Raw genomic sequence first — 57,039 nt, 5'->3', positions numbered from 1 at the left:
GGCAGCTCGCCTTCGCGGACCCGAAGGTCCAGGAGGAGATCTGGGGCGAGGACGACAACACATGGGTCGCGTCCCCCTACGCCCCGACCGGAATCGCGAAGCCGGTCGACGGCGGCTACATCTTCAACGGCCGCTGGCAGTTCTCCTCCGGCACGGACCACTGTGACTGGATCTTCCTCGGCGCCATGGAAGGCGACAAGGACGGCAACATGGCGCTTCCGCCGCGGATGCTGCACATGATCCTGCCCCGCAAGGACTACGAGATCGTCGAAGACTCGTGGAACGTGGTGGGCCTCAAGGGCACCGGCTCGAAGGACATCATCGTTCGCGACGCCTTCGTGCCGTCGTACCGCGTCATGGACGGCGACGAGGTGATCAACGGAACGGCGCAGAAGAACGCCGGCATGACCGAGACCCTGTTCAAGATGCCGTGGTCCACCATGTTCCCGCTCGGCATCTCCTCGGCCGTCGTCGGCATCGCCGAGGGCGCCCTCGCCGCGCACCTGGACTACCAGCGCGACCGCGTCGGCGCCCAGGGCACCGCGGTCAAGGACGATCCGTACGTGCTGTTCGCCATCGGCGAGGCCGCCGCCGACATCAACGCCGCGCGCCAGGAGCTGCTGGCCAACGTCGACAAGCATTGGGACATCGTCGAGTCCGGCAAGGAGGTCTCGTTCGAGGACCGTGCCGCCGGCCGTCGCACCCAGGTCCGCGCCGCGTGGCGGGCAGTCGCCGCCGTCGACCAGATCTTCGCGCGCTCGGGTGGCAACGCGATGCGCATGGACAAGCCGCTGCAGCGGTACTGGCGTGATGCCCACGTCGGTCTCGCGCACGCCATCCACGTGCCCAGCACCGTGTACCACGCTTCCGCGGTGAGCTCGCTCGGCCTCGACCCGGCCGACAACCTCAAGTCGATGATCTGACCGACCACCAATCTCGAAGAAGGACAACAAGAATGACCGACATCAAGGGACTTGGCTACGTCAAGGTCCAGACCAACGACATGGAGCGCTGGCGCAAGTTCGCGTTCGAGGTGCTCGGCTTCGCCGAGGGCAGCGGCCCGGACGAGAACGCCCTCTACCTCCGGATGGACGAGCGCGCCGCCCGCATGGTGGTCGTCCCCGGCGACACCGACGAGATCGTCACCATCGGCTGGGAGGTGCGTGACCGCGCCGCCATGCTCCGCGTGCAGCAGGCCGTCGAGGCCGCCGGCATCGCGGTCAAGCCGCTCTCGCTCGAGGAGGCCGACGCCCGCCGGGTCGAGGAGGTCATCACCTTCCAGGATCCGACCGGTGCGACCCTGGAGATCTTCCACGGCGCGGTCCTCGACCACAGCCCCGTGGTGACCCCGTTCGGTGCGAAGTTCGTCACCGGCGCGCAGGGCCTGGGCCACGTCGTGCTCCCGACCATGGACCCGAACGGCAGCTTCGACTTCTACACCGAGGTGCTCGGCTTCCTGCCGCGCGGCGCCTTCCGCATCCCGGCTCCGCCGGAGTTCGGTCCCATGCGCGTGCGCTTCATGGGCGTCAACGAGCGGCACCACAGCCTGGCGCTGTGCCCCGCTCCGCACGGCGGTGCCCCCGGCCTGGTGCACATCATGGTCGAGGTCGACACCCTGGACGCGGTCGGCCAGGCGCTGGACCGGGTCGTCAAGGACGGCTTCTCGGTCTCCTCGACCCTGGGTCGCCACACCAACGACAAGATGGTGTCCTTCTACGTCCGCGCTCCCGGTGGCTGGGATGTCGAGTTCGGCACCGAGGGCATGAAGGTAGACGAGAAGTACTACTCCGCGGAGGAGATCACCGCCGACAGCTACTGGGGCCACGACTGGTCCGGCAGCGAGCCCCTGGCGGCGATGTAGCAACAGCCGAACAACCTTCGCGCGCGGTTCCACCGCTCGCGTGCGCAGCAACGCACGCGAGCACCGGAGCCGCGCGCGAGGTGTATCCAGACCCGTTCAGGAAGGGAACCCGATGACCAGCAACACCAAGACGGTCCGGCCGCGGCCGGCCGTCGAGATCACGCAGTGGGACCACGAGGCCGACGTGGTGGTGGCCGGATACGGCGTCGCCGGCGCGTCCGCCGCCGTGGCCGCGGCCCAGGAGGGCGCCGACGTACTGGTGCTCGAACGCACCGGAGGTTGGGGTGGCGCGGCCGCGATGGCGGGCGGCTTCATCTACCTCGGCGGCGGCACCCCGCTCCAGAAGGCTTGTGGCTTCGAGGATTCCGTCGAGAGCATGAAGGCCTTCATGACCGCGGCGCTCGGCCCCGGCGTGGACGCCGAGAAGATCGACGCGTACTGCCAGGGCAGCGTCGACCACTACGGCTGGCTGGTCGAGTGCGGCGTGCCGTTCAAGGCGAGCTTCTGGGGCGAGCCCGGCTGGGAGCCGCCGGGCGACGACGGCCTGCAGTACACCGGCGGCGAGAACGCGGCCCCGTTCGCCGCGACCATCCCGCCCGCGCCGCGCGGTCACGTGCCGCAGATGGCCGACAAGCAGTCCGGCGGCGAGCGGGGCGGCGGCTACATGCTGATGAAGCCACTCACCGACACCGCGGCGGCCCTCGGTGTGCGCTCGCTCTACGACACCCGCGCTCAGACGCTGGTCACCGACGAGTCCGGCCGAGCCGTGGGCGTGGTGGCGACGCAGTACGGGAAGGAGGTCACGATCCGGGCCCACCGCGGCGTGGTGCTCGCGACCGGCAGCTTCGCCTACAACGACCGGATGGTCGAGGCATACGCGCCGCGGCTGGTCGGCCGGCCCGCCGCGTCGATCGAGGAGCACGACGGGCGCGCGATCCAGATGGCGCAGGCGCTCGGCGCCGACCTGGCGCACATGGACGCCACCGAGGTCGCGTTCTTCTGCGATCCCCAGCTGTTCGTCCGCGGAATCCTGGTCAACGGCCGAGGGCAGCGCTTCATCAACGAGGACACCTATCCCGGACGGGTCGGGCAGGCGACCCTGATCGAGAACCAGAACCAGGCGTTCCTGGTGATCGACGAGGCCGCGTACGAGGAGGCGTTGACCACCCCCACCGCCACGCCGTTCCTGCGGCATCAGCCGAGCTGGGTGTGCGAGACGGTCGAGGAACTCGAGGCGGAGATGGGCCTACCCGCCGGCACCCTGCAGTCGACCGTCGAGGTCTACAACCGGCACGCCGCGGGCGGCCAGGATCCGGTGCTCGGCAAGAAGCCGGAGTGGGTCAAACCGATCGGGTCGCCGGTCGCGGCGATCGACCTGCGCGGGTTCACCGGCGGGTTCACCCTCGGCGGGCTGCGCACCAGTGTCGACTCGGAGGTGCTGCACGTCTCCGGCGAGCCGATTCCCGGCCTGTTCGGCGCCGGCCGCTGCACCGCCGGCGTGTCCGCGGGCGGCTACGCGAGCGGTGCGTCGCTCGGCGACGGAAGTTTTTTCGGGCGGAGAGCGGGACGGAGCGCCGCCAAGGGCTGATCCCGCTGAGCGGTCGGTATCCGCAGGTCAACGAGGGGTTCTCGAGTCGATTCGTCGATTCGGGAACCCCTCGTTCCGTCGAGCGGGAGAAACCGACCCCGCGGTCGTGTGTGACAGACCACATTTTGCGTGATATCAATTAGGCGTATTCCTAATAGGAATACATCGGATCGGAAGCCCTCGCCGGTTCGACGCACAGCCTGCGAGCCCGGCCGCCTGGATCCCCCCTGATGGCCGCGCCGCCCTCACGTCCGGAGGATCGATGACAACTCAGCTCGAAGCCAACACCCCGACCGCGGTACTCGACCGCGTCTCGCTGGTCCTGGATGCCTTCGACGGTCCCGGGCGTCTGACGCTGGCGCAGATCGTGCGACGCACCGGCCTGCCGCGGTCCTCCGCGCACCGGATGCTCGAGCGCCTCGTTCAGCTGCGTTGGCTGCGTCGCGAGGGCCGCGACTACGAGCTGGGCATGCGACTGGTGGAACTCGGGTCGCTCGCGGTCCACCAGGACCGGTTGCACCGCGCGGCGCTGCCGTTCCTGCACGAACTGCACCGGGTCACCGGACACGTCGTGCACCTGGCCATCCTCGACGGACCCGACGTGGTGTACCTCGAGAAGATCGGCGGACGAATGGCCGCGGCCATCCCGACCCGCGTCGGCGGCCGCTACCCCGCGCACTGTACGGCGGTCGGCAAGGCCATCCTCGGCTTCAGCGGCGAGGACCAGCTCACCAGCTTCGACGCCGACCTGCTCGGCCGCAAGACGAAGTACTCCATTTCCACCGGCGCCCAGCTGCGCACGGAGCTGGCGAAGGTCCGTGCCCACGGCATCGCGTTCGAGCGCGAGGAATCGCTGCCCGGATTCGGTTGTGTCGCAGCGCCGATCGGCAACATCGGTGAGGCCGTTGCCGCCGTGTCGATCTGTGGGCCGATCGCACAGATGAAGCTCGATCACCGGCTCGCCGCACCGGTGCGGATGACCGCCCTCGGTATCTGGCGCAACGTCGAGGGCGGACCCGTCCGGGTGCAGCCGACGCTCCAGCAGCAGCCCCGCCCGCTGACCGGCGGCCCCGCGCGTCCCCGGCCCATCGCGCCCGCCCCGCTGCAGGATCTGCAGTACGCATGAGTGGCGACGCCGAGGTGGCGGCACTGCTCAAGGTGCTCGACGCCGGCTTCCCGAAGATCGAGAACATGACCGGGCCGGAGGCCCGCGCCGCTATCCGGTCGCGCTACCGGGCCCCCGCCGATCCCGAGCCGGTCGCACGCAGCGAAGAACGGCTGATCCCTGGCCTCGCCTCGGAGATTCCGGTTCGGATCTACTGGCCGACAACGGAATTCGATGGCGGTCCGGCCCCGGTCGTGGTGTTCGCGCACGGCGGCGGGTTCGTCTTCTGCGACCTCGACACCCACGACGGGATCTGCCGGGCGATGGCCAACGGCGTCGGTGCGATCGTGGTGTCGGTCGACTACCGGCTCGCCCCGGAGGCCGCTTGGCCGGCGGCCGCACAGGACGTGTACGCCGCGGTCGAGTGGGCGTCCGCGCACGCTGCCGAACTCGGCGGCGACCCAAGTCGACTGGTGGTCGCGGGCGACAGTGCGGGCGGCAACCTCGCCGCGGTCGTCGGGCTGATGTCCCGGGACCACGGCGGTCCGTCGATCGCCGCCCAGCTGCTGCTGTACCCGGTGATCGCCGCGGACTTCGAGACGGACTCCTACCGACAGTTCGGCAGCGGGTACTACAACACCCGTGCGGCCATGCAGTGGTACTGGGACCAGTACGTCCCGGTCGCCGACCGCGACCACCCGCACGCCTCACCGATCCGGGCGGAGCTGGCCGGGCTGCCGCCCGCCGTGGTGGTGACCGCCGGCTGCGATCCGCTCTGCACCGAGGGCGACGCATATGCCGATGCGCTTGCCGCGGCGGGTGTTCCGGTGACCCATCGTCGCTACGACGACGGCATCCACGGCTTCATGACACTGAGCGTGCTGACCCTCGCGGGACTCGCCCAGAAGCAGGCGTGGGCCGACCTGCGCGATCTGCTCGGATAGGCGTCAGTCGAGATCGGGGTTGTCGGCCTCGGTTTCCACCTCGACCTGACGCCAGACGCCGGGGGTGGGCTTCGGGAAGCCGGCGTCGTCCCCGTCCTGGACCTGGGCGAGGACGGCGGCGGCCTCGTCGATGTCGGCGATCAGCAGTTCCGCCAGTTCGCGCTCGGCGGCGTAGTAGCGCTCGGACCAGCGCAGCACGATCTTGGAGTAGGCCCAGGCCGGTTCCTTGTCCGCGCCCGCGGCGTCGGCCGCAGCGCGGCGCTCCATCTTCCTCGTGTACTCGATGTGCTCGCGCAGGATCTCCTTGAGCCGGTCCGGCTTGTTCAGATGGCCGAGCCAGATGCGCAGCATCACACCGTGTTTGAGCATCGGGGGGTCGATCGGGGCCTCGTTCGACCACTTTCGCACCGCGGCCGTGCCCGACTCGGTGATCTTGTAGAGTCGCCGGCCGCGGACGCCGTTGTCGTGCTGGACCCGGGAGGTGACGAACCCGTGCTTCTCGAGCTTCTTCAGTTCCGTGTAGACCTGGCTGAAGGACGGGCTCCAGTAGAAGAACTTGATGCTCCAGTCGGCCCACTTCTTGAGCTCGTAGCCGGAGAGTTCCTCCTCGAACGCGAGCATGCCGAGGACCGCCCAGCTCGTTGCGGGCAGGCTTGGTAGGTCAGACTCGGAGGCCGATTCGGTCGGTGCCACGCCGGAAGCCTAACAATTGGACAAGTGCCCGAGACAGGGTGAGCTACCACTGACCGGGACGGTGGATAGCGTGGCGCGCACCGGCAGCTGATCCTGGTAGTCGCCCGTTTCGTCAGGAGGAACCCATGAGTGCAGAGAACATCGCCGTCGCCGAGCAGGAGACCCTGTCCGCGCCCGACGCCGCCACCCTCAGAAAGGTGATGGGGCACTTCTGCACCGGAGTCGCGGTGATCGCCGCCCACGACGGCGAGCGTCCGCTCGGGTTCGCCTGCCAGTCCGTGGTGTCGGTGTCGCTGGAACCGCCGTACATCTCCTTCTGCCCGGCGAAGACCTCCACCAGCTGGCCGCTGCTCCGCGAGGCGGGCGAGCTGTGCATCAACATCCTCGCCCACGACCAGAAGGACGTGTGCTCGACCTTCGCGGTGAGCGGTGGCGACAAGTTCGCCCAGATCGACTGGAGCCCGGCGGGCAACGGTGCCCCCGCACTCGGTGGCTCGCTCGCCCGGATCGAGGCCACCGTCGAACTCGAGCACGACGCAGGCGATCACACCATCGTGCTGGCCCGGATCACCGCCCTGCACGCCGACCCCGACGGCCGGCCGCTGCTGTTCTTCAAGGGCGGCTTCGGCGGGTTCGCGGGCTAGCGGGCCATCTGCAGCGTCAGCCGCGCTGACGCTGCAGAGCGAGTTCGCGAAGGTCACGGCGTGAGGGCTTCCCGGACGCGATCCTCGGCATCTCGCTGAGCAGGACCACCTCCGCCGGGACCTTGTAGCCGGCGAGCAGGCTGCGGCAGTGCGCGAGCAGCTCGGTCTCCGACACCGAGTGGCCGGCTCGCGGCACCACGTACGCGATGCCGCGTTCGCCGAGCCGCTCGTCGGGCACGGCGATCACCGCCACCTCGCCGACGGCCGGGACTCGGCTGAGGGTCTGCTCCACCTCGGAGGGGTACACGTTGAACCCGCCGACGATGAACATGTCGCCGAGGCGATCGACGATCCGCAGATTGCCGCCCGCGTCGAGCACTCCGACGTCGCCGGTGTGCAGCCAGCCGTCCGCGTCAATCGCACTCGCGGTTGCCGCGTCGTCCTCGAAGTAGCCCGACATCACGTTGAACCCCCGCACCAGCACCTCGCCGGTGACGCCGTGATCGACGGTGGCGCCGGCCGCGTCGATCACCCGCACCTCCACGCCGGGGAGCGGCGGCGCCCCGAGTGCCGCGGCGCTGGTGTCGGCCGTCGGGTGCCGTGCCGACACCGTGCCTGCCGACTCGGTCAGGCCGTACCCCGTCACGATGAACGGGACCCCGAGCTCGGTGCTGATCCGATCGAGCAGGCCGGTGGAGACGGTCGTGGACCCCGTCACCGCGAGTCGCGGCGGGCGGTAGGCGTCGTTGGTGCCGTCGCTCAACGCGTCCATCAGGTCGGTGAACAGCGTCGGGGGGCCGGACAACACGGTGATCGACTCCTGGCCTATCAGGGTCAGCGCCGCGGCCGCGTCGAACACGTCGACCGCCACGTAGCAGCCGCCGCAGAGCAACGCGGCCAGCAATCCGGCGTTGAGACCCATCGAGTGCGACAGCGGCGTCACACCGAGGATCCGGTCGCCGGGGCCGATCTCGAGTCGTTCCGACAACGCGCGGTACATGCGAACCAGTTGGCCGTGGCGAAGCACCACGCCCTTGGGCCGCCCGGTCGACCCGGACGTCGACATGACGTAGGCGATGTCCTCGGGGGCGGGCGGGGCCGTGCGACCCGATGCCGACAGGTCAACGGGCCGCGGCTTCGCGGCGCACCCGAGGAATTGCGTCCAGCTCGTGATGTGGACATCCGGTTCGCGGTGGAAGTCGACGATCTGCCTGAGTTCGGGCAGCCCGACGACCGGACCGTCCGGGCCCGACACCCCGGCGGCCGCCCGGAGCATTGCTGCGTAGCCGGTGCCGAGGAAACCGTCGTCGACGAAGAGCATTCGGCTTCGGGTCCGGCTGAGTTGCCGCGCCGCTTCGGCGCCGCGAGCCCTGGTGTTGATCGGCACCACCACCGCGCCGATGGAGTGGGCGCCGAGGGCGACGACGGCCCACCGTGCGGAGTTCGGCGCCCACAGGGCGATTCGGTCACCCCTGCGTACGCCGCTGGCGGCCATCGCCATACCGGCGCGTGACGCGGCGGCGGCGAGCTGCTCGTAGGTCAGTCGCTCCCGGCCGTCCACGACGGCTTCCCGATCCGCATGGCTCCGGGCCGCCTCTATCAGCACCGCCCATACGGTGCCCGGTGTGATGTCGCCGACAGTCATATGGGAGGGACCGTACCCGACCGGGTGTGGGTGCGACACGGCCGTCGACGGCCTCCCGCTGGGCGGGAAGGGGGGATCCGTCGAAAGTCCCCTGTGGCTACCGTCACATGCTGAGACCACCCATCACTGTCCCCGGGAGAACCAGATGGCTTCAGCAGACGAAATCCGCTCCGCGGTCACGAAGTACCTCGCCGCGGTCGGCGACGGGACCTCGGCAGACGTTGCCGCGCTGTACGCGGAGGACGCCACCCTCGAGGATCCGGTCGGCACCGAGCCGAAGGTCGGCCGCGCGGCGATCCAGGAGTTCTACAGCGCGCTGGACGCGGTGAAGAACAAGACCGAGCTGCTCAGCCTGCGGGTCGCCGGCAACACCGCCGCCTTCCACTTCCGCGTCATCACCGAGGCCGGTGAGCAGACGATCACGGTCGAGCCGATCGACGTCATGACCTTCGACGACGAGGCCCGGATCACCAGCATGCGCGCCGTCTGGTCGCAGGAAGACATCAGCTTCAGCTGAGTCACAAGCAAGAGAGAGATTCAATGTCAGCTAGCGAACAGTCCTGGGATCACGAGGTCGATTTCCTGGTCGTCGGCAGCGGCTGCGGCGGCCTGACCGGCGCCCTCGCCGCGAAGGATCGTGGTCTGGACACCCTGGTCATCGAGAAGGCGGCCGTGTACGGCGGCACCACCGCGCTGTCCGGTGGCGGTGTCTGGGTGCCCAACAATCCGCTGCTGGTCCGGGAGGGACTCGGTGACTCGCGCGCCGACGTACGCACCTACCTGGACGCCGTGGTCGGCGACCGCGTGCCGTCGAAGAACCTCGACGCGTTCATCGACGAGGGCCCGAAGACGCTCGAGTTCCTGGAGAACTCCAGCAAGCACATGCGCTTTCAGTGGTGCACCGGCTACTCCGACTACCACCCCGAGCAGCCGGGTGGCAGACCTGCGGGCCGCACCATCGAGCCGCTGCCGGTGAACCTCAAGGAGCTCGGCGAGGACGAGGCGCTGCTGCGTCCGGCCGCCCTGGCCACGCCGCCCGGACTGTTCATAACCTCGAAGGACTTCGTCCAGCTCAACATGGTGACGCGGACCTGGAAGGCCAAGTGGACCGCGCTGCTCACCGGCATGCGCGCGGTCAAGGCCATCGTGCTCCGGCGCAACATGGACACGCTCGGTCGTGCGCTGATCGCCCGGCTCCGCCTGGCTCTCAAGGACGCCGGCGTCCCGCTGTGGCTGAACACGCCGCTGCAGTCGCTGGTCACCGACGAGTCCGGCGCCGTGGTCGGCGCGGTCGCCGAGAAGGGCGGCCGGGAGTTCCGCATCCGGGCGCGCAAGGGCGTGCTGCTGGCCAGCGGCGGGTTCGAGTACAACCTCGACATGCGCAAGCGCTACCTCCCCGAGGGTGGCAAGGACAACTTCAGCGCAGCCGCGGTAGAGAACACCGGCGACGGCATCATCGCCGGCGAGAAGCTCGGCGCGGCAGTCGATCTCATGGACGACGCCTGGTGGATGCCGTCGTTCCTCCGTCCCGACGGCATCAACCAGGTGCTGGTCTCGGAGCGGTCGATCCCGCGCTCGATCATCGTCGACCAGCACGGCAAGCGGTTCACGAACGAGGCGTCGCCGTATGTGACGTTCGTGCACCAGCAGCTGGCCGGTGGCCACGAGCCGACGTGGTTCGTCTTCGACCACAAGGCCAAGAACCGCTACCCCATCGGCGGCATCATGCCGGGTCAGAAGTTCCCGAAGTCGTGGCTCGACAGCGGCCTGATCCAGACCGCCGAGACCATCGAGGAACTCGCCGCCAAGATCGACGTCCCCGTGTCCGCGCTCGCCGATACGGTTCAGCGCTACAACGGTTTTGCGCGGGCGGGCCGGGACGAGGACTTCAACCGGGGCGTCAGCGCGTACGACAACTACTACGGTGACCCCTCGCTCCCCCAGCCCACGCTCGACGTTCTCGACAAGGGCCCCTACTACGCGCTGCGCGTGCGGGCCGGTGACCTGGGTACCAAGGGCGGGTTGGTCTACAACGAGAAGGCACAGGTGCTCCGCGCCGACGGCGTGGTCATCAGCGGCCTCTACGCAACCGGTAACACGTCGGCTGCGGTGATGGGCAATGACTATGCCGGCGCGGGCGCCACCATCGGCCCCGCGATGGTGTTCGGCTACATCGGCGCTCGGCACGCGGCCGAGGCCTAGCAGGAGGGTCTCTCATGCAGGAACTGAGCTGCGACAGCTGCGGAAACCGCGTGCTGGTCGAGAAGTACAGCCCCACCCATACGAGCGTGCAGTGGCTCGACGACGCGGAGTCGGCGTGCCCGGAATTCGCGCGCCGGGCGGCGCTGGGCGAGAGCAGCAAGTGGGTGCCCACCTGTGCCGCCCTGAAGGACTCCATCGAGCGGGCCGCGTTCGAGGGCGTGCTCGAGACCGACTCGCTGCGCAGCTACCCGGTGCCCGGCCAGCTGGTGTAGTCCAGTCCTGCCGACCGCAACCGGGGTGACCCGGTGTCACGTCCCATCGATTGTCGATACGGACGCGACACCGGGTCATCTGTCGTTTCCGGGCGGGCCGGGAAACGCCGTCACTGCCACGTCCGGCTATCGTCCCAGGAACTCCAGCGTCAGCCGCTCGAAGTCGGCCTTGCGCTCGATCTGGGCCCAGTGCCCGCACCGCGAGAACACGTGCAGTTCCGCGTTCGGCATCTGCCGGAACGGGAACAGGCTGCCCTCGTAGGGCAGCATCCGATCGTCACGGCGCCAGACGAGCAGCGTCTCCTGCCGCACCTGTGCGGCCCTGGCCCACAACTGCGGGCGGTCCGCGAAGCGCGGATCGGAGAACGTCTGAAAGATCTTGAAGGTGTTGGCGATTGCGCCCGGGGCGAGGGCGTTCGCCAGCCGCTGATCGATCAGTTCGTCCGTGACCACGGCGGGGTTGCCGACCATCGTGTCCACCCACGCGACCATGCCCTCCCGCGTAGGGTTCGCCAGGAACTCGAACAGTCGGCGTGATCCCTCGCTCACCGGCGGCGCGAAACTGTTGACCGCCAGACCGCCCGGACCCATGAGCACCATCCGGCGTACCCGCTCGGGGTGGGCGAGGGCGAACTCGGTACCGACGTTGCCGCCCATGGAGTTCCCGACGATGTCCACGCTGTCGATGTCGAGCTCGTCGAGGAAGTAGCGGATCGCGTCGGCCGCCACCCTCGGGTACACGTCGTTCCACTCCCGGGCCGGGCTGCGACCGAAACCCGGCATGTCGAGGACGATCGTGCGGAAGTGCTCCGCGAACACCGGGAAGTTGCCCGCGAAATTCGACCATCCGCTCACCCCCGGGCCGGAGCCGTGGAGCATCAGCAGCACCGGTCCGCTGCCGGCCTCGTGGTAGTGCAGCTCGTACTCGCCCCCCATCGTCCTGCTGGTGCTGTCGAAATCGAGAACGGCCGTCATGGGGCTCCTTCGGGTGGTGGGCGTCACAATGGTGCCCTCAACGTAGCCAGCCCACGTTGTGCGCGAGGCGATCTCGTTCCGCTCATCGGGAGACCCGGCGGCGGTCGCCGGTCCCCGTGCCCTACGCTGCCCGGCCCCCGCGTCGGGAGCGTGAACGGGCATGGTGACGACCGTCTCGTGGCGGGGGTGGCAGGACAGTGCTACACGCCCGATTTGCCCTCTAACCTCGAGATTTCGGGTCGAGACGAGGCGTGAATCGTTTCGATCTCCCGCTGGGCGGAACAACGCATGGTGCGAGATGCCTCCTGGGCATTGTGATGTCGATTACACATTCAGTCGGCAAGCAACTGGTGAATGTGAACACCCACCACATGCCCGGCTCGAACACCTCGTCGGTCTCCGACACCGAGTTCCGTGGATACACCCGAAAGGACCCGATGATGGTCGCTCCAGCAAACTCCGGATTGGCAGGCTCACCGCCGCAGGATCCGAACGCGCCGCAGCGGTGGACGCCGCGCCTGATCTTCTCCCTGGCCTCGATCGTGCTCGTGCTCGAGATGCTCGCGATCAGCTACATGATGATCTCGATGGCGCAGCCTGCGATCTCGACGCACTACCAGACCACGCAGGGCGCCTGGCTGCTGACGTCCTTCCTGCTCGTCGGCGCGGTCACCGCACCGTTGATCGGCAAGCTCGCCGACATGTACGGCAAGCGCAAGCTGCTACTGGCGTGCATCGCCGTCGCTGCGCTCGGCTCCCTCGTCTGCGCGGTCGCCTCGAGCTATGCGGTCATGATCGTCGGCCGGTCCCTGTCGGGCCTGCTGATCCCGTGCCTGTTCCTGAGCTACTCGCTGATTCGTGACGTGTTCCCCGCGAAGACGGTCGCTCTGGCCGTCAGCATCGCAACCAGCGGCATGGGCCTGATCGCCATCCCGGCGCCGTTCATCACCGGCTGGCTGATCGACAACCACGGCTTCCGGAGCATCTTCTGGTTCTTCGTCATCGGCCTCGTCGTGCTCGGCGCGATGATCACGATCAGCACCGACGAGTCCTCCGTCCGGTTGCGTTCGCGCCTCGACGTGCTCGGCGCGGTCCTGCTCGGCGCCGGCCTGGCGGGCATCCTGGTCGCGATCAGCTTCGGCCCCACCTGGGGCTGGAAGTCCGGCTCGACCCTCACCTACCTGTTCGGTGGCATCGCGCTGATCGTCGCGTGGCTGGTCACGGCCGGAACCGTCAAGGAGCCGCTGATCGACCTCAAGGTGCTGCGTCGCCGTCCGGTCATCCTCACCGCCGCCGCGGCCGGCTGTGTCTACGGCGTCAGCGGCCTGTACACGCTGCTGCTGCCGATGCTCGCCATGACGCCCGCGATCATGGGCCTCGGCTACGGATTCGGCGTCGACGCCGAGGGCTTCGCAATCTTCCAGGCACCGATCGGCGCCATGACCGTGATCGGTGGCCTGATCGTCGGCATCCTCGTCGGTCGTCGCTTCGCCAAGCCGCGCCCGCTGATGGCCATCGGCATGCTTTCCGCCGCTCTTGGCTGCGCCCTGACGGCGTACTCGCATGACAGCAAGCCGTCGCTGATCCTGTTCGCCGGCCTGGTCGGCCTTGGCATGGGCATGGGCTACGCGGCCGTGCCGAACCTGCTGATCGAGGCGGTGCCGCCGCAGCTGCAGGCGTCCACCGCGAGCATCGTCGGCGTCTTCCAGAGCGTCTTCCCCGCCATCCTTCCGGTCATCGCGTTCACCGTCATGAACAACTCGTACATCGCACCGATCCCGCCCGAGATGACGGGGGGCTTCGTGTTCTACACCGACAGCGGCTTCAAGGTGGCGTTCCTGATCGGCGCCGCTGCCGCGATCGCGGGCCTGGCGCTGGCGTTGCTGCTGCCGCGCAAGATCGAGCAGGCGACGGTGTCCGCCAGCCAGATCGCGGACCAGCCGGCGATGGTCACCGCCGACTGATCCACCACCGCCGCACACATGGGTGAAGGGACCCAGCGCTCGGTCAGACCGAATGCTGGGTCCCTTCACCCGTTGGTGGGCGCGGACTTGCCCACTGACCGGAACGGCATCTGGGAGCCGGGCGGCGGTAGTGGGACCGTTGTGGGTAAATCGGCGGGCTGAGGCACCGCTTCGTGAGACGGAGGTAGACGATGACATCTGACCTGAGTTACGAAGGCACTCTTCGGGAGATCTCCACCGAGCAGGGCGTCCTGCGCTACCACGAGGCAGGCGACGGCCCCCCGCTGCTGCTGCTGCACGGGTCCGGCCCCGGTGTCACCGGTTGGCGCAACTTCCGCGGCAACCTCGGGGTCTTCGCCGAGCACTTCCGTTGCCTGGTCCTCGAGTTCCCCGGCTTCGGCGTCAGCGATGACTTCGGCGGCCACCCGATGGTCACCGCCCTCGACGCGGTGGCGAAGTTCGTCGACGCGCTCGGGCTCGACAGCGTCGACATCATCGGCAACTCGATGGGCGGCGGCGTCGCCATCAACTACGCCATCGCCCGTCCCGACAAGGTGCGCCGGCTGGTGACCATCGGCGGCATCGGCAAGAACATCTTCAGCCCCGGCCCGGGCGAGGGCATCAAGCTGCTGCAGGAGTTCACCGAGGAGCCGAGCCGCGAGCGCCTGATCCAGTGGCTGCACTCGATGGTCTACGACCCGGCGATGGTGACCGACGAGCTGATCGAGGAGCGCTGGACGCAGGCCACCGATCCGGCCACCCTCGACAGCGCGCGCCGGATGTACAGCAAGGCGGCCTTCTCGATGATGGTCAAGGCGATGGAGGCCTCCGACGCACCGCCGCCGTGGGCGATGATGCACAAGGTGCAGGCGCCGACGCTGCTCACCTGGGGTCGCGACGACCGGGTCAGCCCGCTGGACATGGCGCTGATCCCGATGCGGACCATCCCGAACGCCGAGCTGCACGTGTTCCCGAACTGCGGGCACTGGGCCATGATCGAGCAGAAGGACGCCTTCGAGGCGGCCGTCCTGAGCTTCCTGCTCCGGAAGGCGTAGCACCTCCGCGCATACGTTGAACGGGGGTTCATGGCTCACATCCCGCCCGGGAATGAGCCATGAACCCCCGTTCAGTTCGTTGGCGGCGGGTTCGGTTCGGGCCGTATGTAGAGTGCACATGACTTCCAGTACGAGTGAGGCCACCGTGACAGATTCGATCGCCCGCCAACAGTCGCTCTACGTCCAGGACGGGATGTCCGACGAGGACATCGCGCGGCAGGCGGACCTCTACGGACCCCTCACCGACAGCGTTCGGGAGCTGATCGAGATCGCGCTGCTGACCGAGGTCGAGGACCCGGCAGACCTGCGCGCCGCGCAGGAGAACCTCGAGGCGGCCAAGCAGATCCTGCGCAAGCGCATCAACCCGGGGCCGTACGGCGTTCGCTGGGGTGCCTCCGGTCAGAAGCGGGCCTGGGGCAATGCCGCAGTCGGACTGCGCAATCCGATCGCGCCGCCACTGGTGCTCAATCACGATCCGGACGGTCGGGCGTGGTGCGACTTCCACCTGGGCTCGCAGTACGAGGGCCCCGCAGGGCTGACCCACGGCGGGGTGTCCGCGCTCATCCTCGACCAGGTCCTCGGTTCAGCCGCGGAGGCCGGCGGGGCCCCGGGCATGACCGGCACCCTCACCCTGCGGTACCGCCGGCCCACCCCGCTGGGTGCGCTGCACACCGAGGCCCGGATCGACCGCGTCGAGGGGGTCAAGACCATCGTGGTCGGCCACATCGCCGATGCCGACGGTGTCTGTGTGGAGGCCGAGGGGATCTTCATCCTGCCGAAGTGGGCGCGACAGCAGGATCCCTCGACGATAGGCGGGCCCGCGCCCGACGGCTTCTGACGTCGTCGCGCCGCACTCCCCTGGTCGCCGGTCGAATTCTCCCGCTCAGCGGTCGATTCCGGAACCGGCCGCATCACGGCGCCCTACCATCGGCCAAACCCGTATCGGAGGATGACCCGTGACCAGTCCCGATGTGCTCGCTCCCGCCTCGCTCGGCCCGTTGACCCTGCGCAACCGCATCATCAAGTCCGCGACCTTCGAGGGCCGGACACCGAACGCGCTGGTGACCGACGAGTTGATCGAGTTCCATCGTCGACCGGCCGCGGGTGGGGTCGGCATGTCCACCGTCGCCTACTGCGCGGTCGCGCCGGAGGGTCGCACCGAGTACGGCCAGCTGTGGATGCGTCCCGAGGTAGTTCCCGGGCTGCGCCGGCTGACCGACGCGATCCACGCCGAGGGGGCCGCGGCCTCCGCGCAGCTCGGGCACGCGGGGCCGGTCGCGAACCAGAAGTCCACCGGCTTGCCCGCCCTCGCTCCGTCGCGGTCGTTCAACCCGATGAGCATGAAGATGATTCGCAGCGCCACCGCCGAGGACATCGCCCGGATCACCGCCGCGCACGGCAATGCCGCGAAGCTCGCGGTCGAGGGCGGCTTCGACGCCGTCGAGATCCACTTCGGGCACAACTACTTCGCCAGTTCGTTCCTGAGCCCGAAACTCAACCACCGCAAGGACTCCTACGGCGGTTCGCTGGAGAACCGGGCCCGGATCGTGCTCGAGACGGCCCGCGCCGTCCGCGAGGCGGTGGGTGGCAAGATTGCGATCCTGGCCAAGCTGAACATGGACGACGGGGTGCCCGGTGGCTTCCGGGTCGACGAGGCGATCCAGGTGGCGCAGTGGCTCGAGGCCGACGGCAGCCTCGACGCGCTCGAGCTGACCATGGGTAGTTCGCTGCTCAACCCGATGTACCTGTTCAAGGGCGACGCGCCGATCCGCGAGTTCGCCGAGGCGATGCCGCAGCCGATCAAGCTCGGCGTGCAGCTGGTCGGCAGGAAGTTCATCCGCGAGTACCCGTACACGCCGCTGTTCATGCTCGAGCAGGCCCGCCTGATCCGCGCGGCGGTGTCCATGCCGCTGGTGCTGCTCGGCGGGGTCACGGACCGGGAGGGCATGGACACCGCGATGGCTGAAGGCTTCGAGTTCGTGGCCATGGCGCGCGCGCTGCTGCGCGAGCCGGACCTGGTCAACAAGATTGCCGCGGATCGGGGCACCCGATCGCTGTGCGACCACAACAACCGGTGCATGCCGACGATCTTCAGTGGCGCCCGCTGCGTCCTCGTCGAGCCCGCCTAGGAAGCCCGCCGGAAACGGATCACCCGTAGCGGGGTCCGTGACCGCGCCTGCCCGATAATGGCTGGGTGCGGTCACGGAAGAAGATCTTGAACGCCACGCTCGAGCTGATCGAGAGTGCCGGCTACGGGGGCGTCACCGTCGCGGCGGTGGCCCAGGGCGCGGGCGTCACGCGGCAGACCGTCTACTCGATCTTCGGTACGCGTGAGGAACTCGTCTCGCAGGCGGTCTCCGGGCTGGTCGTCCAGGTACTGGGGGACATCCGCGCCCGGCTGGACGCCGCCGACTCGGCCTTCGAGTACGTCGCCGAACTCATCGTCGCAGGCCGGGCCGCCGTCCGCGACCATCCGGTGCTGACCACCCTGCTCGAGGCGGAGCACGGCAACCCGCTGTTCGACGCGGGCATGATCGCGCGCGCCAGACCCATTGCCCGCGAACTGCTCTCGCCGCTCGGCGAGCGTGTTCCGAATCTTCAGCCGAGCCTCGACGACGTCGTCGAGATCGCGCTTCGCCTCGGCATCTCGGTCATCCTCTTCGAGGACGAAGCCGTCCGCACCGACGGAGATCTGCGCGCGTTCCTCGCCCGTTGGCTGCAACCGGCGATGACGCCCCGGTCCTAGGGCGCGGGGCCACGCCCGATCGCCAGTTCTTGACACATTTGGACACCAGTGTCTAGTTTTAGCTCGCTCTTGGGAGTGGGTCGGATCACTCCGCCTGCCTGACTCGTCTGGCTACCCGGCACATGCCGGGTGGCCAGACCGATCGTTCGTCGAGCTGATCGTGTCCGAGAAGTGGGGGAACTGCTGTGCCCGAGATCAACCGCCGGTCCTTTCTCTCCGGTGCCGCCGCCGCGGGAATAGCGTTGGCGACGCCGTGGACCGCCAAGGCCGCCAACGGGATTGCGGCCCGAGTCGGCACCGTTCCGGTGACCCGCGAGGAGCACCGGGTGATCGTGGTCGGATCGGGATTCGGCGGAGGTGTGTCGGCCCTGCGCCTGGCCGAGGCGGGCGTGCCGGTACTCGTGCTCGAACGTGGGATCCGTTGGCCCACAGGGCCGAACGCGGAGACGTTTCCGCATCCCACCTCGCCGGACAAGCGCATCCTCTGGTACCGGTCCGCACCACAGCTGTTCGGCACGCCGGTCGCCTTCGAGCCCTACGCCGGCCTGATCGAGGCGGTTCCGGGCGACAACATGACCGCGCTGTGCGCTGCGGGTGTCGGCGGCGGTTCACTGATCTATCAGGGCATGAGCCTGCAACCCTCGGAGGCCGTGTTCAACGCGCACCTCCCGCAGGAACTCGACTGGGCGACGATGGACCGGGTCCACTACCCCCGGGTTGCCCGCATGCTCCAGCTCGCCGTTGCGCCGGACGAACTCGTCGACAGCCCGAGTTACCGCGCGCCGCGCATCTTCGCGGAGAACGTGAAGCGCGCGGGGCTTCCGCTGTCGAAGATCCCGATGCCTATCGACTGGAACTTCGCCCTCGACGAGGTCCGCGGCCGCATGAAGCCCTCGTACACCAACGGCGACGGTGCGCTCGGCGTCAACAACGGCGGCAAGCACTCCGTCGACGTCACCTACCTCGCCGCGGCCGAAGCCACCGGCCGGGTCACGGTGCAGACCCTGCATCAGGTCACCGACGTCGAGCGGGCACCGGACGGACGGTGGACGGTCCACGTCGAACGGATCGACTCGGCGGGCAGGGTGCTCGAGAACAAGATCCTCACCACGAAGGCGCTGGTGATGGCTGCGGGCAGCCTGAACACCACCAAACTGCTGGTGCGCGCGGCGGCACACGGCCGGATCCCGGACCTGCCCGACGGTCTCGGTGAGGGCTGGGGCACCAACGCCGACCGCATCTACGTATGGACCAACCCCGAACGGGAGTTCGGCGCCACCCAGGGCGGGCCGGTCGTGTACGGCAGCTTGAACTGGGACGATCCGTCCAACGCCCACACCGTCATCCAGGCTTCGATTCCGTCGCTGTCCGTGGACGTGCGAAGCACCATGCTGGTCGGCTACGGCGTCAGCGACGGGCGCGGCAGGTTCGAGTACGACTCGGCCACCGACGCCGCGGTGCTGCGCTGGCCGAGGGAGGGCGACTGGGCCATTCAGAACGGACACATCGACCCGACGGTCCGTGCAATCGCCGGCCCGACGAGCGTGCTCACCGACACCAACGCGGTGTTCCCCTCGACGTGGCACCCGCTCGGTGGCGCATCCATGGGGTCGGTGTGTGACCTCGAGGGCCGCGTGCAGGGCCAGCCGGGGCTGTACGTGCTCGACGGCGCGCTCATGCCGGGCAACACCGCCGCGTGCAATCCGTCCTTGACGATCGCCGCGGTGACCGAGCGAGCGCTGGACCACATCGTCGCGCGTGATGTCGGCACGGTGATCTGACCCGCACACCGAGCACCTCGCCCCGACGAACCGAGCGGAAAGACACGCCATGACCAACTCCCCCCGACGCGTCCCCTGCACGTCCCGGTATCTGACGAAGCCTGCGGCAGTCGTGCTGATCGCTTGCGCCACAGCTGCATCCGTTCTCGCCGGGTCCGGCACGGCAGTCGCCGACGGGGACACGGACTTCTACTCCCCTCCGGTTCGCCTGAGTTCGATCCCGGGAGATGTTCTCCGCACGGAGGCGATGCCGTTGTTCGCCTCGGCCCCCGGCGGCGACGGAAGCTGGCCGGCCACGGCGCAGCGCGTCATGTACACCTCACGCCTGCAGGACGGCTCGCCGACCGCGGTGACGGGCACCTTCGTCGAGGGGAATCACCCGTGGCGCGGGACGGGGCCACGCCCGACCGTGGTCATCGCCCCCGGCACGGCCGGACAGGGTGACCAGTGTGCGATGTCGCGTGCCTTCGCCACGGGGATGTATGCGACCGCCGGTCCGCCGTCGCTGTCGGCCAACCAGGAAGCGGTTTCCGCGGGTGTGTGGACCGCGCTGGGTGCGCGAGTCTTCGTCACCGACTACATCGGGCTCGGCACCCCGGGCATCCACACCTACGCCAACCGGGTCGAGCAAGCACACGCCGTGCTCGACGCGGCGCGTGCCGCCAACAACCTCGGCGGCGGCGCGTCGACACCCATTGCGCTGTGGGGCTATTCGCAGGGCGGCGGCGCCACCGCCGCCGCGGCGGAACTGGCCGCCTCCTATGCCCCCGAACTGAATCTGAGGGGCACCTGGGCGGGCGGGCCGACCGCCGACCTGGAAAGGGTGCTGGCACAGATCGACGGAAATCTCATCGGCGGCGCCATCGGGTTCGCGATCAACGGGTTCGTCGCTCGCAATCCCGAACTCGGCAAGACAGTCCACGAACGCCTCACGCCCGAGGGACTGACAGTGCTCGGCGAGCTCGGCACCGAGTGCATCGCCGATGTCATGGCCCGCCAGCCGTTCCTGCGGACCGACGCGTACACCAGGAACGGTCGGTCGCTGCTCGACAACCTGCGCAGCGCGCCCGAGGCGATCCGAGTCCTCCGCGAGCAGCGGTTGGGCACTCTCGCGCCCAGCGCGCCGGTGCTGGTCACCAGTGGCCGCAACGACGACACCGTTCCGTACGGTCAGGCCCGCCAACTGGCCGTCGACTGGTGCGACCGAGGTGCCGGCGTCACCTTCCGTACCAACGACCTACCGCCCGTCGCGCCGGGCACGACCTTCGTCAACCACTTCGGACCCGAGCTCATCGACGGATTTCGCACGAACGGCGCGGTCTCGTACATTCTCGACCGGCTGAACGGCGTTCCGATCGGTCCGGGCTGCGAATTGACCTGACAGCCGGTTCCTACCGCGCGATCGGGCGCAGCACGATCTCGATCGGATGGGCGTCCCGCGCCGTCTCGACCGCCTGCCGGACGGCGACGGCCACCGTCTCCGGGGTGAGGAACTGGTCGGGGTCGTACTCGCCGCCCTCGGTCGCGACGATCGCCTGCTGCATGTCGGTGGCGATCCGGCCGGGGTGGACCGAGGTGACCCGCAGGGCCGGTTCCTCCTGACGCAGTGCGTCGCCGAACGCGCGCAACGCGAACTTGCTGGCCGCGTATGCGCCCCAGCCGGAGTTCGCACGCAGTCCCGCACCCGAATTGATCAGCACCACATGGCCGTTCGATTCGCGCAGGGCGGGCAGCAGCAGTCGGGTCAGCTCCGCCACCGCGAACACGTTGGCCTCGAACGTCCGACGCCACGTGTCGATGCCGGTCTCGGCGACGGTGCCCAGGTCCGCAACGCCTGCGTTGTGCACCAGCACGTCGAGCCGCTCGATCCCCGCGGCGGCGGCCGCAACCGCCGGGTAGTCGGTCAGGTCCACCGGCCACCCGCGGGACCCGGGCAACTCGGCCAGGATCGGTTGCAGCGCCGGGGAATTCCGGGCACCGAGCAGGAGGTCGTGGCCAGGCGCCAGTTCGCGGGCAATCGCGGCACCGAGGCCACGACTGGCCCCGGTGATCAGTGCAGTCGGTCGCATGCGTCGACCCTACGCATTCTCCTTGGCGAACGTCCGGGCCCCGATCGCGGCGAGCACCACCGCGAGCACCACGGTCACGGCGGTCCCGACGTACACGTCCGACGACCCGAAGTCGCCCCGGAACAGCGCGCGGGCCGCGTCGACGGTGTGCGAGAGCGGGTTGATCCGCGCCAGCGTCTGCAGCCATCCCGGGCCGAGGGTCATCGGCAGCAGGATGCCCGAGAGCAGCAGCAGCGGAACCGAAACCATGTTCAGCACCGAGGCCAGCGAATCCTCCGACCGGGTCGCCAGGGCCAGTGCGTACGAGGCCGAGGACATCCCGGCGGCGATGATCGCGACCAGAACGAGGGTGAGCACGAATCCGAGGACATTGGGACGCAGGTCGAACAGCAGCACCGCGACCAGCACCAGGATGGTCGCCTGCACCATCAGCACCACCATGTCCTTGAGCACCCGCCCGAGCAGCAGCGCGGACCGGCTGGCCGGCGTCACCCGTTGCCGCTCGATGATCCCGGCGCGCAGCTCGTAGACCATGGAGAAGCCCGCGAACATCGACCCGAACAGGCCGATCTGGATGATCAGACCGGGCGTGAACACCAGCCACGGATCGGTGCCCGCGCCGACCGAGCCGCTGACGCCCTCGAGCAGCGGGCCGAACAGCACCAGGTAGAGGATCGGCTGGCTCAGCCCGATCAGCACCCACAGTGGGTTCCGCAGGCTCGCCCGCAGGTGCGACCAGAAGATCAGGCCGGTCTCACGCGCCGTCGACGTGACGGGGAAGGTGTCGGTCAGTGTCATCCCTGGTCTCCATCCCTGAGCGACCGGCCGGTGACGGTGAGGAACACGTCGTCGAGACTCGGTCGTTTGACGGTCAGCGACCCGGGCACGATGCCGGCCGCCTGGAGTGCGTGCAGCAGCGGGACCACGGCGGCGTCGCCCTTCTCGACGGTCAGGTGCACGAGGTGACCCTCGGTGAGTTGGGAGCGGAGGTCGAGGGTGCCGTCGGCCACCTCGACCGCGCGGGCGGCCAGTTCGGGGGCGATCTCGAGGCTGATCACGTCGCCGGAGATGCGCCGCTTGAGCTCGTCCGGTGTCCCCTCGGCGACGATCTCGCCGTGGTCCATCACCAGGATCCGGTCACAGAGCGCGTCGGCCTCGTCCAGGTAGTGGGTGGTGAGCACGATCGTGGTGCCGCGCTCACGCAGTGACCGGATGTGGTCCCACAGGTTCGCCCTGCTCTGGGGGTCGAGGCCGGTGGTCGGCTCGTCGAGGTAGATGAGGTTGGGCTGGTGCACCAGTCCCAGCGCGATGTCGACGCGCCTGCGTTGACCGCCGGAGAGCTGCTTGCACTTGCGTCTGCCGAGTCCGTCCAGGTCGAGCGTGTGCAGCAGTCCCTCCGCGTTCGCGACGGCCGACCGTTTGCTCAATCCGAACAGCCTGGCCTGCAGGACCAGTTCGTCGATGACCAGTTCCTCGTCGTGCGTCGCACCGCCCTGCGCGACGTAGCCGATCCGGGACCGCACCAGCCGCGGGTCGCGCAACAGGTCTGCCCCGGAGACGACGGCGTCGCCCGCGGTGGGCTCGATCAGGGTGCTGATCATGCGGAGGGTGGTGGTCTTGCCCGCGCCGTTGGGCCCGAGGAGGCCGAGGATCTCGCCCTCCCGGACCTCGAAGTCGATGCCCTTGACGGCTTCGACCGGACCGGTCTTGGTGGCGAAGGTGCGCGCGAGACCCGTGACGCTGATCATGGCGGGGGTGCTCATGGGCTCACCCTAGGCAGGACCACCGACATCCGCTCGCCCGTACGAGTCGGGCGCGGTGGCGACGTTTCCCGCTGCACACACGCGACCCGGTCGCTCGGAGAAGAGACCGTCATCTGTCCGCAACATCGGCTCCAAGATCCGGAAATACCCGTACTCCATGATCGGTACCGGCCGAGCTTCACCGACCGAAGGAGCGTCGAACCGTGGGCGTGGGATCCGACACCACCAGCGTGGACACTCTGTGTGCCTACTGCGGGGTGGGGTGTGGCCTGGTCCTCGAGATCACCACCGACCCGGAGACCGGGCGCCGCCGGGCCGCGAAGTCGTCCGGCCGCAAGACCCATCCCACGAACTTCGGTCGGCTGTGCACGAAGGGCGCGACAACCGCCGACATGCTCGCCGGACCCGGTCGCATGGAGTCCGCCTACCTGCGGCCGGAACGTGGCGCCCCGATCGAGGCCGCCGACATGGACGCCGTCGTCACGGAGACAGCGCGGCGGTTGCGGGCGATCGTCGACGAGCACGGCCCCGACGCCGTCGCGCTGTACGTCTCGGGCCAGATGTCGCTCGAGGCTCAGTACCTGTCGAACAAGCTGGCCAAGGGCTTCATCGGCACCAACCAGATCGAGTCGAACTCGCGGCTGTGCATGGCGAGCGCCGGCACCGGGTACAAGCAGTCGCTCGGTGCGGACGGCCCGCCCGGGTCGTACCAGGATTTCGACCACGCCGACGTCTTCTTCGTGATCGGCGCGAACATGGCGGACTGTCACCCGATCCTCTTCCTGCGGATGATGGACCGAGTCAAGGCCGGCGCGAAGCTGATCGTCGTCGACCCCCGGCGCAGCGCGACCGCCGACAAGGCCGACCTGTTCCTGCAGATCGCGCCCGGCACGGACCTGGCACTGCTCAACGGACTGCTGCACCTGATCGCCGCGAACGGGTACACCGACCCCGACTTCATCGCCGAGTTCACCGAGGGCTGGGATGCGATGCCCGACTTCCTGGCCGAGTTCGGCCCGGACGACGTCAGCGAGATCACCGGCATTCCAGAAGCCGACATCCGTACCGCGGCACAGTGGATCGGCGAGGCCGGCAACTGGATGAGCTGCTGGACGATGGGGCTCAACCAGAGCACCCACGGCACCTGGAACACCAACGCCCTCTGCAACCTTCATCTGGCCACCGGCGCGATCTGCACACCCGGCAGCGGACCCTTCTCCCTCACCGGGCAGCCGAACGCGATGGGCGGCCGGGAAATGGGCTACATGGGACCGGGCCTCCCCGGTCAACGGGCCGTGACCTCCGACGCCGACCGGGAGTTCGTCGAGGACCACTGGAACATTCCGCGCGGGACCCTGCGCACCGAGATCGGCGGCGGCACGATCGACATGTTCTCCCGGATGGCCGGCGGCGAGATCAAGGCGTGCTGGATCATCTGCACCAATCCCGTTGCCACGGTGGCCAACCGCAAGACAGTCCTGGCCGGTCTGGAGGAGGCCGAGCTGGTGATCGCACAGGACGCGTTCCTCGAGACCGAAACCAACGACTACGCGGACATCCTGTTGCCCGCGGCGCTGTGGACCGAGTCGGACGGGGTGATGATCAACTCCGAACGCAACCTCACGCTGTTCCAGCAGGCGCTCGACCCGGTCGGGCAGTCCCTCCCGGACTGGCAGATCATCGCCCGGATCGCCTGCGAGATGGGCTACGCGGACGCCTTCACCTACGCGTCCGCGGAGGAGGTGTTCGAGGAGATCAAGCAATTCGCCAATCCGCGAACGGGATACGACCTGCGTGGTGTCAGCTACGAGCGGCTGCGGCAGACCCCGATCCAATGGCCGTGCCCACCCGGATCGGAGTCCGACACCGGCCGGTACCCGATCCGCTACCTCAACGACGGTGTGAGCCAACAACTTCTCGTCCGCGAGGACGGCACCACCCCGCGGCTGGCGTTCCCTACGCCGAGCGGGCGCGCCGTGTTCTTCGCCCGACCGCACATGCTGCCCGCCGAGATGCCCGACGACGACTACCCGTTCCTGCTGGGCACCGGCCGGCTCGCGCACCAGTGGCACACCATGACCAAGACCGGCAAGGTCGCCAAGCTGAACAAGCTCAACCCCGGTCCGTTCGTCGAGATCCACCCCGACGACGCGCGGCGCCTCGACGTCGCGGACGACGATCGGATCGAAGTGGCGTCGCGCCGTGGCCGTGCCGTCCTGCCCGCCGTCGTCTCCGACCGCGTGCGACCGGGAAACTGCTTCGCCCCGTTCCACTGGAACGACGCCTTCGGCGAGTACCTCGCCATCAACGCCGTCACCAACGACGCCATCGACCCGGTGTCCCAGCAACCCGAATTCAAGGCCTGCGCAGTCACTCTCACCAAGGTTGCCGCCACCGACGAACCGACCACCGACACCGCGGAAGCACCGGCCGCACCGGCCACCCCCGCCGCGCGACCCTCGACGCAGGAGATCAGCGTGTCCCAACTCGACACCCTCGCCGACCTCCTCGGCGTGGCCGACGAGCCCGCCCTCGAGCTGGGCCAGGTTCAGCGCCGCTACCTCGCCGGACTGCTCGCGGCGCTACGGACCGACGCCGGCCGCAATGCCCCCGGAGTCCCGGCGCTGCCCGCGGGCGCCCCGTTCGATCCCGACAGCCGCGCGTGGGTGGACGGCGTCCTGGCCGGCCTGTTCTCCCGCAGCCCGATCCCCGGCGGCGGCGTCCCCGTCGCGCTGACCGACACCGTTCTCGCCTCCGGGCCCGTCGGTCCGGAACCGAACGGCGCTACCGCCGGTGGGCGCGCACCGATCGTGGTGCTCTGGGCATCGCAGACCGGCAACGCCGAGGAGTTCGCGACCACCTGCGCCGCCTCGCTCACGGAGTCGGGAATACCGGCCGTGCTGCGCGGCATGGACGAGTTCCCCGCCGCGGATCTGGCCGGCACACGGGAGCTGCTGGTGATCACCAGCACCTACGGGGACGGCGATGCGCCGGACAACGGCGCGGATCTGTGGGACGCGCTGTCCGGTGACGACGCGCCGCAGCTCGCCGCCACCCGCTACGCCGTACTCGCGTTCGGCGATTCCAATTACGACGACTTCTGCGGTCACGGGCGCACACTCGACGCCCGGCTGACCGAACTCGGCGCCACCCGCATTCTCGACCGGGTCGACTGCGAGCCCGACTACGACGACGACGCCGCCACGTGGCTGACGGCCGTCACCGAGGCGCTGCTGGCGAGCCCCGCCCTGATCGGTTCGGGTCCCGGCGGCGCGCCGTCCTCGGCGTCGACCACCGTCGTCTCACCGCCGGCACCCGCAGCGGAGTCATCGGCCGACCGAACGCAGTACGGCAAGAAGTCGCCACTGATCACCTCCCTGACGCGCAATGTCACGCTGTCGCTGCCCGGATCGACGAAAGACGTGCGGCAGTTCGGTTTTCACCTGCCCGAAGCCACCCTCGACTACGAGGCCGGTGACGCGCTCGGTGTCTGGCCGCGCAACAGCACGCCCTTCGTCGACGACTGGCTCACCGCCACCGGCCTCGACGGCGACGCGGCGGTAGAACTCGCCGATGACGGCCCGATGCCCTTGCGACGCGCACTCGTCGAACGCCTCGAGATCACCCGCATCACCGCCGACCTGCTTCGCTTCGTCCACGAACACACGCGCGACGACGACCTCGCCGATCTGATGAAACCGGAGAACAAGTCGCTCCTCGACGACTGGTCGTGGGGACGTCAATCCCTCGACCTGCTCGACCGGTCGCCCGTCCGCGCCTCCGTCGACGAATGGCTCGCCGTCCTCAAACCCCTTGCGCCGCGGCTGTACTCCATCTCGTCCAGCCCGAAGGAGAACCCCCGCGAGGTGCAGTTGACGGTCTCGGCGGTCCGCTACAACGTCGTCGGTGTCCCGCGGCGCGGGGTGTGCTCGACCTACCTCGCCGACCACGCCGAGAACGACGACATCGGCATCTTCGTGCAGAAGTCCCGCCACTTCCGGCCCCCGGCCGATTCCGAGACCCCGATGATCATGGTCGGGCCGGGCACCGGCATCGCACCGTTCCGTGCCTTCCTGCACGAACGACGCGCGCTGGGGCACACCGGACCGAACTGGCTGTTCTTCGGCGAACAGCACGCCGCCACCGACTTCTACTACCGCGAGGAGATCGAAGAACTCCGCGAGGACGGCTTTCTCACCGAGCTCGACGTGGCGTTCTCCCGCGATCAGTCCGAGAAGATCTACGTCCAGGACCGGATGCGGGAACGGGGCGCGCTGCTCTGGGAGTGGTTGCAGAACGGCGCGCATTTCTACGTCTGCGGCGACGCGAACCGGATGGCCAGGGACGTCGACGAGGCGCTCTGCGGCGTCGTCGCCCAGCACGGCAGACTGGCGCCCCGCAGCGCCGTGGCCTACGTCAAGGCGCTCGCCGCCGAGAAGCGCTACGTGCGAGACGTCTACTGACAGGCGACCGAACCAGACCGTGGGTAGTCTCGGTCCGTCAGCACTGCCAGTTGGCCAGTAGGAGGGTTCGCAATGCGCCTGTCCACCCGCAACCAGCTCGCCGGAACCGTCACCGAGGTGACCGTCGGCGCCGTGATGGCGACGGTGAAGGTCCGACTCGACGGGGGCGACCAGATCGTGACGGCCTCGATCACCAAGGAGGCCGTCGAGGAACTCGGCCTGGCCGTCGGCACCCCGACCACCGTCCTGGTGAAGTCGACGGAGGTCATGCTCGCGGTCGACTGACGGGGACACGCGTCGTCGTAAGCCTGTGTTGCGGCCCGTTGTGTTCCTAGACTGGACCTGCGGTGCGACGCACGTCACTTGCTGCGTCCTCCGTCGACGCCGAGGAGAGCCGTGGCCGGACAGGACGAGTTCGAGCAAGCGGTGTTCAACCACGTCATCGCCGGGGCGGGAAGCGCCGACCTTGTGCTCCCATATTGCGTTCTCGCGGAACACAATTCCCGTCTTTCCGGGGCCGTGGATCGGGCACCGCCTGGGCCACGTTCGGCGGAGCGGTACAACGTCAGCTACATTCTAGTTACGAGACTGGTGCCACCTCGGTGCCACGGACGCGGTCGTCGAGACGACCCGGCCGGGCAGCCGATCAGGAAGGAAGTCGCGAGCTATGGGATCTGGCAAGGACAAGGACAAGAAGGCGAGCCCCGAACCCGAGGCGAAGCCGCTGGCGGTCGGGGACCAGGTGGTGACGAGCGCCGATTCGGTCCTGCCGGACGGCGAGGCCTCCGAGCAGCCGGGGGTGATCGTCGACGACTTCGCGGCCACCCTGGTGGGTGAGGACGCCGACTACGGCCGGGACTGGGCGCACGCGCGACGGTGGGCGATCAAGCTCGACGACGGGCGACTGGTGTTCCGCTCCTCGGACGAGGTCGCCCGCCAAGCGGGGTGACCCGCGGCGCGATCCCGCCGCGCGGCACCCCGCCGGGCGGCGGAACGCGCGGCGGGGACGCAGACTAGGGGAATGCCCGCCGACCCCGGATTCATCCCGACGCAACTCGCGGCACGCGCCGCGTACCTGCTGCGGGGCAACGACCTGGGCACGATGACGAGCGCCGCGCCACGGCTGTACCCGCACATGTGGAGCTGGGACGCCGCCTTCGTCGCGGTCGGGCTGGCCCCGCTCAGCGTCGAGCGGGCCGTCGTCGAACTCGACACCCTGCTCGGCGCCCAGTGGAGAAACGGGATGATCCCGCACATCGTCTTCGCGAGCGGGGTCGACGGCTACTTCCCCGGTCCGGACCGCTGGGCTTGTTCCGAGTTGGCCGCCGCGGCGCCCGCCTCGCCTCGGACCTCCGGCATCACCCAGCCGCCCGTGCACGCGATCGCCGTGCAGCGCATCCTCGACCACTCGCGTCGGCACGGCCGCAGCACCCGCGCGGTCGCCGAGGAGTTCCTCGACCGCCGCTGGCCTGACCTGGTGCGCTGGCATCGGTGGCTGGCCGAGGCCCGCGATCCGAACCAGTCGGGCCGGCTGACGCTCTACCACGGCTGGGAATCGGGCATGGACAACTCGCCGCGGTGGGACGCCGCGTACGCCAATGTCGTTGCGGGGCCGGTCCCGGCGTATCGACGCGAGGACACCGCCGTCGTCCTCGACCCCACACAGCGGCCGACCGACGGCGAGTACGACCGGTACCTGTGGCTGCTCGAGCAGATGAAGGCGGTCCGTTACGACGACGCGAAACTCGTCGGCGAGATGAGCTTCGCCGTCGAGGACGTCTTCGTCACTGCGATCTTCTCGCTCGCCTGCGAGGTGCTCGCGACCATCGGGGAGGAGCACGCGTCGCCGCGTGCTGACGTGCGCGACCTGCACGAGTGGGCCGCCCGCTTCCGTGCAGGCGTCGTCGCGACCACCGATCCGCGCTCCGGCGCGGCCCGGGACTTCGACCTGCGAACGGGCCGCTGGATCGGCACCGAGACGCTGGCGATGTTCGCACCGCTGCTCTGCGGCGGCCTCGACCGCGAGACCGAACGCGCCCTCGTCCGGACCTTCGAGGGTCCGCGTTTCTGCGGCCATCCGGACCTGCGGTACGCGGTGCCCCCCTCGACATCGCCGGTGTCCGGCGACTTCCGGCCACGCGAGTACTGGCGCGGGCCGGTGTGGCCGGTGATGACGTGGCTGTTCTCCTGGGTGTTCGCCCGGCGCGGTTGGGCCGAGCGGGCACGGCACCTGCGCAGCGAGGGGCTGCGCCAGGCCAGTGACGGCAGCTTCGCCGAGTACTACGAGCCGTTCACCGGCGAACCGCTCGGCAGCATGCAGCAGTCGTGGACGGCGGCCTCGGTCCTCGACTGGCTCGGGTGAACCGGCACCACCGTGACTGCCCGAACCGTCAATTCGTCCGCTGGGCGGGACGCGGGGTTCGCCGAGACCCGCGCGTCCGGTCAGGTATGACCTAGACCACATCGGCAGCAGCAGCGGCGAAGGAGCAGGAAGTGCGTTTCACTTACGCGGAGTCCATGATCGACCCGGATTTCTACGTGCCACTCGCGCGGGCGGCAGAGGAAGCCGGCTTCCACGGCATGTCCATCGCGGACAGCGTGTGCTACCCCAAGGAATCCGACTCGGTCTACCCCTACACGCCGGACGGAAGCCGGGAATTCCTCGAGAACAAGCCGTTCGTGGAGGCGTTCGTCCTCGCCACCGCCCTCGGCGTGGCGACGACCACGCTGCGCTTCACCACCTTCGTGCTCAAGCTGCCGATCCGCCCCCCGGTCCTGGTCGCCAAGCAGGCCAGCTCCATCGCCCGCCTGACGAACAACAGGCTGAGCCTCGGCGTCGGCCTGAGTCCGTGGCCGGACGACTTCGAGGTCATGGGGGTGCCGTGGGAGCGGCGGGGCAAGCGGACGAACGAGGCGATCGACATCCTGCGCGGTCTGGTGAGCGGCGAGTACTTCGAGTACCACGGCGAGGTCTACGACCTGCCCGCCATCAAGTTGAACCCGGTGCCCAGTGAGCCCATCCCGATCCTCGTCGGTGGACACAGCGACGCGGCACTGCGGCGGGCGGTGGTGCGTGGTGACGGCTGGATGCACGCCGGTGGCGGCGACGAGGAACTCGACGGCCTGCTCGCCAAGCTGCAGCGGATTCGGCAGGAGGAGGGTAAGGCCAACAGCCCCTTCGAGATCCACGTGATCTCGCCGGAGGCCTACACGCTCGACGGGATCAAGCGCCTCGAGGACAAGGGCGTCACGGACGTGATCGTCGGGTTCCGCGACCCCTACGGCATGGGCCTGGACACCGAACCGCTGGCGGACAAGGTCGCGGCCCTGACGAACTACGCCGAGTCTGTGATAGCCAAGAGTGCGTGACCGTCGGGCGTGGCCCTCGACGCGGCTCGGCGCAAGTTCATGCGCAGTTTCGTTGCCGCGAAACAGGTATCGGTTTAGTCTCGGGCGATGACGTCCCCGCGCCGTGCTCTTGCCCGAAAAGTGACCCGACTCGCCCCGCTGCTGCTGGCGGGTGCCTTCGTCCTCGGCGTGCCCGGGGTGGCAGGCGCGGAGCCGGTGCGGGGTCCGGACGTCGCGTCCTGGCAGCACCCGGGCGGGTCGGGGATCGACTGGTTCGCGGTCCGCCGGGCCGGTCACGACTTCGCGATGGTCAAGGCGACCGAGGGACTGAGCTACGTCAACCCGTACTTCATCCAGGACGGTATCGGCATGCGGGCCGCCGGGGTCGTCCGCGGCGCCTACCACTACGCCGACGTCCGGCAGTCGCCCGAGGCGCAGGCCGCGTTCTTCGCCAGCACCTCGTTCCCGATCGTCAGCGGCGGACTGCCGCCGGTGCTCGACCTCGAGGACGCCAAGGGCCTGCCGCCGGCGGCGGTCATCGACTGGACCCACCGCTTCCTCAACTCGGTGCAGGCGCTGACCGGCCGTCAGCCGATCATCTACACGTACCCGAACTTCTGGCGTACGGCGATGGCCAACACCAACCAGTTCGCCAACTACCCGCTCTGGATCGCCGATTACAACGGTCAGAACGCGCCCGGCCCGCTGCCCGGCGGCTGGCGCGATTGGACGTTCTGGCAGTACACCAGCACCGGCCAGATTCCCGGCGTAAACGGCAACGTGGACCTCAACATCTACAGCGGCAGGCTGGGGTCGATCCAGAACTTCTCGAATCCGTTCGGTAGCTGACCGACCGGGCGGGGCGCTGAGCCCGCCCGGCGTACGCTTCGGAGGGTGCTGAGGCGCGAGGCCGTCTGGGAGAACATGCGCGGCGCACTGTGGGTGCTGCCCACGATCGCCGTGGTGGTCGCATTGGTGCTCGGGTCGGCGCTGTCCACGGTGAATCCGCGGCCGGGCAGCTGGCTGAACCGACTGGCCTTCCAGGGCACGCCCGACGACGCCCGCACCCTGCTGATCGGGATCTCCGCCACCATGATCACCGTCGTCGCGCTGATCCTCGGTCTCACGGTCGTCGCGTTGCAGCTGTCCTCGACGCAGTTCTCGCCGAGGATCCTGCGGAACTTCCTGCGCGACCGCTCGAACCAGCTGGTGCTCAGCGTCTTCGTCGCCACCTTCGCTTACAGCATCGCCGGCCTGTACACGGTCGGCGTCTCCGCGGGCAACCGGACCGGCGACTACCCGCGACTGGCGGTGAGCTGGGCGCTCGTGCTGCTGTTCCTTAGCCTGGCAGCGCTGGTGTACGAGATCCACCACCTGACGCACTCGCTGCAGATCGACGAGATCATGCGCACCGTGGAGCGGGGCACGCGGGAGGTGGTGCGCCGTGGCCTGCCCGAGGTGTCGCACGCGGCCCTGCCCGAGGTGCCGGGATCGGCGACCGCGGTCGTGTCCGCCCACACCGGCTACGTGCAGACCATGCACCCCGACGCGGTGGTCTCGGTCGCCGCGCGGCGCGCGGTCACCGTCCGGATGGCCGCGCGGGTCGGCGACCACGTCACCGCGGGAGCCACCCCACTCGCGTGGGTCTGGAGCCGATCCGGCCCGGCCGCTGTGACCTCCCCCGGCGTTCCGCTCGCCGCGCGGGAGGAGCTCGGTCGCGCCGTCGACCAGGCCGTACGCATCGGATTCGAGCGCACCCTCGAGCAGGACGCGGCTTTCGGGCTGCGCCAGCTCGTCGACGTGGCGTCGAAGGCGTTGTCGCCGGCCGTCAACGACCCGTACACGGCGGTGCAGGCGGTCGACCACCTGAGCGCGATCATGGTCTCGCTGGCCCGTCGCGAACTCGGCCCGCTGGTCCTGTCCGCCGGCCCGGGCGGCGACACCGTCGGCGTGCCCGCCTACACCTTCGCCGAGTACCTGGATCTGTCCTGCGCCCAGATCCGGCGCTACGGTGCGCGGGAACCGACCGTGCTGCTCGCGCTCGTGCGGCTGCTGCGCGACTGCGCGGCCGTGACATCGGACGAGGGCCGCCGCGCGACCATCGGGCGGCAACTCGACCTGCTCGAGCAGGACGGGACCCGCGAGATCGTGCAGTCGGCCGACCTGACCGCCGTCATCGACGCGGCCGCGGCCCTGCGGCGGGAGCTGGCACCCGGGGCGACTCGCTAGAGGACCTGGGAGAGGAAGGCTTGCAGCCGGTCGGTCTGCGGGTCGTCGAACACCGCGTCCGGCTTGCCCGTCTCCACGACCACCCCGCGGTCCATGAAGACCACGGTGTCGGAAACCGTTCGGGCGAAACCCATCTCGTGAGTCACCACGATCATCGACATACCGGTGGCGGCCAGGTCGGCCATCAGCGCGAGCACGCCCTTGACCAGCTCCGGGTCCAGCGCCGAGGTGGCCTCGTCGAAGAACATGATCTCCGGCTTCATCGCCAGCGCGCGGGCGATCGCCACTCGCTGTTGCTGCCCGCCGGACAGGTTCGCGGGCCGCGACTCGGCCTTCTGCCGCAACCCGACCAGCTCGAGCTGCTCGAGCGCCGCCTCGCGGGCCTGCTCCTTGGACAGCCCGCGAAGCTTGCGGGGACCGAGCGCGACGTTGTCGAGCACGGTGCGGTGCGGGAACAGGTTGAAGTGCTGGAACACCATGCCGATTCGCTGCCGCAGCTTGTCGGGGTTGTCGGTCAGCACCGACCGCCCGTCGATGAGGATGTCGCCCTGTTCGGGCTCGTGCAGGCGGTTGAGCACCCGCAGCAGGGTCGACTTGCCGGACCCGGACGGCCCGATCACCGAGGTGGTCGCGCCGGCGTCGACGTGGATGTCGACCCCGCGCAACACTTTGTTCTTCCCGAACGACAGGTGCAGGTCGGTGCCGGTGAGCGAACCGGACGTGACGGCAGTGGTCACCGCTATCCCCTCTCCACGACGATGGCTTGTTCGAGCGGATCGAGCGTGCCCGAGGTGTCCGCCTTGCCGGTCCGCAGCCGCTTGTCGATGTAGTTCACCAGGTGGGTCAGCGGAATGGTCAGCACCAGGTAGAACAGGCCGGCCGCGACCAGCGGCGAGAGGTTGCCGGTCTGGGCGTTCAGATCGCGCCCCACGGCGAACAGCTCACGCTGCGTCGCGAGCAGACCGAGGAAGTAGATCAGCGAGGAGTCCTTGATCAGCGAGATGAACTGGTTCATCAACGCGGGCAGCACCCGCCGCACGCCCTGCGGGATCACCACCAGGTTCATCGCCCGCCGGTGGCTGAACCCGATCGCCCGCGCGGCCTCGAGCTGACCCGGTTCCACGCTCTGGATGCCGGAACGGAAGATCTCGCCGATGTACGCCGCCGCCAGCAACGCCAGCGCCGCCGCACCGAGCCAGTACGGATTGTTGCCGGTCAGGCCCTTGACCACCGGTCCGACGCCGAGCCCGACGATGAGGATGATGACCACGGCGGGCAGGCCGCGGAAGACGTCGGTGTAGACCCGGGCGGGCCAGCGCAGCCACCGCGTGCGGGAGATGCCCGCGACCGCCAGCAGCATGCCGAGCACCGTGCCGGCCACCCCGGAGGTGAGGGCGAGGATCACCGTGTTCGGCAGGCCGGTCTTGAACAGGTCGGGGATCGCCTTGCGGTAGAGATCCCAGTCGAAGAAGGTGTCGCCGAGCTGCGCGAGCGTCGACTTCTGTTCCGCCTGTTCGCCGGTCGGGTTCTGCTGGGCGTTCTGGGCGGCGATCGCCGCGAAGTCGGGCAGCTGGGGCGCCGGCGCGGCCTTGCTGCCGGGTTTCCAGCCGGTGGGCAGCTGCCGCGGCACCCAGTCCGAGTACAGCCGCGACCAGGTGCCGTCCGCGATCACCGCGTCTAGCCCGGAGTTGAGTGCGTCGATGAGCGGCTGGTTGCCCTTGTTCACCGCCCAGCCCACGAAGTTGTTGAGGCTGAAGGTGTTCTGCACGATGGCGGTGCCGTCGCCCGGCTTGATAGCGCCCTCGGCCTGTTGAGACGGGGCCACCCAGGCGTCGATCTGTCCCGACTTCAGGTTCGCGTACGCGGTGTTGTAGTCGGGGAACTTCACCGGGTCGAGCTTCAGGGTGTTGACGACGTAGTCGTCCTGCACGGTGCCCTGCACCACCCCGATGCGGGTGCCGGCGTTGAGGTCGGCGAAGCCCTTGACGGTGCCGCCGTTGGGGGCGACCAGGGAGAAGTAGCCGAAGTCGTAGCCGTTGGTGAAGCCGACCGTCTTGCGGCGCTCGTCGGTGGTGGTGATCGAGGACGAACCGACGTCGAAGCGCTTGTTCGCGACCTGGGACAGCAGGCCGGCGAACTCGGTGCCGGAGAAGTCGATCTGCAGGCCCAACTTGTCCGCGATCGCCCGCAGCAGTTCGTTGTCGAAGCCGGTGAAGGTGCCGGAGGAGTTGACGCAGATGCTCGGCGGGGCGTCGGACAGGGTCCCGACGCTGAGCTTGCCCGGGGTGGCCAGGCCGAGGGCGCCGACGTCGATCTGGTCGAGGGGCTTGGTCGTCGCGGTGGTGTACCGGTCCTCCCCCGCGGCGGCCGCGGCCGCGTCCAGGTTCGTCGGCACCGCCGCCGCGCTGCCGACACCGGGCGGCGAGCACAGGTCGGTGGCCGAGGTGGCCGAGTCGTCGCCACCGCACCCGGTCAGCGTCAACGCGAGCAGCGCCAGCAGGGCGACGAGCACCCGACCCTTCACGACATGTGGACGAACCATGCAGAAGAGCCTAGCGGCGCCAGGGGCCGGGACCGGGGAACCGTTTCGGTTCGGTGAAGGCTGGTCAGGCCAGGCCCTCGATCGGCTCGGGCAGCCGGTCCGCGCGCCAGCGCAGCGCCTCGTGGACCGTCGAGAGGTCGTAGTCGGGCCCGCCGGTGCCGACGGTGAACAGGGTGACGCCCGCGTCGAGGAAGTCCTCTGCGGCCTCCGGGCCGGGCCAGGCGACCGACCGCTCGATCCGCGCGGGTTCGCGGCCGACGGCCGCGCAGTGGTCGGCCAGCACCCCCGACTTGTGTCGCAACGCCTCGAGGTCGGCGAAGCTGTGCCACACGTCCGCGTACTCGGCGACAAGGCGCAGCGTCTTCCGTTCGCCGCCGCCGCCGATGAGGATCGGGATGTGCCGGGTCGGCGCCGGGTTGAGCTTGCCGAGCCGCGCCGAGATCCGGGACAGGTTCTCGGCGAGCAGCTTCAGGCGGTGCCCCGCGGTGCCGAACGGGTAGCCGTACTCGTCGTAGTCCTTCTCGAACCAGCCGGCCCCGATGCCGAGGATGAGCCGCCCCCCGCTGATGTGGTCGACCGTGCGGGCCATGTCCGCGAGCAGGTCCGGGTTCCGGTAGCCGCCGCCGCTGACCAGCGCGCCGATCTCCACCCGCTCGGTCTGCTCGGCAAAGGCTCCGAGCATCGTCCAGCACTCGAAGTGGGCGCCGTTCGGGTCGCCGTAGAGCGGATAGAAGTGGTCCCAGGTGAAGACGATGTCGACTCCCGCCTCCTCGGACCGCAGCACCGCGTCGCGGATCAGGCGGTAGTCGGGCGCGTGTTGGGGCTGGAGCTGGACGCCGATGCGAAATCCGTGGGTCATCTGCACTCCTTGACTCGTCGAGGAAGGCCGGATCCCACGGTAGTCCGTGAGGGGTCGACCCCGCAGTCCTCCGCGGGGGTCGGGAGATCAGTGCCCTCTGACCGCACAGAGTGTGTACGACGCGGGGAGCCGCTCGGGGTTCTCGGCGAGCCGCCACTCCCCGCGTTCGTCACACACCATCGCGTCGGGCAGGGCATTCCAGGGAACGCTGTCGTGCTCGGTGAGCGCGGTGATCTCCATGCCTGCCCTGAGAAGTGCGGTCACGATCTCGCCGAGGCCGTGGTTCCACTCGTGCGTTGTGCTGGCCTGGAGCCGGATCTCCGTCTCGACGTACGTCTCCTCGTCTGTCCACACCAGCGGTTCGACCTGCTCGAAGTAGGGGTACCGCAGGGCGAGCACATCCGAGCGGGCGTCGTCGAGCGCCCACAGCACGGGATGGGCCTCGCGCAGGAACAACCGGCCGCCCGGTCGGAGGAGCCCCGCAACCGTCTCGGCCCACCGCTCGATGCTCGGCAGCCAGCACAGCGCCCCGATTCCGGTGAACACCAGATCCTGCGACGCCGGACCGAGGATCGTCACGGCGTCGTATACGTCCGCCTCCACGAAATCGACCGGGTCCGCGGTGCGGGCGACCAGCTTGCGGGCCTCCGCCAGCGAGGCCCCGGAGAAGTCCAGCCCGGTCATCCGCGCTCCGAGCCGGGCCAGCGACACCGTGTCGGTGCCGATGTGGCACTGCAGATGCACTCCCGTCAGCCCCGAGATGTCGCCGAGCATCGGACGGTCGAACTCGACTACCGCGCTGACGAATTCGGGATCACTGACGAATCGCTCCACCGCGTAGTCCGACGAGACGGCGTGCGCGGGTGCGCGTTCGTCCCAGTTCGCCTTGTTGATCTCTCGGTACTTTTCGCCCACGAGCACACCCTAGGCGCCGCGTCAGACCTGCGTTTCACGCCGCGCGAGCCACGGCAGCCGGAGCAGTGGGAGCGGCCGGTGGGTGGTGACGATCCAGGCCTCGTATCCGTTGAGCGCGAGCAGGACCGCGAGCACCGACGCGGCGGTGGCGATGGCCGGCAGCAGCGGCGCTGCCACCGCGATCGCGCCGCACGCGACGGCTGCGCCGGACCGCTGCGCGGTGGCCGCCCCGAACATCCGCCACCGGGCGTAGCAGAACCCGAACAGGTACAGCGCCACGCCGGGGGCGAGGAGCAGTTCGGGGAACGAGTGCGGAACGGACAGGGGATAGGCGAGCAGCCTTCTTCAGGCCCACGGCGATCGCGACGATAGCGGTGACGTAGACGAGGTGGGCGGGCAGCACCCGCGGGGCGATCAGCTCGATCACCGCGGCCGCGGTCCACGCGACGATCCGCGCCGGCCCGTCGAGGAAGGCGCCGAGCAGGAACAGTGGCGCGGCCGACCTGATCTCCCCCACCCCGCTGCTCGTCGTGCACGGCACCACCGACGAGTTCTGCAGTCCCGAGGGCGCGCAGGCCGTGTACGGCAGGGCGGGCGAGCCGAAGAAGATCGTCTGGCTGCCCACCACGAACCACATCGATCCTCTACGACGTCCCGGAATTCGTGAACCCGGCCGTCGACGAGCTCACCGCCTTCTTCTCCACCCACCTCTGACACAGGGGTCCGGGTGGCTGATGCCTGGGACCCGGCCCGCTTTGCGATACTGGCCGCGCACCACCCTCAACTCGGATCGTCCGGCACGTTCCTGCCGGTGAAGGGATCGAACGAACACTCATGGCGACAGTCACCTACGACTCCACCACCTGCCTGTTCCCCGGCTCGGACACGCCCGCGGTGGACCAGCTCCAGCTGCACATCGAGGACGGCGAGTTCCTCGTTCTGGTCGGACCGTCCGGCTGCGGCAAGTCCACCTCGCTGCGGATGCTGGCCGGTCTCGAGGACGTGTACTCGGGCCGCATCCTGATCGGCGACCGGGACGTCACCGCGACCGAGCCGAAGGACCGCGACATCGCGATGGTGTTCCAGAACTACGCGCTGTACCCGCACATGTCGGTGGCCGAGAACATGGGCTTCGCGCTGAAGCTGGCGAAGACGCCGAAGGACGAGATCCGGGCCCGCGTCGAAGAGACCGCGAAGATGCTCGACCTCTCGCAGTACCTGGACCGGAAGCCGAAGGCGCTCTCGGGCGGTCAGCGGCAGCGTGTCGCGATGGGCCGGGCGATCGTTCGCAGCCCCCAGGTGTTCCTGATGGACGAGCCGCTGTCCAACCTCGACGCCAAACTGCGCGTCCAGACCCGGACCCAGATCGCGCAGCTGCAGCGCCGGCTCGGCACGACCACCGTCTACGTCACCCACGACCAGGTCGAGGCGATGACGATGGGCGACCGGGTCGCGGTGCTCAAGGACGGCATCCTGCAGCAGTGCGCCTCCCCGCGCGAGCTGTACTCGCGTCCCGCGAACGTGTTCGTGGCCGGGTTCATGGGTTCGCCGTCGATGAACCTGTTCACGGTGCCCGTGGTTGAGGGCGGGGTGCTGCTCGGCGACACCCTGATCCCGGTGTCCCGCGCCATCCTCGCCCGCACCGGCGGGCCGGAGGTAGTGCTCGGCATCCGACCCGAGCACCTCGAGCTCGCCGACCGGGGCATGGAGATGGAGGTCGACGTGGTCGAGGAGCTGGGCTCCGACGCCTACATCTACGGCCGCATGACGGTCGCGGGCGCTGCGCAGACCGTCACCGCCCGCGCGGACTGGCGCAACCCGCCACAGAAGGGCGACCGCGTTCACCTGCACGTCGACCCCGCGGAGGTGCATCTGTTCGCCGTCTCGGACGGACGACGGTTGGGGTGACCTGACCGATCCAGTGCGGGGGTAATGACCGGATTCGGTCCCGTCGCGTGCCACAGTAGGCGACGACATATGCCTCGGTCCGGTGGAGCTGGCGCACGACGAGGACCGGACATCTCTTCGAAAGGTGGACCATGCGTTCCTTCAACACGCGTTCACGCATTGCGGTGGCGGCCTCGGCCGTGGCGTTGCTCGCGCTCGCCGGGTGCTCGAGCAGCAGCAACGGCGGCGGCAGCGTCGACGAGGCGGTCGGCCAGAACCTGGACGGTCGCGGCGCCATCTCCTTCGCGATGGGCAAGAACGACACCGACAAGCTGCAGCCGGTGATCGAGAAGTGGAACGCCGCCCACCCGAACGAGCAGGTCACGCTCAAGGAGCTGCCCGGTGAGGCCGACGACCAGCGCAACAAGCTGGTCCAGTCGCTGCAGGCCGGCAACGACGACTACGACGTGATGGCGCTCGACGTGGTCTGGACCGCAGAGTTCGCCGCGAACGGCTGGCTGCAGCCGCTCGAGGGTTCGCTCGCGCTCGACACCGCCGGGCTGCTGCCCGCCACCGTCGCGACCGCGACCTACCGCGACAAGCTGTACGCCGGCCCGCAGAACACCAACGCCCAGCTGCTGTACTACCGCACCGACCTGGCCCCGGCCGCGCCCGCGAACTGGAAGGCCCTGACCGACAGCTGCCCGGTCGCCGCGGCCAAGGGCGTCCAGGACTGCCTGGTCACCCAGCTCAAGCAGTACGAGGGCCTCACCGCCAACACCACCCAGTTCATCAACTCCTGGGGTGGCTCGGTCGTCGGACCCGACGGCAAGACCCCCGAGGTCGAGTCCCCGCAGTCCAAGGCCGGGCTGCAGGCCATGGTCGACGCCTACACGGCCGGCCAGATCGCCAAGCGCTCCACCGGTTTCACCGAGGAGGAGACCAACCTCGCCTTCGTCGGCGGCCAGTCGATGTACGCCTACAACTGGCCGTACATGTACTCCAACGGCGAGAAGGACGGCTCCGCGGTGAAGGGCAAGTTCGCGGTCGCGCCGATCGTCGGACCGGCCGGACCGGGCGCGTCCACCCTCGGCGGCTACAACGACGGCATCAACGTCTTCTCCAAGAACAAGGCCACCGCGCGTGACTTCATCGCGTTCATCCAGAACCAGGAGAACCAGGTCTCGTTCGCGGACGCCTCGTTCCCGCCGGTCCTGAAGTCGGTGTACGACGATGCGGCGCTGGTCGCGAAGTACCCGTACCTGCCGGCCCTCAAGGCTGCCCTCGAGAACGCCAAGCCGCGTCCGGTCACCCCGTACTACAGCGCGGTGTCGAAGGCCATCCAGGACAACGCGACCGCCGCGCTGACCGGGAAGGCGACCGTCGACCAGGCGGTGGCCGACATGTCCGCGGCGATCACGCAGGCCGCCAAGTAACACCGGCCGGCCCGTTCGGTTCGGCAGCCCCATTCGAGACGAGGACCAGGTAGACAACGATGGCTGACTCTGCCGAGCCGAGGCCAGCCGACGAGGGTGTCGTCGCGGCCGGAGTGATCGACTCCGGCCGCGACGTCCTCGTCGAGGATCCCCCGACGCCGGACGGCCCGCCGCCGCCCAAGCCCAAGCGCGATTTCCGGGCTGTGTGGCTCATCGCCCCCACGATGGTGATCCTGGCGATCGTCATCGTCTACCCGGTGCTGCGTGCGGTGTACCTGTCGTTCCAGCGCGACAAGGGCGTCGACCCGGTCACCGGCCGCTTCGTCCAGGGCGGGTTCGCCGGGTTCGACCACTACCTGATGTGGCTGACCGGCAACTGCGGGTCCGGCGCGGGCACCTGCCCGCCCGGAACCCTCGGCTCGGACTTCTGGCCGGCCGTCGGCATCACCTTCTTCTTCGCGGTCGTCACCGTGTCCATCGAGGTGCTCCTCGGGCTGTGGATGGCGACCGTCATGAGCCGCAGCTTCGTCGGCCGCTCGTTCCTGCGCGCGAGCGTGCTGATTCCGTGGGCGATCCCGACCGCGGTCACCGCGAAGCTGTGGTTCTTCATCTTCGCCGAGAACGGCATCGCGAACCGGCTGCTCGGCACCGACATCGCCTGGACCACCGACCCGTGGGCGTCGCGGTTGGCGGTCATCGTCGCGGACGTGTGGAAGACGACGCCGTTCATGGCGTTGCTGATCCTCGCCGGCCTGCAGATGATCCCGCAGGACATCTACGAGGCAGCCCGCGTCGACGGCGCCAGCGCGTGGCAGCGCTTCAAGTCGATCACCCTGCCCTTGGTCAAGCCGGCGCTGATGGTCGCGGTGCTCTTCCGCACCCTCGACGTGCTGCGCATGTACGACCTGCCCGCGATCCTGGCGGGCACCAGCGGCGCCACCCCGACCACGACGGTGTCCATCCTGGCGGTCGCAGGCATCCGTCAGGACCAGATCCAGAGCGCGTCGGCCCTGTCGACGCTGATCTTCCTGATGATCTTCGCGGTGGCCTACATCATGGTGAAATTCCTCGGCGCCAACGCGGTGCGCACTCAGGACGAGCAGCGGAAGGGGGGCGATCACTGATGGGACGGCACCGCAAGCCCGACGAGATCGACGACGAGCACCTCGACACCGCCGCCGACATGCACCCCGAGGCCGCCCCGAGCGCGGTCGAGTACCGCCGCAACGACCAACTCGAGACGGTGGTGTTCCCGACCGTGTCGGTACTGGAGGAGACCGCTCCCCCGGAGTCGGCCCCGGCCCGGGCGCAGCGCCGCCGCAACGTCGGCCCGGCGATCCGCAACTACATCGGCGTCATCTTCATCCTGGTGTGGGGCCTGGCCCCGTTCTACTGGATGGTCGTGACGGCGTTCCGCAACGTCGACCACACCTTCGACACCACGCCGTGGCCGACGTACCTGACCCTCGACAACTTCCGCGCGGCGCTCTCGACCGACAAGGGCAACGACTTCCTCGGCGCGATCGTCAACAGCCTCATCATCGGCGCGGTCACCACCGCCGTCGGCCTGCTGCTCGGCGTGTTCACCGCGTACGCCTTGGCGCGCATCGACTTCCGGGGCAAGTTCGTGGTCACCGGCGTCATCCTCGGCGCCTCGATGTTCCCGACGATCGCGCTGGCGACTCCGTTGTTCCAGCTGTTCGGCAACCTCGGCTGGATCGGCCAGTACCAGGCGTTGATCATCCCGAACATCTCGTTCGTGCTGCCGCTGACCATCTACACGCTCACCTCGTTCCTGGCGGACCTGCCGTGGGAACTGGAGGAGGCCGCCCGGATCGACGGCGCCTCGCGGGGCCAGGCGTTCCGGCTGGTGATCATGCCGCTGGCCGCGCCGGCGCTGTTCACCACCGCGATCCTGGCGTTCATCGCGACCTGGAACGAGTACATGCTCGCCAGCCTGCTGTCGACCGAGCGGACCGAGCCGGTGACGGTGGCGATCGCGCGGTTCGCGGGCGCGAACTCGTGGGAGCAGCCGTACGCGGCGATCATGGCCGCGGGCACCATCGTGACCATCCCGCTCGTGATCATGGTGCTGCTGTTCCAGCGCCGGATCGTGTCGGGCCTGACCGCGGGTGGCGTCAAGTCGTGAGCGCGGACGGCCGGTGAACCGGGCCCGGCGGCGCCAGCAGCTCGAGATGCTGATCGGGCTGCTCGGCTTCTTCACCGCCGTGTCCTTCCTCGCCGCGGCGGCGGGGATCGTGCGCGGGAACCCGGGCCTGACCGCCTCGCTGGTCCTGCTCGGCTGCGTGGCGGCGCTCGCGCTGGCGATCCGGGCGTGGCGAAAGGTGCGCTGATCCTTCGGCGTTTCGGGCGGGGTTCCACGTCGGATCGTGTGTGAGGATGCGGGAGAGACATTTCTTCTTCTGATCGATCAGGAGACTGCATGTGAGCTCCCCTTCCGACGCGACCTCGGAATCATCCACGCCCCCGGACGAACCGGGCGGCGCTGGTGCGCTGTCGGGCGGGGAGCCGCCACCGTCGTCGGGGGGAGACCCGCCGTCGCCGCCGGGGGGTGGACCCGACGCGGGCGGGGCCCCACCCGGCGAGCCGCCGCGGCGCAGGCGGCGCAGGCTGCTGTGGACCGCGGTCGCGGTGGTGGCCCTGCTGGTCGTGGTACCGGCCGCGGTGTTCGCCGTCGGGTACTGGCGGGCACAGGTTCCCCGGCCGTCGGACATGCGGACCAACCAGGTCGCGACGATCTTCGCGTCCGACGGCTCGACGATCACCAGAGTCGTTCCGCCCGAGGGCAATCGGACCGAGGTGAAGCTCGAGGAGATCCCCCGGCACGTGCAGCAGGCGGTGCTCTCCGCGGAGGACCGCAACTTCTATTCGAATCCCGGCTTCTCGCTGTCCGGGTTCGCCCGCGCGGCGCGCGACAACCTGCTCGGCAAGGACAGCGCCGGCGGCGGTTCGACCATCACCCAGCAGTACGTGAAGAACACCCTGGTCGGCGCGGACCGCAACGTGGTGCGCAAGATGCGCGAGCTGGTGATCTCGTCGAAGATGGCGAGGCAGTGGTCCAAGGACGACATCCTCGCCGCGTATCTCAACACCATCTACTTCGGCCGCGGCGCGTACGGCATCGCCGCCGCCTCGAAGGCGTACTTCGGCAAACCGGTGGGTGAGCTGACGGTCGCCGAGGGGGCGGTACTGGCCTCGGTGATCCAGAGCCCCACCCTGCTCGACCCGGAGACGAACCGCTCCGCGGCCGAGGCGCGGTGGAACTACGTTCTCGACGGCATGGTGACGATGGGTGCCCTCAGCGCCTCCGACCGGGACGCGGCGACCTTCCCCGCGGTGGTGCCGTTGGCCCAGCTCGTGGACGTCAATGCCGCGCACGGTCCGGAGGGCCTGATCCGCACCCAGGTGCTCAAGGAGCTGGCCGCCTCGGGCATCAGCGAGCAGGAACTGAACACCGAGGGACTGCAGATCACCACCACGATCGACGCGACGGCCCAGCAGGCGGCGCTGGACGGGGTCCGGACCACCCTCGACGGCGAACCGCCCGACCTGCGCACCGCGGTGGTGTCGATCGATCCCCACACCGGCGGCGTCCGGGCCTACTACGGCGGCGCGGACGGAGCCGGCTTCGACTACGCGCAGGCGCCGTTGCAGACCGGCTCGTCGTTCAAGGTGTTCGGGTTGGCCGCGCTGCTCGCGGACGGGCAGGGCCTGCAGACGATGTTCAACAGCGCCCCGCTGACGGTGGGGAACGTGACCATCACCAACGTCGAGGGCGAGTCCTGCGGCACCTGCACCATCGCCGAGGCGCTCAAACGGTCGCTGAACACCAGCTTCTACCGAATGACGAGATCGCTCGAGAACGGCCCGCAGAAGATCGCGGACATCGCGCACAAGGCCGGCATCCCGCTGCAGATCCCGGGCGTGGCGGGCGAGAGCCTGAGCCAGGACGGCGGCCCGCCCGAGGACGGAATCGTGTTGGGCCAGTACCAGACCCGGGTCATCGACATGGCCTCCGCGTACGCCACGCTCGCCGCGTCGGGGGTGTACCGGGCGCCGCACTTCGTGCAACGCGTGGTCACCGCGGACGGCCGGGTGCTGTTGGACCGGGCGCCGGACCCCGGTGAGCAGCGGATCGATCCCGCGGTCGCGGACAACGTCACGCAGGCGATGATGCCGATCGCGGCGTACTCGCGCGGACACGCATTGGCCGGTGGCCGTCCGTCCGCGGCGAAGACCGGTACCGCGCAGCTCGGTGACACCGGTGCGAACAAGGACGCCTGGATGGTGGGGTACACCCCGTCGCTGTCCACCGCCGTGTGGGTGGGCACCGAGCAGTCGCAGCCGCTGGTGAACAGTTGGGGCGGACCGGTTTACGGGTCGGGCCTGCCGTCGGACATCTGGAAGGAGACGATGGACGGCGCGCTCGAGGGCACCGACTGGGAGTCGTTCCCGTGGCCCAAGCCGATCGGTGGTCAGGCGGGGGTTCCGACGTACTCCGGCGGCAGCACCGGCGTGTCCGCCTCGGCCGCGGGCGGCGGCAGCGGAACCGGAGCCGGAGCCGGAGCCGGCACGGGTGCGCCGGTGGCCCCGGCGGCGCCCGCAGCGCCGCCGGAGTCCCCCGTCGCGCCGGCCCCGGTGGCCCCGGTCGTGCCGGTGCTCCCGCCGCCGCCCCCGCCGCGCAGCGTGGAAATCCTTCCGGGCGTGGTTATCCCACTTCCGGGCGGGTAAGCGTCAGCACCCGGCGACCAGGTCCGGATGGTGGATCGCGGCGACGTCGGGATGTGCGCGCAGCCGGCTCTTCAGGGCGTTCGCGCCGTAGGTGTCGTGGATGGGGTTGTCGGCGTCGACGGTCACCCCGCGGGCCCGCGCGGCCAGGTCGGGCGGCAGCGTGAGCTGTGGAATCTTCTCGGACAGAGCGGGATTGAAGAAGAACGGTACCGAGATCCGATCGGTCCCGTCGGCCGGCGAGGTCACCCGGTGCACGGTCGCCTTGAGATACCCCGCGGTGGCGACCTCGAGCAGCTCGCCGATGTTGACGATCAGCGCGCCCTCGACCGGAGGTGCGTCGATCCACTCCCCGTCGTGCTCGACCTGCAACCCGCCCTTGCCGGGCTCGACGAACAGCAGCGTCAGCACGCCCGCGTCCTTGTGTCCCCCGACCCCCTGCCCGCCGGCGCCGCGGCCGGGATAGCGGACGACCTTGATCAGCGTCGCCGGGTCGTTCGCGAACGCGGCGTCGAAGACCCCCTCGTCCTGGCCGAGGGAGAGTGCCCACTGCCTGAGCAGTCGCAGCCCGACCGCGTCGAGGGTCTCGTTCCACTCGGTGAGCACGGCGCGCAGTTCCGGCAGCGACCCCGGCCACAGGTTGGGGCCCTCGAGGATCCCCCAGGGGGCGGCGGGGTCGACGTGCTCGAGCGCGGGGCGTTCGGGGCCGACGTCGATCTGTTCGCGCCAGTCCTGTCTGCCCTCGGTCAGTTCGCCGCCGAGGCGGGTGTAGCCGCGGAAGTGCGGGCTCGCCAGGTTCTCGATGGCCAGCTTCTCGTCCTCGGGCAGCGCGAAGAACCGGTGTGCGACGTCGAGCAGCCGCGCCTGCAGGGCCTCCTCGATGCCGTGGCCGACGAGGTAGAAGAAGCCGAAGTCGTGGGTGACTTCGCGCAGCGCCCGGCGGAATTCTTCGGCCGTATCGGGATCTTCGGCGAGCGCGAGGTCGAGCACGGGGAGCGAGGGTGTGGGCATGGCGGTCCTCGGGGCGGTGGTGGCTACCCACTGGAACACGCCATCGGGCACCGGGATTCCGCGGTCGCCGGAAACGACGCGGGGGCCGGACACCTCGAAAGGTGTCCGGCCCCCGCCGGGCGTCGCTGCGACGCGTGCGAGCTACGCCTCGATGATGAACGCTTCGAGCTCGGCGCGCGCCTTGTCGTCCGCCATCTGGACCGGCGGGGACTTCATCAGGTACGCCGACGCCGGGTACACCGGTCCGCCGATGCCGCGGTCCAGTGCGATCTTCGCGGCGCGGACGGCGTCGATGATGATGCCGGCCGAGTTCGGGGAGTCCCAGACCTCGAGCTTGTACTCCAGGTTCAGCGGGGCGTCGCCGAACGCGCGACCCTCGAGGCGCACGTACGCCCACTTGCGGTCGTCGAGCCACTCCACGTAGTCCGAGGGACCGATGTGGACGTTGCGGTCGTGCACCTTGCCGGCCAGCGGGCCGTTGAGGTTGGAGGTGACGGCCTGCGTCTTGGACACCTTCTTGGACTCCAGGCGCTCGCGCTCGAGCATGTTCTTGAAGTCCATGTTGCCGCCGACGTTGAGCTGGTAGGTGCGGTCCAGCACGACACCGCGGTCCTCGAACAGCTTCGCCATCACGCGGTGGGTGATGGTCGCGCCGACCTGGCTCTTGATGTCGTCGCCGACGATCGGGATGCCGGCGTCCTTGAACTTCGCGGCCCACTCCGGGTCGGAGGCGATGAAGACGGGCAGCGCGTTGACGAAGGCGACACCGGCGTCGATCGCGCACTGCGCGTAGAACTTGTCGGCCTCCTCGGAGCCCACCGGCAGGTAGGAGACCAGGACGTCGACCTTCGCGGCCTTGAGGGCGGCGACCACGTCGACGGGCTCGGCGTCGGAGACCTCGATGGTCTGCGCGTAGTACTTGCCGATGCCGTCGAGGGTGGGGCCACGCAGGACGGGGACGTCGAGCGGCGGCACGTCGGTGATCTTGATGGTGTTGTTCTCGCTGGCGAGGATCGCCTCGGAGAGGTCGAACCCGACCTTCTTGGCATCCACGTCGAACGCGGCGACGAACTGCACGTCGCGGACGTGGTACTGCCCGAACTTCACGTGCATGAGGCCGGGAACGGTGGAGTTCTCGTCCGCATCCTTGTAGTACTGGACGCCCTGGACCAGGGACGAGGCACAGTTCCCCACGCCCACAATGGCCACGCGCACCGCGGTGCTGTTCTCACCCATGGTCGGGTTCTCCTTCTTTCTTGGGTAATGCTGTTGGTGTTTGCTCGGCGGCGATCAGTTCGTTGAGCCACCGCACTTCACGCTCGCTCGACTCGAGGCCGAGTTGGTGGAGCTGGCGGGTGTAGCGGTCCAGTGAGCCACTGGCCCGCCCGATCGCGTCGCGGAGCCCCTCCCGACGCTCCTCGACCTGACGTCGCCTGCCCTCGAGAATTCGCATCCGCGCCTCGGCGGGGGTGCGGCTGAAGAAGGCGAGGTGGACGCCGAAACCGTCGTCCGTGTAGTTCTGCGGACCGGTGTCGGCAACCAGTTCGGCGAACCGCTGCCGACCCGCGGGGGTCAGTTCGTACACGCGGCGGGCGCGTCGCTTGACGGTGCCCGCCGGACCGGTGTCCTCGGCGATCAGCCCGTCGGCCTGCATCCTGCGCAGCGTCGGGTAGAGCGATCCGTAGGAGAAGGCGCGAAACGCGCCCAACAGGCCGGTCAGCCGCTTGCGCAGCTCGTATCCGTGCATGGGCGACTCGAGGAGCAGCCCGAGGATTGCCAGTTCGAGCATCGCGTCCACCTCCCGAGTCGTCGGTACCTAACTACTTGATGCGATGCAAAACTATATCGCACCGATATATTCGGCGACAGGTCATGCGAGTGTTGAGCGTGACACGAAGTCACGGACAGGGAGCCTCGGCTCGAGTCGTCGGCGGCACCGAGTCGAGGCCTCGCGCGCCGGTTCGGGGCGAGTTCCGGGTCCCCAGGTCGCGATCACAGGAGTCGAGCGGGCTCCACCGTTGTGGGCATGGTCACGCTCCCGCTCGGCAAACCCGCAGGTTCGGGTACGGCGTGTCGGGGTGGAAGGTCCGTCCGACCCGAGACTGCTCGCGTTTGCCCACGTACTCTGGTCACGTGCGATTGCAGCGGCAGGTGGTGGACTACGCGCTTCAGCGGCGATCCCTGCTGGCCGAGGTGTTCTCGGGACGGACGGGCGTCACGCAGGTGTGCGATGCCGGTCCGTACCTGCTGCGCGCCGCGAAGTTCCACGGCAGGCCGTCCGAGGTGACCTGCCCGATATGCAGGAAGGAACAGCTCACCCTCGTCTCGTGGGTGTTCGGCGACAAGCTCGGGGCGATCTCGGGCTCGGCGCGGACCTCCGAGGAACTGGTCCGGCTCGCGACCACCCAGGAGGAGTTCTCGGTGCACGTCGTCGAGGTCTGCCGGACCTGCAGTTGGAACCACTTGGTGCAGTCGTACGTGCTCGGATCGATTCCGGCCCCGAAGCCGGCCCGAACGCGCTCCCCGAGCAGACGCACCGCGAGCGAGTGAGCACGACCGACAGCCTCGAGCCTGCCTGAACCAAGTGGCACAGCCGTGTCTACGCGAACACTGGAGATTCGTACGTGAGTTCCCCTTACAACAACCAGCCGGGCGGACGACCCACAGGACAACCCCGGCCGAGCGGTCCGCCGCCGTCCGGACGTCCCGGCGGGTACCCGCAGCAGCCCGGTCGGCCCGTAGGGGGGCAGCCGCCCCGACCGCAGGGACCGCCGCCCGGCGCCCGGCCGGGGATGCCGCCGCAGGGTCCCAGGCCCGGAGCGGGCGGGCCGCCACCCGGCCAGTACGGACAGCCGCCGCGCCCACCGCAGGGCGGGCAGCCGCCCCGGCCGGCACAGGGTGGGCAGCCGCCCCGGCCGCCGCAGGGTGGGCAGCCGCCCCGGCCGCCGCAGGGTGGCGCACAGGCACCCCGTCAGACGCAGGGCGGCAGCCGTGGCCCGGGTGGTCCCGGCGGCCGACCGCCCGCCGGCCCGCCCCCGTCCGCGCCCCGATCGGGCGGATCGTCCGGTGGGCAGCCGCCCAAGCGTCCGAAGAAGACCAAGTCGAGCAGGTGGAAGATCGTGCGCCGGACCCTGTACAGCCTCGTGGCGCTCGGCCTGGTGCTCCCACTGCTGGCGTTCATGGTCGCCTACGTCGCGGAGGACGTGCCGAAGCCCGGTGACATGAAGACGAACCAGGTCGCGACGATCTTCGCGAGCGACGGCAGCAGTGTGCTCAGCACGATCGTGCCGCCGGAGGGCAACCGCACCGACGTGACGGTCGACCAGATCCCGCTGCACGTGCGCAACGCGGTGCTCTCGGCCGAGGACCGCGACTTCTACACCAACCCCGGCTTCTCGGTGTCCGGCTTCGCCCGCGCCGCGCGCGACCAGGTGCTCGGCAAGGACAGCGCGGGCGGTGGCTCGACCATCACCCAGCAGTACGTGAAGAACGCGATGGTCGGTAACGAGCACTCGATCACCCGCAAGATGCGCGAGCTGGTGATCTCCTCGAAGATGGCGCGGCAGTGGTCCAAGGACGACATCCTCGCCGCGTACCTCAACACGATTCCCTTCGGTCGCGGCGTGTTCGGCATCTCGGCGGCGTCGAAGGCCTACTTCGACAAGCCGGTCGAGCAGCTGTCGGTGGCCGAGGGCGCGGTCCTCGCGGCCACCATCCAGCAGCCGTACGGCCTCGACCCGTCCACCAACCCGACCGGTGCCGAGTCGCGCTGGAACTACGTCCTCGACGGCATGGTCAGTGCCAAGACGCTCAATGCGAACGAGCGTGCGGCGCAGAAGTATCCGCACGTCGTGCCGCTCTCGGAGGTCGACAACGGCAGCAAGGGCAGCGGCACCAACGGCCTCATCCGGGCGCAGGTGGTCAAGGAGCTCGAGGCCAACGGCATCAAGGAGCAGGTGCTCAACACCGAGGGCTTGCAGATCACCACGACGATCGACCCGCAGGCGCAGCAGGCGGCGGTCGACGCGGTGGCCAAGAACATGGAGGGCGAGAAGCCCGAGCTGCGGACCGCGGTGGTCTCCGTCGACCCGAAGACCGGTGGCGTCAAGGCCTACTACGGCGGAACCGACGGTGCCGGATACGACTTCGCTCAGGCCGGCCTGCAGACGGGTTCGTCGTTCAAGGTGTTCGGCCTGGCGACGGCTCTCGACGAGGGCATCCCGCTGTCGAAGATGTACGACAGCGGTCCGCTGACCCTCGGAGGCGTCACCATCACCAACGCGGAGGGCGAGTCCTGCGGCACGTGCACCATCGCCGAGGCGCTCAAGCGGTCGCTGAACACCAGCTTCTACCGGCAGATGCTCTCCATCGAGAACGGCCCGGACAAGATCGCGGCCATGGCGCACAAGGCCGGCATCCCCGAGCAGATCCCGAACGTCACCGGCACCAGCCTGCAGGAGCCGTCCGGTCATTCCGAGAACGGCATCGTGCTGGGCCAGTACCAGTCCCGGGTGATCGACATGGCCTCGGCCTACGCGACCCTTGCGGACTCGGGTGTCTACCGTGCGCCGCACTTCATTCAGAAGGTCGTCACCGGCGACGGAACCGTGCTGCTCGACCGCGGCGCCACCACCACACCCGGTGAGGCCAAGATCAAGCCCGCCGTCGCGGACAACGTCACCGCGGCGATGCAGCCGATCGCCGCGTACTCGCGTGGTCACGGACTGGCCGGCGGCCGCCCGTCCGCGGCGAAGACCGGTACCGCGCAGCTCGGCGACACCGGCCAGAACAAGGACGCCTGGATGGTGGGCTACACCCCGTCGCTCGCGACCGCGGTGTGGGTCGGCACCGAGCAGGGTGTGCCGCTGCAGAACAGCTGGGGCGGTCTGATGTACGGCTCCGGACTGCCGTCCGACATCTGGAAGGCGACGATGGACGGGGCGCTCAAGGGCTCCCCGGTCGAGAGCTTCCCGACCCCGGAGGCGATCGGCGGCCAGGCCGGCGTGCCGGCGTACACCGCGCCGTACACCCCGCCCAAGACCACCGCGCCGCCGACGACCACGAGCGGCTCACGGCTGACGATCCCGCCCGTGGAGGTCACGCAGAGCCCGGTCGAGATCCTGCCCGGCGTGACTATTCCGATCCCCGGGATCAAGCCGCTCACCACCACCCCGCCGGCGACGACCACCCAGGGACCGATACCCGGGCAGCCGTACGCGGGTCAGGACGACGGCGCCGTCTCGGTGCCCGGCAACAGGCAGGGTGCGCCACGCTGACGCCGCCGGGACCGGGTCGGTAACGTCGCCGGGGTGGCCGATGACGACGAGGACAGCACGCGGGACGACCCGCGCCCGGGTGAGCTGATCCTGGCGTCACCCGCCCCACTGGCGGCGGACCGCCGCTCGGACACCGAGCGGGATCTGCCCGGGCGAACGGATACGCTGACCGCCCAGCTCAGCGAGGTGGTCGGTGGTCCGGTCGGGCGCCGGGCCCTGATCGGCCGGACCCGGTTCTTCACGCCGCTGCGGGTGATCCTGCTGCTGGCCGTGGTGTTCCTGGGGCTCGGCTGGTCGACGAAGGCCGCCTGCATCCAGCAGGCACCGAACGGGCCCGGCGGCGTGCTCGGTCTCGACTGGAGCGGCAGCCGTCAGTACACCGCGCTGTGCTACTCGGACACGGTGCCGCTGTACGGCGCCGAGCGACTCGACGAGGGCGCCTTCCCCTACAAGAAGTCGTGGGAGGAGACCGCGCCGGACGGCACGGTGCAGCAGCGGTACATGGAGTACCCCGTGCTCGCCGGGCTGTACCAGTACGGTGCGATGACCGTCGCGAAGGCCTGGCACGGCGTCACCTGGCTGCCGGGGGCGTTGCAGGTGGTCCTCTACTTCAACGTGGTCGCGTTCGGGCTCGCGCTGGCCTGGCTGGTCACCGTGTGGTCCACCGCCGTGCTGGCGGGCAGACGGATCTGGGACGCCGCGCTCGTCGCCGCGTCGCCACTGGTGGTCGTGCACGCATTCACCAATTTCGATCCGCTGGCAACGGCTTTCGCGGGTGCGGGACTGCTGGCGTGGGCGCGGAAGCGGCCGGTCCTCGCCGGCGTGCTGCTCGGGTTGGGTGGCGCCACCAAGCTGTACCCGCTGCTGCTGCTGGGACCGCTGCTGGTGCTGTGCCTGCGCGCGGGTCGGATGCGGGACTGGTTCCGGCTCACCGCGGCCGCCGCCGCGGCCTGGCTGGCCGTGAATCTTCCGCTGGCGCTGGCGTTCCCGCCGGGTTGGCGCGAGTTCTTCCGGCTCAACTCCGTGCGCGGTGCGGACCCGGACTCGATCTACAACGTGATCAGCTCCTTCACCGGATGGCACGGGTTCGACGGACTGCTGGCGCACGGCGAGAGCCCGGTGGTCCTGAACACGGTGTCGCTGCTGCTGTTCGCGGCGGTGTGCGTGGGGATCGGGTACGTCGCGCTGACCGCGGCGCGGCGACCGCGGGTGGCCCAGTTGTGCTTCCTGCTGGTCGCCGGCTTCCTGTTGACCAACAAGGTGTGGAGCCCGCAGTACTCGCTGTGGCTGGTGCCGTTGGCGGTGCTGGCGCTGCCGCACCGGCGACTGTTGCTGGCATGGATGACGATCGACGCTCTCGTCTGGGTGCCACGGATGTACTACTACCTCGGTGTCGGCAACAAGGGCCTGCCCGAGCAGTGGTTCACCGCGACCGTCGTGGTGCGTGACCTCGCGGTCCTGGGGCTCTGCGCGCTGGTGATCCGGCAGATCTACCGGCCCGATCTGGACCTGGTGCGGGCGCGCGGGGTGGACGACCCGGTCGGCGGGGTCCTCGACGGCGCCGCCGACGCGCCACCGGGCTGGTTCCCGGGTTGGCTGCGGCCCGCCCACCGGCCGATCGCGTGGTCCGAGACGGCGGTCCCGGTCTCCCCACGCGGCTGAGCGCTGCGGCGGTGCAGGACGGCTGCTACCGAAACCGGTTCTCGCTCACGGTGTTCCGACCGGGGAGAGCCCGCTGGCCGGTGCGGGTGTGGGGGGCACCCGGTCGGGCGCCTGCTCCCACCGCGGCCGGGACCGCAGGAACACGAAGAACAGGACGACCAGCAGCGCGGCCCTCCCCCACACCCCGAACTGGACGACGAGTTCCCAGTTGCTCACGTTCGAGCCGGTGGACAGGGCGTGGAAGTACCGGAACACGCCGATCCCGATCGCCAGGTCGGCGACCAGGTACCCGGCGATCGCCGCGCGTGGCACCCGGACCAGCACCAGGAAGGGCAGCAGCCACAGGGTGTACTGCGGCGAATGCACCTTGTGCAGCAACATGAATCCGCACAGCATCGCGGCGCTGACCACGATCCACGGATAGCTGCCCTCGCGCCGGTACCGGGTGTAGCCGAGCCACAGGGCGAGCGCGAAGGAGGCGGCGATCAGGAGCGGGGACGCGATCGAGACGAACTGGGCGTACGCGCTGGTGGGTCCCTCGACCGAGCCGAACAGCGGCCGGATACCCCAGTACCAGACGGAATTGGTGGTGATGTCGGCCTCGCGGGCGCTCTGGAAGGCGAACGACGCCCGCCACCCGTCGTAGCCGAGGACGGCGAACGGGAGGTTGATCGCGACCGTGGTGGCCACGGCGGCGCCCGCCACGATCAGCGCCCCCCTGGGGTCGAAGCGCCCGGTGGCGCCGGGCGGTAGTTCGCGACCGTCGAGTCCCCCGGTGAACACGTACGCGAGCAGCGGGAGCAGGAAGATGCCGGGGTAGATCTTCAGGCACAGCCCGACTGCGAGCAGTACCGCGGCCCCGGCCGCGCGCACGCGCAGTGGTATCCGCTGGTAGTAGACGACCACGAAGGTCGCGGCGGTGGCGGCGGCGACCACCGGCAGTTCCCAGTTGTGGAAGCCGTAGAGCACGAGCGGCGGTCCGAGCGACCACAGCAGGGCGGGCGGTCCGGCCAGCCGGCCCAGCATCCAGGCGGTCACCAGGCCGAACGGCACCAGGATCAGGGCCGAGTGCAGCAGGAACTGGGCGTCGGTGTGGGCGCCGATCGCGCCGAGCCACATCAGCAGGCCGCTGAGCACCGGGTATTCGACCGTCCCGCCGGTCAGCTGCCCGGCGCTGTCGATCGCCCCGTGCAGGTACGGGAAGACGTGGTTGTCGATGTCGCGGCCGATCCACAGGTACTGGATGTCGGAGTAGCAGACGCTGCTGTCCTTGATCCGGTCGAAGATCAGGCTGCGCCCGAGCGCGTCGAACGGCGCGCCCGCGCAGCGGGCCTTGTTCAGGTACGCCAGCGCCAGCGTGAGACCGCAGACGAGGGTCGTCGCAACCACCACGGGTGTGCTCGCCCAACCCCTCGTCCGCATGGGTTCCAGCGTAGGGGCTGGGACTGGTCGCGGGGCGTCGCCGGGGTTCGGGCCGTCCTCGGGAAACGAGGCGATTTCGCAGGTCAGGGGCAGCTCGTGTAACCTGCAAAGGTTGCTGACGCAACGACCCTCCTGTCACGGATCGTCCGTGGCCGTTTTCACTAGTCCATAGGAGGTGATGAGGTCTTATGCGTCGTTACGAATTGATGATCATCCTGGACCCCAGCCTGGACGAGCGCACCGTCGCTCCCTCGCTGGATACGTTCCTCAACGTCGTTCGCCAGGACGGCGGCACCGTCGACAAGGTCGACGTCTGGGGTAAGCGTCGTCTCGCCTACGAGATCGCCAAGCACAGCGAAGGCATCTACGCGGTGATCGACATCAACGCGACCCCTGCCACCGTGAACGAGCTGGATCGCCAGCTCGGCCTGAACGAGTCGGTGCTGCGCACCAAGGTTCTGCGCCACGTCAAGTGATTTCTGTCTGTACCGGGCCTTAGGCTCGGCGCAACAGGATTCCACACACTGCAGGAGGAACCCACATGGCAGGCGACACCGTGATCACCGTCATCGGAAACTTGACGGCTGATCCCGAGCTTCGATTCACCCCGGCGGGGGCAGCGGTCGCGAACTTCACGGTCGCGTCCACGCCCCGCACCTTCGACCGGAATTCCAACGAATGGAAGGACGGCGAGGCGCTGTTCTTGCGCTGCAACATCTGGCGCGAGGCGGCGGAGAATGTGGCCGAGTCGCTGACTCGCGGTTCTCGGGTGATCGTCAGCGGACGGCTCAAGCAGCGGTCCTACGAGACTCGCGAAGGCGAGAAGCGCACTGTCGTGGAGCTCGAGGTCGACGAGATCGGCCCCTCGCTCAAGTACGCCACGGCCAAGGTCAACAAGGCCAACCGCGGTGGCGGTGGCGGTGGTGGGTTCGGTTCCTCGGGTGGTTCGGGCGGCGGACGCCCGGCTGCCAACGCCGGTGGCGGCGACGACCCGTGGGGCAGCGCCCCGCAGGCGGCCGGTTCCTTCGGCGGCGGTGGTGGAAACGACGAACCCCCGTTCTGATCCCAGCTCTCTGCGCCGGGATCGAGCGCGAACGAACATTGAGAAGTACGGAGAAGGACAATGCCGAAGCCGCCGCTGCGCGACAAGGTGATGAAGAAGAAGGTCTGCACCTTCTGCAAAGAGAAGAACACGCAGATCAACTACAAGGACACGACGCTGCTGCGTAAGTACGTCAGCGACCGCGGCAAGATCCGCGCGCGTCGTGTCACCGGCAACTGCGTCCAGCACCAGCGGGACGTGGCCGTTGCCGTGAAGAACTCGCGTGAGGTCGCTCTGCTTCCTTACGTCTCGACGGCTCGCTAAGGAAAGGGAAGACATGAAGCTGATCCTCACTGCAGACGTGGACAACCTCGGTGCGCCCGGCGACACCGTTGAGGTCAAGGACGGTTACGGCCGCAACTACCTGCTGCCCCGCGGTCTCGCGATCGTCGCCACCCGTGGCGCCGAGAAGCAGGTCGAGGGCATCCGCCGTGCCCAGGAGGCCCGCGCGGTGCGCGGCCTGGACCACGCCAAGGAGCTCAAGGCCGCGATCGAGGGCCTCGAGGGTGTGTCGCTGACGGTGAAGACCGCCGGTGACACGGGCAAGCTGTTCGGCTCGGTCACCGCGGCCGACGTCGCCGGTGCCGTCAAGGCCGCGGGTGGCCCCGTGGTCGACAAGCGCAGCCTCGAGCTGCCGAAGGCGCACATCAAGGCCACCGGCAAGCACCAGGTGATCGTGAACCTGCACCCCGACGTGGTTGCCAAGTTCCACCTGAACGTCGTCGCCGGCTAGTCCGACCGACTCGTTCACCGTCGGGGCCCCCCCCGCCCGGCGGGGGGGCCCCCGGCGGTGGGGGGGGGGGGGGGGTACGCGCCCCCGGGGTGTGCAGC

Annotated in this window: 51 protein-coding genes (1 of these 51 cut by a window edge); 36 read left to right on the top strand and 15 right to left on the bottom strand. The window is 69.2% G+C overall.

Going from position 1 to position 57,039, the window contains the following annotated elements; genetic code table 11:
* From ACFVH2_RS00765 to ACFVH2_RS00745, 5 genes are all read left to right on the top strand, one after another.
* Positions 1–923: the 3' portion of an acyl-CoA dehydrogenase family protein gene (locus ACFVH2_RS00765; RefSeq protein WP_378420586.1), read on the top strand. It extends 259 nt beyond the left edge of the window; 923 of the gene's 1,182 nt are visible here — the last part of the coding sequence; its start codon lies beyond the left edge, outside the window; the stop codon is at positions 921–923.
* Between the two features lie 32 nt (positions 924–955).
* Complete coding sequence (bphC, locus tag ACFVH2_RS00760; protein WP_378420584.1) at positions 956–1,861, top strand: biphenyl-2,3-diol 1,2-dioxygenase; 906 nt, start codon at positions 956–958, stop codon at positions 1,859–1,861.
* A 112-nt stretch (positions 1,862–1,973) separates the two neighbouring features.
* Entirely contained in the window at positions 1,974–3,449 is a 1,476-nt protein-coding gene (locus ACFVH2_RS00755) for an FAD-dependent oxidoreductase (RefSeq protein WP_378420582.1), read from the top strand.
* A 262-nt stretch (positions 3,450–3,711) separates the two neighbouring features.
* Entirely contained in the window at positions 3,712–4,575 is an 864-nt protein-coding gene (locus ACFVH2_RS00750; protein ID WP_378420580.1) for an IclR family transcriptional regulator, read from the top strand.
* On the top strand, positions 4,572–5,498 hold the full coding sequence (locus tag ACFVH2_RS00745; RefSeq protein WP_378420579.1) for an alpha/beta hydrolase: 927 nt from the start codon (positions 4,572–4,574) through the stop codon (positions 5,496–5,498). The genes ACFVH2_RS00750 and ACFVH2_RS00745 overlap by 4 nt, the downstream gene beginning before the upstream one ends.
* Before the next feature lie 3 nt (positions 5,499–5,501).
* On the opposite strand, the gene ACFVH2_RS00740 is transcribed toward ACFVH2_RS00745, so the two are convergent.
* Complete coding sequence (locus tag ACFVH2_RS00740) at positions 5,502–6,119, bottom strand: PadR family transcriptional regulator (protein WP_378421361.1); 618 nt, start codon at positions 6,117–6,119, stop codon at positions 5,502–5,504.
* 197 nt (positions 6,120–6,316) lie between these two features.
* Between ACFVH2_RS00740 and ACFVH2_RS00735 the strand changes: the two genes are divergently transcribed.
* The gene (locus ACFVH2_RS00735) at positions 6,317–6,835 is read left to right on the top strand and encodes a flavin reductase family protein (protein ID WP_378420577.1); all 519 of its coding nucleotides are present in this window, start codon (positions 6,317–6,319) and stop codon (positions 6,833–6,835) included.
* Positions 6,836–6,851: 16 nt separating this feature from the next.
* On the opposite strand, the gene ACFVH2_RS00730 is transcribed toward ACFVH2_RS00735, so the two are convergent.
* Positions 6,852–8,480: an AMP-binding protein gene (locus ACFVH2_RS00730; RefSeq protein WP_378420576.1), complete on the bottom strand. Its 1,629-nt coding sequence runs from the start codon at positions 8,478–8,480 to the stop codon at positions 6,852–6,854.
* Positions 8,481–8,625: 145 nt separating this feature from the next.
* Here ACFVH2_RS00730 and ACFVH2_RS00725 point away from each other — a divergent pair, with 145 nt between their 5' ends.
* Genes ACFVH2_RS00725 through ACFVH2_RS00715 form a run of 3 tightly spaced genes read left to right on the top strand, consistent with a single transcriptional unit; the run spans position 8,626 to position 10,954 of the window.
* Positions 8,626–8,997 (top strand): nuclear transport factor 2 family protein, encoded by a 372-nt coding sequence (locus ACFVH2_RS00725; RefSeq protein ID WP_378420574.1) that lies wholly within the window; start codon positions 8,626–8,628, stop codon positions 8,995–8,997.
* 23 nt (positions 8,998–9,020) lie between these two features.
* Positions 9,021–10,682 (top strand): FAD-binding protein, encoded by a 1,662-nt coding sequence (locus ACFVH2_RS00720; protein ID WP_378420571.1) that lies wholly within the window; start codon positions 9,021–9,023, stop codon positions 10,680–10,682.
* A gap of 14 nt (positions 10,683–10,696) precedes the next feature.
* A complete protein-coding gene (locus ACFVH2_RS00715; RefSeq protein ID WP_378420570.1) occupies positions 10,697–10,954 on the top strand; it encodes a hypothetical protein in 258 nt (85 codons plus the stop codon).
* Positions 10,955–11,080: 126 nt separating this feature from the next.
* Here the strand turns inward: ACFVH2_RS00715 and ACFVH2_RS00710 are convergent, their stop codons facing one another.
* A complete protein-coding gene (locus ACFVH2_RS00710) occupies positions 11,081–11,929 on the bottom strand; it encodes an alpha/beta fold hydrolase (protein WP_378420568.1) in 849 nt (282 codons plus the stop codon).
* A 440-nt stretch (positions 11,930–12,369) separates the two neighbouring features.
* Between ACFVH2_RS00710 and ACFVH2_RS00705 the strand changes: the two genes are divergently transcribed.
* From ACFVH2_RS00705 to ACFVH2_RS00675, 7 genes are all read left to right on the top strand, one after another.
* The gene (locus tag ACFVH2_RS00705; protein WP_378421359.1) at positions 12,370–13,893 is read left to right on the top strand and encodes an MFS transporter; all 1,524 of its coding nucleotides are present in this window, start codon (positions 12,370–12,372) and stop codon (positions 13,891–13,893) included.
* A gap of 191 nt (positions 13,894–14,084) precedes the next feature.
* Positions 14,085–14,948 (top strand): alpha/beta fold hydrolase, encoded by an 864-nt coding sequence (locus ACFVH2_RS00700; RefSeq protein WP_378420566.1) that lies wholly within the window; start codon positions 14,085–14,087, stop codon positions 14,946–14,948.
* Between the two features lie 118 nt (positions 14,949–15,066).
* Positions 15,067–15,786 (top strand): PaaI family thioesterase, encoded by a 720-nt coding sequence (locus ACFVH2_RS00695; RefSeq protein ID WP_378420564.1) that lies wholly within the window; start codon positions 15,067–15,069, stop codon positions 15,784–15,786.
* Between the two features lie 118 nt (positions 15,787–15,904).
* Positions 15,905–17,077, top strand: a complete 1,173-nt coding sequence (locus ACFVH2_RS00690) for an NADH:flavin oxidoreductase (protein ID WP_378420562.1) — start codon at positions 15,905–15,907, stop codon at positions 17,075–17,077.
* A 65-nt stretch (positions 17,078–17,142) separates the two neighbouring features.
* Positions 17,143–17,694 (top strand): TetR/AcrR family transcriptional regulator, encoded by a 552-nt coding sequence (locus ACFVH2_RS00685; protein ID WP_378420561.1) that lies wholly within the window; start codon positions 17,143–17,145, stop codon positions 17,692–17,694.
* Positions 17,695–17,879: 185 nt separating this feature from the next.
* Entirely contained in the window at positions 17,880–19,475 is a 1,596-nt protein-coding gene (locus ACFVH2_RS00680; RefSeq protein ID WP_378420560.1) for a GMC oxidoreductase, read from the top strand.
* 247 nt (positions 19,476–19,722) lie between these two features.
* Positions 19,723–20,856, top strand: coding sequence for a lipase family protein (locus tag ACFVH2_RS00675; RefSeq protein WP_378420559.1), 1,134 nt, complete (start codon positions 19,723–19,725; stop codon positions 20,854–20,856).
* Positions 20,857–20,866: 10 nt separating this feature from the next.
* On the opposite strand, the gene ACFVH2_RS00670 is transcribed toward ACFVH2_RS00675, so the two are convergent.
* Genes ACFVH2_RS00670 through ACFVH2_RS00660 form a run of 3 tightly spaced genes read right to left on the bottom strand, consistent with a single transcriptional unit; the run spans position 20,867 to position 23,307 of the window.
* Positions 20,867–21,544 (bottom strand): SDR family oxidoreductase, encoded by a 678-nt coding sequence (locus ACFVH2_RS00670; RefSeq protein WP_378420557.1) that lies wholly within the window; start codon positions 21,542–21,544, stop codon positions 20,867–20,869.
* Positions 21,545–21,553: 9 nt separating this feature from the next.
* The gene (locus tag ACFVH2_RS00665; protein ID WP_378420555.1) at positions 21,554–22,342 is read right to left on the bottom strand and encodes an ABC transporter permease; all 789 of its coding nucleotides are present in this window, start codon (positions 22,340–22,342) and stop codon (positions 21,554–21,556) included.
* Positions 22,339–23,307 (bottom strand): ATP-binding cassette domain-containing protein, encoded by a 969-nt coding sequence (locus ACFVH2_RS00660; RefSeq protein WP_378420553.1) that lies wholly within the window; start codon positions 23,305–23,307, stop codon positions 22,339–22,341. Before ACFVH2_RS00660 ends, ACFVH2_RS00665 begins: the two co-directional genes overlap by 4 nt.
* Before the next feature lie 203 nt (positions 23,308–23,510).
* Between ACFVH2_RS00660 and ACFVH2_RS00655 the strand changes: the two genes are divergently transcribed.
* The 7 genes from ACFVH2_RS00655 to ACFVH2_RS00625 all read left to right on the top strand — a co-directional run bounded on the left by ACFVH2_RS00655 (position 23,511) and on the right by ACFVH2_RS00625 (position 33,347).
* Positions 23,511–27,770 (top strand): molybdopterin-dependent oxidoreductase, encoded by a 4,260-nt coding sequence (locus ACFVH2_RS00655; RefSeq protein WP_378475681.1) that lies wholly within the window; start codon positions 23,511–23,513, stop codon positions 27,768–27,770.
* A 72-nt stretch (positions 27,771–27,842) separates the two neighbouring features.
* A complete protein-coding gene (locus ACFVH2_RS00650; RefSeq protein ID WP_378425950.1) occupies positions 27,843–28,055 on the top strand; it encodes a molybdopterin-binding protein in 213 nt (70 codons plus the stop codon).
* A 382-nt stretch (positions 28,056–28,437) separates the two neighbouring features.
* A complete protein-coding gene (locus ACFVH2_RS00645; protein ID WP_378425948.1) occupies positions 28,438–28,719 on the top strand; it encodes a hypothetical protein in 282 nt (93 codons plus the stop codon).
* Between the two features lie 72 nt (positions 28,720–28,791).
* Positions 28,792–30,132 (top strand): amylo-alpha-1,6-glucosidase, encoded by a 1,341-nt coding sequence (locus tag ACFVH2_RS00640; protein WP_378425946.1) that lies wholly within the window; start codon positions 28,792–28,794, stop codon positions 30,130–30,132.
* A 131-nt stretch (positions 30,133–30,263) separates the two neighbouring features.
* Positions 30,264–31,139, top strand: coding sequence for a TIGR03619 family F420-dependent LLM class oxidoreductase (locus ACFVH2_RS00635; RefSeq protein WP_378425944.1), 876 nt, complete (start codon positions 30,264–30,266; stop codon positions 31,137–31,139).
* Positions 31,140–31,226: 87 nt separating this feature from the next.
* On the top strand, positions 31,227–31,967 hold the full coding sequence (locus ACFVH2_RS00630) for a glycoside hydrolase family 25 protein (RefSeq protein WP_378425942.1): 741 nt from the start codon (positions 31,227–31,229) through the stop codon (positions 31,965–31,967).
* 45 nt (positions 31,968–32,012) lie between these two features.
* Entirely contained in the window at positions 32,013–33,347 is a 1,335-nt protein-coding gene (locus ACFVH2_RS00625; RefSeq protein WP_378425940.1) for a DUF2254 domain-containing protein, read from the top strand.
* Here the strand turns inward: ACFVH2_RS00625 and ACFVH2_RS00620 are convergent.
* The 5 genes from ACFVH2_RS00620 to ACFVH2_RS00600 form a co-directional block, all read right to left on the bottom strand.
* The gene (locus ACFVH2_RS00620) at positions 33,344–34,084 is read right to left on the bottom strand and encodes an amino acid ABC transporter ATP-binding protein (protein ID WP_378425938.1); all 741 of its coding nucleotides are present in this window, start codon (positions 34,082–34,084) and stop codon (positions 33,344–33,346) included. The two genes, ACFVH2_RS00625 and ACFVH2_RS00620, sit on opposite strands and share 4 nt — an antisense overlap.
* Positions 34,085–34,086: 2 nt before the next feature.
* Complete coding sequence (locus ACFVH2_RS00615) at positions 34,087–35,889, bottom strand: ABC transporter substrate-binding protein/permease (protein WP_378425937.1); 1,803 nt, start codon at positions 35,887–35,889, stop codon at positions 34,087–34,089.
* 64 nt (positions 35,890–35,953) lie between these two features.
* Positions 35,954–36,748, bottom strand: coding sequence for an LLM class F420-dependent oxidoreductase (locus ACFVH2_RS00610; protein ID WP_378425935.1), 795 nt, complete (start codon positions 36,746–36,748; stop codon positions 35,954–35,956).
* Positions 36,749–36,835: 87 nt separating this feature from the next.
* Positions 36,836–37,663, bottom strand: coding sequence for a class I SAM-dependent methyltransferase (locus ACFVH2_RS00605; protein ID WP_378425933.1), 828 nt, complete (start codon positions 37,661–37,663; stop codon positions 36,836–36,838).
* 21 nt (positions 37,664–37,684) lie between these two features.
* Positions 37,685–37,942, bottom strand: coding sequence for a hypothetical protein (locus tag ACFVH2_RS00600; RefSeq protein ID WP_378425931.1), 258 nt, complete (start codon positions 37,940–37,942; stop codon positions 37,685–37,687).
* 555 nt (positions 37,943–38,497) lie between these two features.
* On the opposite strand from ACFVH2_RS00600, the gene ACFVH2_RS00595 reads away from it, so the two are divergent.
* From ACFVH2_RS00595 to ACFVH2_RS00570, 6 genes are all read left to right on the top strand, one after another.
* On the top strand, positions 38,498–39,571 hold the full coding sequence (locus ACFVH2_RS00595; RefSeq protein WP_378425929.1) for an ABC transporter ATP-binding protein: 1,074 nt from the start codon (positions 38,498–38,500) through the stop codon (positions 39,569–39,571).
* A 131-nt stretch (positions 39,572–39,702) separates the two neighbouring features.
* Complete coding sequence (locus ACFVH2_RS00590) at positions 39,703–40,986, top strand: ABC transporter substrate-binding protein (protein WP_378425927.1); 1,284 nt, start codon at positions 39,703–39,705, stop codon at positions 40,984–40,986.
* Between the two features lie 59 nt (positions 40,987–41,045).
* Positions 41,046–42,110 carry a carbohydrate ABC transporter permease gene (locus tag ACFVH2_RS00585; RefSeq protein WP_378425925.1) on the top strand — a complete coding sequence of 355 codons (1,065 nt, stop codon included), beginning with the start codon at positions 41,046–41,048 and terminating at the stop codon, positions 42,108–42,110.
* Complete coding sequence (locus ACFVH2_RS00580; protein WP_378425923.1) at positions 42,110–43,135, top strand: carbohydrate ABC transporter permease; 1,026 nt, start codon at positions 42,110–42,112, stop codon at positions 43,133–43,135. Before ACFVH2_RS00585 ends, ACFVH2_RS00580 begins: the two co-directional genes overlap by 1 nt.
* A gap of 13 nt (positions 43,136–43,148) precedes the next feature.
* Positions 43,149–43,340: a hypothetical protein gene (locus tag ACFVH2_RS00575; RefSeq protein ID WP_378425921.1), complete on the top strand. Its 192-nt coding sequence runs from the start codon at positions 43,149–43,151 to the stop codon at positions 43,338–43,340.
* An 85-nt stretch (positions 43,341–43,425) separates the two neighbouring features.
* Positions 43,426–45,738, top strand: a complete 2,313-nt coding sequence (locus tag ACFVH2_RS00570) for a transglycosylase domain-containing protein (RefSeq protein ID WP_378425959.1) — start codon at positions 43,426–43,428, stop codon at positions 45,736–45,738.
* 3 nt (positions 45,739–45,741) lie between these two features.
* On the opposite strand, the gene ACFVH2_RS00565 is transcribed toward ACFVH2_RS00570, so the two are convergent.
* The 3 genes from ACFVH2_RS00565 to ACFVH2_RS00555 all read right to left on the bottom strand — a co-directional run bounded on the left by ACFVH2_RS00565 (position 45,742) and on the right by ACFVH2_RS00555 (position 48,535).
* Entirely contained in the window at positions 45,742–46,746 is a 1,005-nt protein-coding gene (locus ACFVH2_RS00565; RefSeq protein WP_378425919.1) for an isopenicillin N synthase family dioxygenase, read from the bottom strand.
* Between the two features lie 141 nt (positions 46,747–46,887).
* A complete protein-coding gene (locus ACFVH2_RS00560; RefSeq protein WP_378425917.1) occupies positions 46,888–47,982 on the bottom strand; it encodes an inositol-3-phosphate synthase in 1,095 nt (364 codons plus the stop codon).
* A complete protein-coding gene (locus tag ACFVH2_RS00555; RefSeq protein ID WP_378425915.1) occupies positions 47,975–48,535 on the bottom strand; it encodes a PadR family transcriptional regulator in 561 nt (186 codons plus the stop codon). The genes ACFVH2_RS00560 and ACFVH2_RS00555 overlap by 8 nt, the downstream gene beginning before the upstream one ends.
* A 344-nt stretch (positions 48,536–48,879) precedes the next feature.
* On the opposite strand from ACFVH2_RS00555, the gene ACFVH2_RS00550 reads away from it, so the two are divergent.
* The 3 genes from ACFVH2_RS00550 (at position 48,880) to ACFVH2_RS00540 (ending at position 53,684) form a co-directional block, all read left to right on the top strand.
* A complete protein-coding gene (locus ACFVH2_RS00550) occupies positions 48,880–49,296 on the top strand; it encodes a DUF5318 domain-containing protein (RefSeq protein WP_378425913.1) in 417 nt (138 codons plus the stop codon).
* 242 nt (positions 49,297–49,538) lie between these two features.
* Positions 49,539–52,022 (top strand): transglycosylase domain-containing protein, encoded by a 2,484-nt coding sequence (locus ACFVH2_RS00545; RefSeq protein ID WP_378425911.1) that lies wholly within the window; start codon positions 49,539–49,541, stop codon positions 52,020–52,022.
* A 33-nt stretch (positions 52,023–52,055) separates the two neighbouring features.
* Complete coding sequence (locus ACFVH2_RS00540; protein WP_378425909.1) at positions 52,056–53,684, top strand: glycosyltransferase family 87 protein; 1,629 nt, start codon at positions 52,056–52,058, stop codon at positions 53,682–53,684.
* Between the two features lie 45 nt (positions 53,685–53,729).
* Here the strand turns inward: ACFVH2_RS00540 and ACFVH2_RS00535 are convergent, their stop codons facing one another.
* Positions 53,730–55,106 (bottom strand): hypothetical protein, encoded by a 1,377-nt coding sequence (locus tag ACFVH2_RS00535; protein WP_378425907.1) that lies wholly within the window; start codon positions 55,104–55,106, stop codon positions 53,730–53,732.
* Between the two features lie 188 nt (positions 55,107–55,294).
* On the opposite strand from ACFVH2_RS00535, the gene rpsF reads away from it, so the two are divergent.
* The 4 genes from rpsF to rplI all read left to right on the top strand — a co-directional run bounded on the left by rpsF (position 55,295) and on the right by rplI (position 56,941).
* Positions 55,295–55,582 (top strand): 30S ribosomal protein S6, encoded by a 288-nt coding sequence (gene rpsF, locus ACFVH2_RS00530; protein WP_378425905.1) that lies wholly within the window; start codon positions 55,295–55,297, stop codon positions 55,580–55,582.
* 65 nt (positions 55,583–55,647) lie between these two features.
* Positions 55,648–56,169: a single-stranded DNA-binding protein gene (locus ACFVH2_RS00525; protein ID WP_142094700.1), complete on the top strand. Its 522-nt coding sequence runs from the start codon at positions 55,648–55,650 to the stop codon at positions 56,167–56,169.
* A 60-nt stretch (positions 56,170–56,229) separates the two neighbouring features.
* Positions 56,230–56,472 (top strand): 30S ribosomal protein S18, encoded by a 243-nt coding sequence (gene rpsR, locus ACFVH2_RS00520; protein ID WP_114720111.1) that lies wholly within the window; start codon positions 56,230–56,232, stop codon positions 56,470–56,472.
* 13 nt (positions 56,473–56,485) lie between these two features.
* Complete coding sequence (rplI, locus tag ACFVH2_RS00515; protein ID WP_378425902.1) at positions 56,486–56,941, top strand: 50S ribosomal protein L9; 456 nt, start codon at positions 56,486–56,488, stop codon at positions 56,939–56,941.
* The last annotated feature ends 98 nt before the right edge of the window (positions 56,942–57,039 follow it).

This window comes from Rhodococcus sp. NPDC127527, from assembly GCF_042672245.1.
GTDB lineage: Bacteria > Actinomycetota > Actinomycetes > Mycobacteriales > Mycobacteriaceae > Rhodococcus_G.
This window is presented reverse-complemented; position numbering and strand designations above follow the sequence as displayed.

Excerpts from the sequence above, each read along its gene's own strand:
- bphC (WP_378420584.1), top strand. The coding sequence starts at position 956 with ATGACCGACATCAAGGGACTTGGCTACGTCAAGGTCCAGACCAACGAC.
- ACFVH2_RS00755 (WP_378420582.1), top strand. The coding sequence starts at position 1,974 with ATGACCAGCAACACCAAGACGGTCCGGCCGCGGCCGGCCGTCGAGATC.
- ACFVH2_RS00750 (WP_378420580.1), top strand. The coding sequence starts at position 3,712 with ATGACAACTCAGCTCGAAGCCAACACCCCGACCGCGGTACTCGACCGC.
- ACFVH2_RS00745 (WP_378420579.1), top strand. The coding sequence starts at position 4,572 with ATGAGTGGCGACGCCGAGGTGGCGGCACTGCTCAAGGTGCTCGACGCC.
- ACFVH2_RS00740 (WP_378421361.1), bottom strand. The coding sequence starts at position 6,119 with ATGCTCGCGTTCGAGGAGGAACTCTCCGGCTACGAGCTCAAGAAGTGG.
- ACFVH2_RS00735 (WP_378420577.1), top strand. The coding sequence starts at position 6,317 with ATGAGTGCAGAGAACATCGCCGTCGCCGAGCAGGAGACCCTGTCCGCG.
- ACFVH2_RS00730 (WP_378420576.1), bottom strand. The coding sequence starts at position 8,480 with ATGACTGTCGGCGACATCACACCGGGCACCGTATGGGCGGTGCTGATA.
- ACFVH2_RS00725 (WP_378420574.1), top strand. The coding sequence starts at position 8,626 with ATGGCTTCAGCAGACGAAATCCGCTCCGCGGTCACGAAGTACCTCGCC.
- ACFVH2_RS00720 (WP_378420571.1), top strand. The coding sequence starts at position 9,021 with ATGTCAGCTAGCGAACAGTCCTGGGATCACGAGGTCGATTTCCTGGTC.
- ACFVH2_RS00715 (WP_378420570.1), top strand. The coding sequence starts at position 10,697 with ATGCAGGAACTGAGCTGCGACAGCTGCGGAAACCGCGTGCTGGTCGAG.
- ACFVH2_RS00710 (WP_378420568.1), bottom strand. The coding sequence starts at position 11,929 with ATGACGGCCGTTCTCGATTTCGACAGCACCAGCAGGACGATGGGGGGC.
- ACFVH2_RS00705 (WP_378421359.1), top strand. The coding sequence starts at position 12,370 with ATGGTCGCTCCAGCAAACTCCGGATTGGCAGGCTCACCGCCGCAGGAT.
- ACFVH2_RS00700 (WP_378420566.1), top strand. The coding sequence starts at position 14,085 with ATGACATCTGACCTGAGTTACGAAGGCACTCTTCGGGAGATCTCCACC.
- ACFVH2_RS00695 (WP_378420564.1), top strand. The coding sequence starts at position 15,067 with ATGACTTCCAGTACGAGTGAGGCCACCGTGACAGATTCGATCGCCCGC.
- ACFVH2_RS00675 (WP_378420559.1), top strand. The coding sequence starts at position 19,723 with ATGCCGTTGTTCGCCTCGGCCCCCGGCGGCGACGGAAGCTGGCCGGCC.
- ACFVH2_RS00670 (WP_378420557.1), bottom strand. The coding sequence starts at position 21,544 with ATGCGACCGACTGCACTGATCACCGGGGCCAGTCGTGGCCTCGGTGCC.
- ACFVH2_RS00665 (WP_378420555.1), bottom strand. The coding sequence starts at position 22,342 with ATGACACTGACCGACACCTTCCCCGTCACGTCGACGGCGCGTGAGACC.
- ACFVH2_RS00660 (WP_378420553.1), bottom strand. The coding sequence starts at position 23,307 with ATGAGCACCCCCGCCATGATCAGCGTCACGGGTCTCGCGCGCACCTTC.
- ACFVH2_RS00650 (WP_378425950.1), top strand. The coding sequence starts at position 27,843 with ATGCGCCTGTCCACCCGCAACCAGCTCGCCGGAACCGTCACCGAGGTG.
- ACFVH2_RS00645 (WP_378425948.1), top strand. The coding sequence starts at position 28,438 with ATGGGATCTGGCAAGGACAAGGACAAGAAGGCGAGCCCCGAACCCGAG.
- ACFVH2_RS00640 (WP_378425946.1), top strand. The coding sequence starts at position 28,792 with ATGCCCGCCGACCCCGGATTCATCCCGACGCAACTCGCGGCACGCGCC.
- ACFVH2_RS00630 (WP_378425942.1), top strand. The coding sequence starts at position 31,227 with ATGACGTCCCCGCGCCGTGCTCTTGCCCGAAAAGTGACCCGACTCGCC.
- ACFVH2_RS00615 (WP_378425937.1), bottom strand. The coding sequence starts at position 35,889 with ATGGTTCGTCCACATGTCGTGAAGGGTCGGGTGCTCGTCGCCCTGCTG.
- ACFVH2_RS00610 (WP_378425935.1), bottom strand. The coding sequence starts at position 36,748 with ATGACCCACGGATTTCGCATCGGCGTCCAGCTCCAGCCCCAACACGCG.
- ACFVH2_RS00595 (WP_378425929.1), top strand. The coding sequence starts at position 38,498 with ATGGCGACAGTCACCTACGACTCCACCACCTGCCTGTTCCCCGGCTCG.
- ACFVH2_RS00590 (WP_378425927.1), top strand. The coding sequence starts at position 39,703 with ATGCGTTCCTTCAACACGCGTTCACGCATTGCGGTGGCGGCCTCGGCC.
- ACFVH2_RS00585 (WP_378425925.1), top strand. The coding sequence starts at position 41,046 with ATGGCTGACTCTGCCGAGCCGAGGCCAGCCGACGAGGGTGTCGTCGCG.
- ACFVH2_RS00580 (WP_378425923.1), top strand. The coding sequence starts at position 42,110 with ATGGGACGGCACCGCAAGCCCGACGAGATCGACGACGAGCACCTCGAC.
- ACFVH2_RS00565 (WP_378425919.1), bottom strand. The coding sequence starts at position 46,746 with ATGCCCACACCCTCGCTCCCCGTGCTCGACCTCGCGCTCGCCGAAGAT.
- ACFVH2_RS00560 (WP_378425917.1), bottom strand. The coding sequence starts at position 47,982 with ATGGGTGAGAACAGCACCGCGGTGCGCGTGGCCATTGTGGGCGTGGGG.
- ACFVH2_RS00555 (WP_378425915.1), bottom strand. The coding sequence starts at position 48,535 with ATGCTCGAACTGGCAATCCTCGGGCTGCTCCTCGAGTCGCCCATGCAC.
- ACFVH2_RS00545 (WP_378425911.1), top strand. The coding sequence starts at position 49,539 with ATGCCGCCGCAGGGTCCCAGGCCCGGAGCGGGCGGGCCGCCACCCGGC.
- ACFVH2_RS00535 (WP_378425907.1), bottom strand. The coding sequence starts at position 55,106 with ATGCGGACGAGGGGTTGGGCGAGCACACCCGTGGTGGTTGCGACGACC.
- rpsF (WP_378425905.1), top strand. The coding sequence starts at position 55,295 with ATGCGTCGTTACGAATTGATGATCATCCTGGACCCCAGCCTGGACGAG.
- ACFVH2_RS00525 (WP_142094700.1), top strand. The coding sequence starts at position 55,648 with ATGGCAGGCGACACCGTGATCACCGTCATCGGAAACTTGACGGCTGAT.
- rpsR (WP_114720111.1), top strand. The coding sequence starts at position 56,230 with ATGCCGAAGCCGCCGCTGCGCGACAAGGTGATGAAGAAGAAGGTCTGC.
- rplI (WP_378425902.1), top strand. The coding sequence starts at position 56,486 with ATGAAGCTGATCCTCACTGCAGACGTGGACAACCTCGGTGCGCCCGGC.